General features: G+C 63.8%; 56 protein-coding genes (2 of these 56 running past the window's edge). 30 read left to right on the top strand and 26 right to left on the bottom strand.

Annotated elements, in window-relative coordinates; all coding sequences use genetic code 11:
• From chrA to EN850_RS22470, 3 genes are all read right to left on the bottom strand, one after another.
• Window positions 1-26: the 5' portion of a chromate efflux transporter gene (gene chrA, locus EN850_RS22460; protein WP_136092255.1), read on the bottom strand. Its footprint begins 1,366 nt before the window's first position; only the first 26 of its 1,392 coding nucleotides appear in the window; it begins with the start codon at window positions 24-26; its stop codon lies off the left edge, out of view.
• Window positions 23-841, bottom strand: coding sequence for a sulfurtransferase/chromate resistance protein (locus EN850_RS22465; RefSeq protein WP_136092256.1), 819 nt, complete (start codon window positions 839-841; stop codon window positions 23-25). Before EN850_RS22465 ends, chrA begins: the two co-directional genes overlap by 4 nt.
• Window positions 842-1,074: 233 nt before the next feature.
• Window positions 1,075-2,880, bottom strand: a complete 1,806-nt coding sequence (locus tag EN850_RS22470) for an IlvD/Edd family dehydratase (protein WP_127276409.1) — start codon at window positions 2,878-2,880, stop codon at window positions 1,075-1,077.
• A 151-nt stretch (window positions 2,881-3,031) separates the two neighbouring features.
• On the opposite strand from EN850_RS22470, the gene EN850_RS22475 reads away from it, so the two are divergent.
• The gene (locus EN850_RS22475; RefSeq protein WP_135921146.1) at window positions 3,032-3,481 is read left to right on the top strand and encodes a carbon monoxide dehydrogenase subunit G; all 450 of its coding nucleotides are present in this window, start codon (window positions 3,032-3,034) and stop codon (window positions 3,479-3,481) included.
• A 17-nt stretch (window positions 3,482-3,498) separates the two neighbouring features.
• Here EN850_RS22475 and EN850_RS22480 read toward each other — a convergent pair whose 3' ends face one another.
• The 3 genes from EN850_RS22480 to EN850_RS22490 form a co-directional block, all read right to left on the bottom strand.
• The gene (locus EN850_RS22480; protein ID WP_127276413.1) at window positions 3,499-4,668 is read right to left on the bottom strand and encodes an Mrp/NBP35 family ATP-binding protein; all 1,170 of its coding nucleotides are present in this window, start codon (window positions 4,666-4,668) and stop codon (window positions 3,499-3,501) included.
• A 76-nt stretch (window positions 4,669-4,744) separates the two neighbouring features.
• Complete coding sequence (locus EN850_RS22485) at window positions 4,745-5,749, bottom strand: inorganic phosphate transporter (protein ID WP_136092257.1); 1,005 nt, start codon at window positions 5,747-5,749, stop codon at window positions 4,745-4,747.
• Window positions 5,750-5,751: 2 nt separating this feature from the next.
• Entirely contained in the window at window positions 5,752-6,393 is a 642-nt protein-coding gene (locus EN850_RS22490; protein ID WP_135916818.1) for a DUF47 domain-containing protein, read from the bottom strand.
• 222 nt (window positions 6,394-6,615) lie between these two features.
• Here EN850_RS22490 and EN850_RS22495 point away from each other — a divergent pair, with 222 nt between their 5' ends.
• The 12 genes from EN850_RS22495 (at window position 6,616) to EN850_RS22550 (ending at window position 17,589) form a co-directional block, all read left to right on the top strand.
• On the top strand, window positions 6,616-6,993 hold the full coding sequence (locus EN850_RS22495; protein WP_136092258.1) for a VOC family protein: 378 nt from the start codon (window positions 6,616-6,618) through the stop codon (window positions 6,991-6,993).
• 139 nt (window positions 6,994-7,132) lie between these two features.
• Entirely contained in the window at window positions 7,133-8,032 is a 900-nt protein-coding gene (locus tag EN850_RS22500; protein ID WP_127276421.1) for a LysR family transcriptional regulator, read from the top strand.
• Window positions 8,033-8,166: 134 nt separating this feature from the next.
• A complete protein-coding gene (locus EN850_RS22505) occupies window positions 8,167-8,646 on the top strand; it encodes a formate dehydrogenase subunit gamma (RefSeq protein ID WP_127276423.1) in 480 nt (159 codons plus the stop codon).
• Entirely contained in the window at window positions 8,643-10,199 is a 1,557-nt protein-coding gene (locus EN850_RS22510) for an NADH-quinone oxidoreductase subunit NuoF (RefSeq protein WP_136092259.1), read from the top strand. The genes EN850_RS22505 and EN850_RS22510 overlap by 4 nt, the downstream gene beginning before the upstream one ends.
• A gap of 10 nt (window positions 10,200-10,209) precedes the next feature.
• Entirely contained in the window at window positions 10,210-13,122 is a 2,913-nt protein-coding gene (fdhF, locus tag EN850_RS22515) for a formate dehydrogenase subunit alpha (RefSeq protein WP_136092260.1), read from the top strand.
• Between the two features lie 83 nt (window positions 13,123-13,205).
• The gene (locus EN850_RS22520; RefSeq protein ID WP_136092261.1) at window positions 13,206-13,406 is read left to right on the top strand and encodes a hypothetical protein; all 201 of its coding nucleotides are present in this window, start codon (window positions 13,206-13,208) and stop codon (window positions 13,404-13,406) included.
• Window positions 13,406-14,233, top strand: a complete 828-nt coding sequence (fdhD, locus tag EN850_RS22525; protein ID WP_136092262.1) for a formate dehydrogenase accessory sulfurtransferase FdhD — start codon at window positions 13,406-13,408, stop codon at window positions 14,231-14,233. Before EN850_RS22520 ends, fdhD begins: the two co-directional genes overlap by 1 nt.
• Window positions 14,223-14,534 carry a formate dehydrogenase subunit delta gene (locus tag EN850_RS22530; protein ID WP_136092263.1) on the top strand — a complete coding sequence of 104 codons (312 nt, stop codon included), beginning with the start codon at window positions 14,223-14,225 and terminating at the stop codon, window positions 14,532-14,534. The genes fdhD and EN850_RS22530 overlap by 11 nt, the downstream gene beginning before the upstream one ends.
• A 111-nt stretch (window positions 14,535-14,645) precedes the next feature.
• The gene (locus EN850_RS22535) at window positions 14,646-16,199 is read left to right on the top strand and encodes an alpha/beta fold hydrolase (protein ID WP_136092264.1); all 1,554 of its coding nucleotides are present in this window, start codon (window positions 14,646-14,648) and stop codon (window positions 16,197-16,199) included.
• 109 nt (window positions 16,200-16,308) lie between these two features.
• Window positions 16,309-16,788 (top strand): carboxymuconolactone decarboxylase family protein, encoded by a 480-nt coding sequence (locus EN850_RS22540; protein ID WP_136092265.1) that lies wholly within the window; start codon window positions 16,309-16,311, stop codon window positions 16,786-16,788.
• A gap of 82 nt (window positions 16,789-16,870) precedes the next feature.
• Window positions 16,871-17,233, top strand: a complete 363-nt coding sequence (locus tag EN850_RS22545) for a nuclear transport factor 2 family protein (RefSeq protein WP_127870674.1) — start codon at window positions 16,871-16,873, stop codon at window positions 17,231-17,233.
• Window positions 17,234-17,274: 41 nt separating this feature from the next.
• Window positions 17,275-17,589, top strand: coding sequence for a hypothetical protein (locus EN850_RS22550; RefSeq protein ID WP_127870673.1), 315 nt, complete (start codon window positions 17,275-17,277; stop codon window positions 17,587-17,589).
• 264 nt (window positions 17,590-17,853) lie between these two features.
• Here the strand turns inward: EN850_RS22550 and EN850_RS22555 are convergent, their stop codons facing one another.
• The 8 genes from EN850_RS22555 to EN850_RS22595 all read right to left on the bottom strand — a co-directional run bounded on the left by EN850_RS22555 (window position 17,854) and on the right by EN850_RS22595 (window position 26,166).
• The gene (locus tag EN850_RS22555; RefSeq protein WP_135933093.1) at window positions 17,854-19,281 is read right to left on the bottom strand and encodes a gamma-aminobutyraldehyde dehydrogenase; all 1,428 of its coding nucleotides are present in this window, start codon (window positions 19,279-19,281) and stop codon (window positions 17,854-17,856) included.
• Between the two features lie 98 nt (window positions 19,282-19,379).
• Entirely contained in the window at window positions 19,380-20,195 is an 816-nt protein-coding gene (locus EN850_RS22560) for an ABC transporter permease (RefSeq protein ID WP_135882948.1), read from the bottom strand.
• Window positions 20,185-21,150, bottom strand: a complete 966-nt coding sequence (locus EN850_RS22565) for an ABC transporter permease (protein WP_127279627.1) — start codon at window positions 21,148-21,150, stop codon at window positions 20,185-20,187. The genes EN850_RS22560 and EN850_RS22565 overlap by 11 nt, the downstream gene beginning before the upstream one ends.
• Window positions 21,151-21,400: 250 nt before the next feature.
• Window positions 21,401-22,399, bottom strand: coding sequence for an ABC transporter ATP-binding protein (locus tag EN850_RS22575; protein ID WP_136092266.1), 999 nt, complete (start codon window positions 22,397-22,399; stop codon window positions 21,401-21,403).
• A 202-nt stretch (window positions 22,400-22,601) separates the two neighbouring features.
• Window positions 22,602-23,756: an ABC transporter substrate-binding protein gene (locus EN850_RS22580; protein WP_135862241.1), complete on the bottom strand. Its 1,155-nt coding sequence runs from the start codon at window positions 23,754-23,756 to the stop codon at window positions 22,602-22,604.
• A 211-nt stretch (window positions 23,757-23,967) separates the two neighbouring features.
• Complete coding sequence (locus EN850_RS22585) at window positions 23,968-24,879, bottom strand: LysR substrate-binding domain-containing protein (RefSeq protein ID WP_136092267.1); 912 nt, start codon at window positions 24,877-24,879, stop codon at window positions 23,968-23,970.
• Between the two features lie 73 nt (window positions 24,880-24,952).
• Window positions 24,953-25,570, bottom strand: a complete 618-nt coding sequence (locus tag EN850_RS22590; protein ID WP_136092268.1) for a DedA family protein — start codon at window positions 25,568-25,570, stop codon at window positions 24,953-24,955.
• A complete protein-coding gene (locus EN850_RS22595) occupies window positions 25,567-26,166 on the bottom strand; it encodes an rRNA adenine N-6-methyltransferase family protein (RefSeq protein ID WP_127873580.1) in 600 nt (199 codons plus the stop codon). The genes EN850_RS22590 and EN850_RS22595 overlap by 4 nt, the downstream gene beginning before the upstream one ends.
• Window positions 26,167-26,470: 304 nt before the next feature.
• Here EN850_RS22595 and EN850_RS22600 point away from each other — a divergent pair, with 304 nt between their 5' ends.
• From EN850_RS22600 to EN850_RS22615, 4 genes are all read left to right on the top strand, one after another.
• The gene (locus tag EN850_RS22600; RefSeq protein ID WP_135882952.1) at window positions 26,471-27,145 is read left to right on the top strand and encodes a response regulator transcription factor; all 675 of its coding nucleotides are present in this window, start codon (window positions 26,471-26,473) and stop codon (window positions 27,143-27,145) included.
• Between the two features lie 10 nt (window positions 27,146-27,155).
• Entirely contained in the window at window positions 27,156-28,517 is a 1,362-nt protein-coding gene (locus tag EN850_RS22605; protein ID WP_136092269.1) for a HAMP domain-containing sensor histidine kinase, read from the top strand.
• A 69-nt stretch (window positions 28,518-28,586) separates the two neighbouring features.
• The gene (locus tag EN850_RS22610) at window positions 28,587-29,036 is read left to right on the top strand and encodes an Rrf2 family transcriptional regulator (protein WP_127873574.1); all 450 of its coding nucleotides are present in this window, start codon (window positions 28,587-28,589) and stop codon (window positions 29,034-29,036) included.
• The gene (locus tag EN850_RS22615) at window positions 29,026-29,925 is read left to right on the top strand and encodes an NAD(P)/FAD-dependent oxidoreductase (protein WP_136092270.1); all 900 of its coding nucleotides are present in this window, start codon (window positions 29,026-29,028) and stop codon (window positions 29,923-29,925) included. The genes EN850_RS22610 and EN850_RS22615 overlap by 11 nt, the downstream gene beginning before the upstream one ends.
• Here EN850_RS22615 and EN850_RS22620 read toward each other — a convergent pair.
• Entirely contained in the window at window positions 29,922-30,698 is a 777-nt protein-coding gene (locus tag EN850_RS22620) for a DeoR/GlpR family DNA-binding transcription regulator (RefSeq protein ID WP_127280250.1), read from the bottom strand. The genes EN850_RS22615 and EN850_RS22620 overlap by 4 nt on opposite strands.
• Before the next feature lie 416 nt (window positions 30,699-31,114).
• On the opposite strand from EN850_RS22620, the gene EN850_RS22625 reads away from it, so the two are divergent.
• Window positions 31,115-32,002 (top strand): phosphotransferase family protein, encoded by an 888-nt coding sequence (locus tag EN850_RS22625; RefSeq protein ID WP_127280249.1) that lies wholly within the window; start codon window positions 31,115-31,117, stop codon window positions 32,000-32,002.
• Window positions 31,999-34,440 (top strand): FAD-dependent oxidoreductase, encoded by a 2,442-nt coding sequence (locus EN850_RS22630; protein WP_136092271.1) that lies wholly within the window; start codon window positions 31,999-32,001, stop codon window positions 34,438-34,440. Before EN850_RS22625 ends, EN850_RS22630 begins: the two co-directional genes overlap by 4 nt.
• On the opposite strand, the gene EN850_RS22635 is transcribed toward EN850_RS22630, so the two are convergent.
• Window positions 34,437-35,069: a class I SAM-dependent methyltransferase gene (locus EN850_RS22635; protein WP_136092272.1), complete on the bottom strand. Its 633-nt coding sequence runs from the start codon at window positions 35,067-35,069 to the stop codon at window positions 34,437-34,439. The two genes, EN850_RS22630 and EN850_RS22635, sit on opposite strands and share 4 nt — an antisense overlap.
• A 95-nt stretch (window positions 35,070-35,164) precedes the next feature.
• Here EN850_RS22635 and EN850_RS22640 point away from each other — a divergent pair, with 95 nt between their 5' ends.
• Window positions 35,165-36,067, top strand: coding sequence for a phosphotransferase family protein (locus EN850_RS22640; protein WP_136092273.1), 903 nt, complete (start codon window positions 35,165-35,167; stop codon window positions 36,065-36,067).
• Between the two features lie 18 nt (window positions 36,068-36,085).
• Here EN850_RS22640 and EN850_RS22645 read toward each other — a convergent pair whose 3' ends face one another.
• Together EN850_RS22645 and EN850_RS22650 are read right to left on the bottom strand one after the other, a co-directional pair.
• Window positions 36,086-37,009 carry a DMT family transporter gene (locus EN850_RS22645; RefSeq protein WP_127873578.1) on the bottom strand — a complete coding sequence of 308 codons (924 nt, stop codon included), beginning with the start codon at window positions 37,007-37,009 and terminating at the stop codon, window positions 36,086-36,088.
• Window positions 37,010-37,117: 108 nt separating this feature from the next.
• Window positions 37,118-38,398, bottom strand: coding sequence for an amidohydrolase family protein (locus EN850_RS22650; protein WP_136092274.1), 1,281 nt, complete (start codon window positions 38,396-38,398; stop codon window positions 37,118-37,120).
• Between the two features lie 152 nt (window positions 38,399-38,550).
• Between EN850_RS22650 and EN850_RS22655 the strand changes: the two genes are divergently transcribed.
• Window positions 38,551-40,305 (top strand): ABC transporter ATP-binding protein, encoded by a 1,755-nt coding sequence (locus tag EN850_RS22655; protein WP_127278649.1) that lies wholly within the window; start codon window positions 38,551-38,553, stop codon window positions 40,303-40,305.
• A 159-nt stretch (window positions 40,306-40,464) separates the two neighbouring features.
• Here the strand turns inward: EN850_RS22655 and ilvD are convergent, their stop codons facing one another.
• Window positions 40,465-42,309, bottom strand: a complete 1,845-nt coding sequence (gene ilvD, locus EN850_RS22660; RefSeq protein ID WP_135930614.1) for a dihydroxy-acid dehydratase — start codon at window positions 42,307-42,309, stop codon at window positions 40,465-40,467.
• A 266-nt stretch (window positions 42,310-42,575) separates the two neighbouring features.
• On the opposite strand from ilvD, the gene EN850_RS22665 reads away from it, so the two are divergent.
• The gene (locus EN850_RS22665; protein WP_136092275.1) at window positions 42,576-43,046 is read left to right on the top strand and encodes a VOC family protein; all 471 of its coding nucleotides are present in this window, start codon (window positions 42,576-42,578) and stop codon (window positions 43,044-43,046) included.
• Between the two features lie 74 nt (window positions 43,047-43,120).
• On the opposite strand, the gene EN850_RS22670 is transcribed toward EN850_RS22665, so the two are convergent.
• Window positions 43,121-44,713 carry a peptide chain release factor 3 gene (locus EN850_RS22670; RefSeq protein WP_136092276.1) on the bottom strand — a complete coding sequence of 531 codons (1,593 nt, stop codon included), beginning with the start codon at window positions 44,711-44,713 and terminating at the stop codon, window positions 43,121-43,123.
• Window positions 44,714-44,919: 206 nt separating this feature from the next.
• On the opposite strand from EN850_RS22670, the gene EN850_RS22675 reads away from it, so the two are divergent.
• Complete coding sequence (locus EN850_RS22675; RefSeq protein ID WP_136092277.1) at window positions 44,920-45,993, top strand: FAD-binding oxidoreductase; 1,074 nt, start codon at window positions 44,920-44,922, stop codon at window positions 45,991-45,993.
• 212 nt (window positions 45,994-46,205) lie between these two features.
• Here the strand turns inward: EN850_RS22675 and EN850_RS22680 are convergent, their stop codons facing one another.
• Window positions 46,206-47,006, bottom strand: coding sequence for a class II glutamine amidotransferase (locus EN850_RS22680; protein ID WP_136092278.1), 801 nt, complete (start codon window positions 47,004-47,006; stop codon window positions 46,206-46,208).
• A gap of 14 nt (window positions 47,007-47,020) precedes the next feature.
• A complete protein-coding gene (locus EN850_RS22685) occupies window positions 47,021-47,269 on the bottom strand; it encodes a DUF6356 family protein (RefSeq protein WP_127873032.1) in 249 nt (82 codons plus the stop codon).
• A gap of 115 nt (window positions 47,270-47,384) precedes the next feature.
• Here EN850_RS22685 and EN850_RS22690 point away from each other — a divergent pair, with 115 nt between their 5' ends.
• From EN850_RS22690 to EN850_RS22700, 3 genes are all read left to right on the top strand, one after another.
• Window positions 47,385-47,855, top strand: a complete 471-nt coding sequence (locus tag EN850_RS22690) for an Lrp/AsnC family transcriptional regulator (RefSeq protein WP_127278799.1) — start codon at window positions 47,385-47,387, stop codon at window positions 47,853-47,855.
• Window positions 47,856-47,951: 96 nt separating this feature from the next.
• Window positions 47,952-48,437: a dUTP diphosphatase gene (gene dut / locus EN850_RS22695; RefSeq protein ID WP_127278800.1), complete on the top strand. Its 486-nt coding sequence runs from the start codon at window positions 47,952-47,954 to the stop codon at window positions 48,435-48,437.
• An 11-nt stretch (window positions 48,438-48,448) separates the two neighbouring features.
• The gene (locus EN850_RS22700) at window positions 48,449-49,108 is read left to right on the top strand and encodes an HAD family phosphatase (RefSeq protein WP_127873031.1); all 660 of its coding nucleotides are present in this window, start codon (window positions 48,449-48,451) and stop codon (window positions 49,106-49,108) included.
• 75 nt (window positions 49,109-49,183) lie between these two features.
• Here EN850_RS22700 and EN850_RS36440 read toward each other — a convergent pair whose 3' ends face one another.
• Window positions 49,184-49,699: a hypothetical protein gene (locus tag EN850_RS36440; protein WP_189591211.1), complete on the bottom strand. Its 516-nt coding sequence runs from the start codon at window positions 49,697-49,699 to the stop codon at window positions 49,184-49,186.
• 418 nt (window positions 49,700-50,117) lie between these two features.
• Here EN850_RS36440 and EN850_RS22710 point away from each other — a divergent pair, with 418 nt between their 5' ends.
• Together EN850_RS22710 and EN850_RS22715 are read left to right on the top strand one after the other, a co-directional pair.
• Window positions 50,118-50,921, top strand: a complete 804-nt coding sequence (locus tag EN850_RS22710) for an oxaloacetate decarboxylase (protein ID WP_127278803.1) — start codon at window positions 50,118-50,120, stop codon at window positions 50,919-50,921.
• 7 nt (window positions 50,922-50,928) lie between these two features.
• Window positions 50,929-51,927, top strand: coding sequence for a proline racemase family protein (locus EN850_RS22715; protein ID WP_136092279.1), 999 nt, complete (start codon window positions 50,929-50,931; stop codon window positions 51,925-51,927).
• 4 nt (window positions 51,928-51,931) lie between these two features.
• On the opposite strand, the gene EN850_RS22720 is transcribed toward EN850_RS22715, so the two are convergent.
• Together EN850_RS22720 and EN850_RS22725 are read right to left on the bottom strand one after the other, a co-directional pair.
• Entirely contained in the window at window positions 51,932-52,642 is a 711-nt protein-coding gene (locus EN850_RS22720; RefSeq protein WP_127873028.1) for a sulfate transporter family protein, read from the bottom strand.
• Between the two features lie 221 nt (window positions 52,643-52,863).
• Window positions 52,864-53,766, bottom strand: coding sequence for an EamA family transporter (locus tag EN850_RS22725; protein WP_127873027.1), 903 nt, complete (start codon window positions 53,764-53,766; stop codon window positions 52,864-52,866).
• 200 nt (window positions 53,767-53,966) lie between these two features.
• Here EN850_RS22725 and EN850_RS22730 point away from each other — a divergent pair, with 200 nt between their 5' ends.
• On the top strand, window positions 53,967-54,959 hold the full coding sequence (locus tag EN850_RS22730) for an adenosine kinase (RefSeq protein WP_127873026.1): 993 nt from the start codon (window positions 53,967-53,969) through the stop codon (window positions 54,957-54,959).
• A gap of 374 nt (window positions 54,960-55,333) precedes the next feature.
• On the top strand, window positions 55,334-56,032 hold the full coding sequence (locus EN850_RS22735; protein ID WP_136092280.1) for an antitoxin Xre/MbcA/ParS toxin-binding domain-containing protein: 699 nt from the start codon (window positions 55,334-55,336) through the stop codon (window positions 56,030-56,032).
• 79 nt (window positions 56,033-56,111) lie between these two features.
• On the opposite strand, the gene EN850_RS22740 is transcribed toward EN850_RS22735, so the two are convergent.
• Window positions 56,112-56,215, bottom strand: partial view of an NADP-dependent malic enzyme gene (locus EN850_RS22740; protein WP_136092281.1) — the 3' portion only. The gene runs 2,176 nt beyond the window's last position; 104 of the gene's 2,280 nt are visible here — the last part of the coding sequence; its start codon lies off the right edge, out of view; it ends in the stop codon at window positions 56,112-56,114.

Raw genomic sequence — 56,215 nt, forward strand, 5'->3', positions numbered from 1 at the left:
CTTTCTCCCGAAATGAGGCTGCTCATGTTGGCTTCGCCCCGCCCGGCCAGTTGTGCGTCTCCTCAGTGGCGTCGCGGCACCAGCGGAAGAACGCGTCATAGAGAAGCATCCCCGCCTCCAGCTGTTCCAGATCGTCGCGGAACATGCGTGACAGGCCAAGCGAGGCGGCAAGGAATCCGGCGGCTTGGGGAACGAGATCGAGCCTGGCGGTGTCGGCCGCGCGCACGATCGTGGCAAGGCGATCGAGTGCCTGGGATTCCAGCCCGAACTCCTCGATCATCGTGTCGAAGGTGCAGCGTTCGCCGCGATGGCTCCAGAACACATTGTCGATGTCGAAGGGCACGGCCTGAAAGCGGTCCGCGACAGCAGGCACTTCGGCCGCCTCGACAAAGAGGAAGACCGCATGCGGATCGACGAAGCGCCGGATCAGCCAGGGGCAAGCGATGCGATCGACCTTGGGGCGAGCCCGCGTCACCCAGACGGTGCGGCCTTTTTCATCGCGGGACGGGATCTTGGCGGCGTGGACCAGTAGGCCGCCGGCATCACGCCAGGCCTCGAAACCGCCTTCGAGGGATTCGGCGGCAACGCCCTGGTGCCGCAGCCAGGCGGCCACGCCTTGCGAGAGCTTTTGCCCCTTCTGGCAGACCACGGCCACCTGGCTGCCGGCAAGGTCGGCTGCCCAGGTCGAGACGGTCTTGAAGTTGCGCCGGTGCGAGGCCGGCAGCGGGCGCGGGTCGGCATCGTAGTCCTCATCGAGGCGGACATCGACGATTACAGGCGCGCCGGGCAAACCAACCAGACGGGATAGTTGCTGTACGGTAATTTCGGTTGTTGACGGCATGGCGTCCACCTCCTGAAAAGAGAAGCTTGGACGCGAACATTGGGCTGACGCCTCACGGGGTGGTCGCGATGCACCCCTTGCGGTGATGTTGGAATTGTTGGGCGGTCTTGTCAAGGACGGAGCATTCCCGGCTACGCCGTCAGAGCGGCGGCCTGATCGATCAGGCCGCCGGTCCTCGTCCATCCATCATCCGTGACCAGCCAGGAATAATCGACGACTATTCCGTGGAATAATCAGTGATTGTCGCGAGGCACGCCCATGGTATGGGCGACATCCTGGTATTTCACAGCCGGCTTCAGCACCATGCCGGCCGAGAACTGGTCGACCATGCCGCGCTGGATTTCCTGCCATGGCGTCTGGTGCTGGGGATAATGGTAGCCGCCATCTTTCTGCAGCTCGGCGCGCCGCCGCGTGATCTCGTCGTCGCTGACGAGGATGTTCGCGGTGCCTTTCCTCAGATCGATGCGGACGCGGTCGCCGGACTTGAGCAACGCCAGACCGCCGCCGACCGCGGCTTCCGGCGAGGCATTCAGGATCGACGGCGAGCCCGACGTGCCGGACTGGCGGCCGTCGCCGATGCAGGCCAGCGCGTGGATACCCTTCTTGATGAGGTAGGCCGGCGGCTGCATGTTGACGACCTCGGCGCCGCCGGGATAGCCGACCGGGCCAGCGCCGCGCATGAACAGGATGGTGTGCTCGTCTATGCCTTGCGCCGGGTCGTCGATGCGGGCGTGGTAATCCTCCGGCCCATCGAAGACCATGGCGTTGCCCTCGAAGGCTTCCGGGTCGTTCGGGTTCGATAGATAGCGCTCGCGGAATTCGGGCGAGATGCCGCTCATCTTCATGATCGCCGAATCGAACAGATTGCCCTTGAAGTTGATGAAGCCGGCATCGGCCTTCAGCGGCTCGGCCACGGTGCGGATGACATCGGTGTTCTCGTTGGCGACCCCCTTGCAGTTGTCGCCGATCGACTTGCCGTTGACGGTCAGGGCATCGGGGTGCGGCAGCATTCCGGCCTTCATCAGCTCGGCCACCACGGCAGGCACGCCACCGGCGTGATGATAGTCTTCGCCGAGATATTCACCCGATGGCTGCAGGTTGACGATGAGCGGCACCTTGAGGCCGACCTTCTGCCAGTCGTCATTGTCGAGCGGCACGCCGAGATGGCGGGCGATCGCGTTGAGATGGATCGGCGCGTTGGTGGAACCGCCGATCGCCGAATTGACGACGATGGCGTTTTCGAAGGCCGCGCGGGTCATGATGTCGGACGGTTTCAGGTCTTCGTGCACCATGTCGACGATGCGCTTCCCGGTCTCATAGGCGATCTGGCCGCGCTCGCGGTACGGCGCCGGGATGGCGGCCGAACCGGGCAGTTGCATGCCGAGCGCCTCGGCCAGCGAATTCATCGTGGTGGCGGTGCCCATCGTGTTGCAGTAGCCCGTGGACGGCGCCGAAGAGGCAACGATGTCCATGAACTCGTCATAGTCGATCTCGCCGGCCGACAGGCGCTGGCGCGATTCCCAGACGATAGTGCCCGAGCCGGTGCGCTTGCCCTTGTGCCAGCCATTGAGCATCGGGCCGACCGACAGCGCGATGGCCGGGATGTTGACGGTGGCCGCCGCCATCAGCAAGGCAGGCGTGGTCTTGTCGCAGCCGATGGTCAGCACGACGCCGTCCAGCGGATAGCCATAGAGCACTTCGACAAGGCTGAGATAGGCGAGGTTGCGGTCAAGGGCGGCGGTCGGCCGCTTGCCGGTCTCCTGGATCGGGTGACAGGGGAATTCGAAAGGAATGCCCCCCATCGAGACGATGCCTTCGCGCACGCGCTTGGCGAGCTCGATGTGGTGCCGGTTGCAAGGCGAAAGATCAGAGCCCGTCTGGGCGATGCCGATCAGCGGTTTGCCCGACATCAGCTCGGCGCGTGTCAGCCCGTAATTCAGGTAGCGCTCGAGATAAAGCGCCGTCATTCCCGGATTGTCGGGATTGTCGAACCACTCCTGCGAGCGGAACTTTTTCTTTTTCGTAGGGGCGCCAGCCATCATGGTCTCCGTATTTGTATGACAAATCGATATGACAACGCGCGGATGCAGGCAAGGGGCACGCGTGATCTGAATCCGGACTTTGGTGCGATAGACAGCTATCGAGCCGCGCGCTACGACCAATCCGACATCGGCGATCGGGGAGGTTTTGATGGCTTTGGTGATCGAAGGCGAGGAACGTATCGCCGCACCCGTGCAGAAAGTGTGGGAAGCGCTGAATGACCCAACCGTCCTGAAGGACGCCATTCCGGGCTGCCAGAGCCTGGAAATGAAATCGGCGACCGAGATGGCGGCGACGGTGGTGCTGAAGATCGGGCCGATCAAGGCGACCTTCAACGGCGAAGTGACGCTGAAGAATCTCAAGCCCCCGCATGCCTACACCATCCAGGGCGAAGGCAAGGGCGGCATTGCCGGCTTCGCCAAGGGCGGTGCCGACGTCACCCTGACCGCCGACGGGCCGGACGCGACGGTCCTCAAATATGCGGCCAAGGCGGAAGTCGGCGGCAAGATCGCGCAGCTCGGCAGCCGGCTGATCGAATCGACCTCGAAGAAGCTGGCCGGACAGTTCTTTTCGGCATTCGGCGAGAAAGTCGGCGGCTGATCCCTTCCCCTCGAGGGTCACTCAAACACGATGCTCGGCACAGCCGCTTCGGCCGCGCCGCGTTCCTCGTTGACCCTGTCCCAGACCTTGGAAGCGATATCGCGATAGATTTTCGCCTCTGCGCCCTCGGGCTTGGAGACGACCACCGGCGTGCCGGCGTCCGAGCTCTCGCGAATGCCCATTTCCAGCGGCACCTCGCCGAGGAAGGTGACGCCCAGCCTCTCGGCCTCACGGCGCGCGCCGCCATGGCCGAAAATATCGTAGCGCTTGCCGGTATCCGGGGCGAGGAAGTAGCTCATGTTCTCGACGATGCCGAGCAGCGGCACATCGACTTTTTTGAACATATTGAGGCCTTTGCGGGCATCGATCAGCGCCAGGTCCTGCGGTGTCGAGACGATGACGGCGCCGGCCAGCGGCACCTGCTGGGCCATGGTGAGCTGGGCGTCGCCAGTGCCGGGCGGCATGTCGACGACGAGCACGTCGAGCCGCCCCCATTCGACCTCACGAAGCATCTGCGTCAGCGCCGACATCACCATCGGCCCGCGCCAGATCATCGGCGTCTCCTCATCGACGAGGAAACCCATCGACATCACCTTGAGGCCATAATTCTCCATCGGTTTCAGGATCTTGCCGTCGACCGTCTGCGGCCGGCCATGGATGTTGAGCAGCCTGGGCATCGAAGGCCCATAGATGTCGGCATCGAGCACGCCGACCCGCAAGCCATTGGCGGCAAGACCGAGCGCCAGATTGACGGCCGTCGTCGACTTGCCGACGCCGCCCTTGCCGGAGGCGACCGCGATGATCGCCTCGATGCCGGGCACACCGCGCTTGCCGTGGCTCTGCGAAGCAGGAGCATGCGGAGCCGCGCGCGGTGCGGCGGCGGGCGGCGCCGGCCTGGGTGCGGGGCGCGATGGAACCGGTGCCTCCATGCCGCCGCCTTTCTTTTCAGCCGTCAGCGCGACGACCGCGCCGGCAACGCCGGGAATGGCCTTCACCACCCGCTCGGCGGCGGCGCGCAACGGCTCCATCTCCGGGGCGCGCGCGGCGGGAACGGTGATCGAGAAGAACACTTTCGAATCGGCAATGAAAATCTCGGAAACCATGCCGAGGTCGACGATGTTGCCGGTGAAATCCGGCCCGTTCACCGTCTTCAGGCGCTCGGTGACGATTTCCTTGGTAATGGACATGGCGGTTATTCCCTGGCGTTCGGCTGCAGCTCACATAGTGCAGAACGCGGACGGCTCCAAGCGCCACGCCGCGACATCACCGGGCCAGGCTGAGCGCCAGGTAGGTGAGAGCGGAAATCGCCGCCGTCGCCGGCAAGGTGACGACCCAGGCGACAACGATGTTGCCGGCGATGCCCCAGCGGACGGCCGAGATACGCCGAGCCGCGCCGACACCGATGATGGCACCGGTGATCGTGTGCGTGGTCGAGACCGGGACGCCGAGCCAGGTGGCTGCGAACAGGGTGATCGCGCCGCCGGTCTCGGCGCAGAAACCCTGCATCGGATTGAGGCGCGTGATCTTCGAGCCCATTGTGTGGACGATGCGCCAGCCGCCCAAAAGCGTGCCCAGCGCCAGCGCCGACTGGCAGGTGAGGACGACCCACAGCGGTACATAGAACGAGGTGCCGAGCATCCCCTGCGAATAGAGCAGCACGGCGATGATGCCCATGGTTTTCTGGGCGTCGTTGCCGCCATGGCCGAGCGAATAGAGCGAGGCCGAAAAGAACTGCAGGATGCGAAACGTGCTGTCGACAGCGAATGGCGTCTGTCGCACGAACACCCATGAAACCACCAGGACCAGGAGAAGCGCCAGGACGAAACCGGTTGCCGGCGACAGCACGATCGCGGCGACCGTCTTGCCCAGGCCCGACCAGACGATGGCGCCGAAGCCTGCCTTTGCGATCCCGGCCCCGACCAGCCCGCCGATCAGCGCGTGCGAGCTGCTCGACGGAATACCGGCGATCCAGGTGACGATGTTCCAGACAATAGCGCCGACCAGCGCCGAGAAGATCACCGCCGGGGTGACGACACTGACGTCGACGATGCCCTTGCCAACGGTCTCGGCGACATGAAGGCCGAAGAACAGGAAAGCGATGAAATTGAAGAAGGCCGCCCACAGCACCGCATAATGCGGCCGCAGCACCCGCGTGGAGACGATGGTGGCGATGGAGTTGGCCGCGTCGTGCAGGCCATTGAGAAAATCGAAGAACAGCGCCACGGCGACGAGGCCGACGAGCAGGGGAAAGGCGATGGTCGCTTCCATCGCTAGACGTTCTCGATGACGATGCCGCTGATCTCGTTGGCGACGTCCTCGAAACGGTCGACCACCTTCTCGAGCTGGCCATAGATTTCCGAGCCGATCAGATAGGCCATCGCATCACCGCCATTGTGGCGCTTGAACAAATCCTTCAAACCCTGCTCATGCAGGTCGTCTGCCCGGCCCTCGGCACGCATGACCTCCTCGGCGAGTTCATTGAGGCGTGTGCTGTTGGCGCCGACCTTGGCGAGCAGCGGGATCGCCTCCGCGACCAGCTTGGCGGTGTCGACGATGACGCCGCCCATTTCCTGCATCAGCGGATCGAATTCGCGCTTTTCGAACAGCCGCACCGTCTTGACGGTCTTGTGCATCGTGTCGATGGCGTCATCCATCGATTGGATCAGATCCTTGATGTCGCCGCGGTCGAAAGGCGTGATGAAAGACCGCCTCACCGCAAGCAGCACCTGCGCGGTTATGTCGTCCGCCTCGTTTTCGAGATCGATGATCTCCTGGCACCTGCGTTCGATATCCTTGCCCTGGAGAAGCAACTGGAGTGCCTCGGCGCCGGCGACCACGGTACGGGAATGCTGTTCGAACAGGTCGAAGAAGCGATCCTCGCGCGGCAACAGCTTGCGGAACCAGCCCAGCATGTTCGTCCCTCCCTGCGCACCAATTGCATCCACATAGCGTCGCACGCGGCCGCAGGAAACAGTAAGCCGGCTGAAAGATGTGGATCGGCGCCGTTTGAAGGCACAACTTGCAGCAAGGGCGCATGTCCTTGACGCTCGTCAAGCGGCTGGGCGGCCCTACTTCAGAAATGGCACGTTCGACGCAGTTCAATGACGAGGGAACAACCAGGAAAGGAGACGATCATGCTTGAAAACAGCAACGCAACAGCCAATCTCGCGGTCAGGGACCTTGCCAAGGCAAAGGCTTTCTATGAGGGGACGCTCGGCCTGAAACAGGTGCACGATGAGGGCGGCGAATTGATCGTGTACAAAAGCGGCGACACAACCATCAATGTCTATCGTTCCGAATTCGCGGGGACCAACAAGGCGACTGCGGTGACCTGGATGGTCGGCGACAAAATCGCCGATGTCGTCAAAGCCCTCAGGTCGAAGGGTGTCGCCTTCGAGCATTACGAGATGCCCGGCCTGACGATGGAGGGTGACCTCCATGTCGGCGGCGGCATGAAAGTCGCATGGTTCAAGGATCCGGACGGCAATATCCTCAATCTCGTGGACCGGTAAATCTCGGGATCGGGCAGCGCGAGAGCTTTCTTATGCATGTCGCTACCCCAAAACCGAAGTCACTTTTGGGCGACATGCATTGGATGATTGAGCACGGCACCATCTGGCGCGGTGCCGCCGCGCCGGATAGCTTCCGCCAATGATCGACAAGCTGGAATTCTTCATCGCGCTGGCCAGGGAAGAACATTTCGGCCGGGCCGCGGAAGTGTGCGGCGTCACCCAGCCGACGCTGTCGGCCGGCATCAAGCAACTGGAAGGCCAGCTCGGCGTCATGCTCGTCCTGCGCGGCTCGCGCTTTCAGGGCCTGACGCCGGAGGGCAAGCAGGTGCTGGTATGGGCGCGCCGCATCGTCGGCGACTCCAGGACCATGCGCGAGGAAATGCGGGCGGCGCGCCACGGTCTCTCCGGCCGCATTCGTATTGCCGCCATCCCGACAGCATTGGCCATGGTGGCCAGATTGACGACGCCCTTTCGAGACAAGCACCCGGGTGTCACCTTTTCGGTGCTGTCGCGAACCTCTATCGAAGTGCTTTCGCTGCTCGGCAATTTCGATGTCGATGCCGGCATCACCTATCTCGACAACGAACCGCTGGGACGGGTGACCAGCGTGCCGCTCTATGACGAGCGCTACCAATTGATCACCGCAATCGGCAATCCCTATTCCGACCGCGACAAAGTGACATGGGCCGAGATCAGCCAGCTGCCGCTTTGCCTTTTGACGCCGGACATGCAGAACCGCCGCATCATCGACCAGCACCTGGCCGAAGCCGGCGTGCAGGTGCGGCCGACGCTGGAATCGAATTCGATGATCGTGCTGTTCTCGCACATCCGGACCGGCAAATGGTCGTCGATCATGCCGCTCAACCTTGCGGAAACATTCGGTTTTTCCGAACCGATCCGGGCCATTCCGATCGTCGAGCCCGATGCCAGCCACACGGTCGGGCTGGTCGCCGCACCGCGCGAGCCGCACACGCCGCTGGTGCAGGCGCTGCTGGACGAGGCGATGGCGCTGGCAGACGATTTCCGCGCGCACCGCTAGGCTAGACAATGCTGACTGAAGCCCATCGATAGAAATTTTCTATCGAGCAACGAAACGGCTTTATTGATTTCGCGGGTTTCCTCTGATTTTGTAAAGACTTAGCGCTAAAAGCTATCGACCAGGGAGGGCGCTGCATGACGATGCAGCCTGCAAGTACCGAGATCGCCTCACGCACTGCGGCGATTATCCAGGAGTTGAAGGACCTCGAGGGTCCGCTGCTGCCGATCCTCCACGGCATTCAGGAAGAGTTCGGCCACGTACCGCACGACGCCGTGCCCGTGATTGCCGATGGGCTGAACCTGTCCAGGGCCGAGGTGCACGGCGTCGTGACCTTCTATCACGACTTCCGCGCCCGCCCGGCCGGCCGGCACGTGCTCAAGCTCTGCCAGGCGGAAGCCTGCCAGTCGATGGGTTCGGACGCGGTCGCCGCCAGGATCAAGCAGTTGCTCGGCATCGATTTCCACGAGACCACGCGTGACGGATCGGTTACGCTCGAGCCGGTCTATTGTCTCGGGCTGTGCGCCTGTTCGCCGTCGGCGATGCTGGACGGCGAGGTGATCGGACGGCTCGATGACGAAAAGATCGACGAGATCGTAGCCGAGGTGCGCTCATGACCCCCCGCATCTACATTCCCGGAGATTCCGGCGCGCTGGCGGTGGGCGCGGAAAAGGTCGCCAAGGCGATCGCAAACGAGCTTGCCGAGCGCGGCATCGAGGCCAAGATCGTGCGCAATGGCTCGCGTGGCGCCTATTTCCTCGAACCGATGGTCGAAGTGGCGACAGCCAATGGCCGTGTCGCCTACGGGCCGGTGAAGCCGTCGGACGTGAAAAGCCTGTTCGACAGCGGCTTCCTCAAGGGCGGACACCACAAGCGCTGGCTCGGCGCGCCCGACAAAATCCCGTTCCTCGCCAAGCAGACACGCCTGACCTTCGCGCGCTGCGGCATCAACGACCCGCTGTCGCTCGATGCCTACAAATCGCTCGGCGGATTGAAAGGCCTGCAGAATGCAGTGGCCATGGCGCCCGCCGACATCGTCAGCCAAGTGACTGACTCCGGACTGCGGGGGCGTGGCGGCGCCGGCTTCCCGACCGGTATCAAGTGGAAGACGGTGCTCGATACGACATCGGAACGCAAATACATCGTCTGCAACGCCGATGAGGGCGACAGCGCCACCTTCGCCGACCGCATGATCATGGAGGGCGACCCCTTCGTGCTCATCGAAGGCATGACCATCGCCGGCATCGCCACCGGCGCGACCAAGGGATTTGTCTACATCCGCTCGGAATATCCGCATGCGGTGGCAACAATGAACAAGGCCGTCGAGATTGCCCGCAAGCACGGCGTGCTCGGCGTCAATGTGCTGGGTTCGCCCAATGCCTTCGACATGGAAATCCGCGTCGGCGCCGGCGCCTATGTCTGCGGCGAGGAAACCTCGTTGCTCAACAGCCTGGAGGGCAAGCGCGGCGTGGTGCGTGCCAAGCCGCCGCTGCCCGCGATCCAAGGCTTGTTCGGCAAGCCGACGGTGATCAACAACGTCATCTCGCTGGCTTCCGTGCCTATCATCATGGACAAGGGCGCCGCCTTCTACAAGGATTTCGGCATGGGCCGCTCGCGCGGCACGATCCCGATCCAGATCGCCGGCAACGTCAAGCAAGGCGGCCTGTTCGAAACCGCTTTCGGCCTGACGCTGGGCGAGATCGTCGACGATATCGGCGGCGGCACGTCCACCGGACGTCCCGTGAAGGCGGTGCAGGTCGGCGGCCCGCTCGGTGCCTACTTCCCGCGCGCATTGTTCGACACGCCGTTCGACTACGAAGAATTCGCCAAGCGCGATGGACTGATCGGCCACGCCGGTATCACGATTTTCGACGATACCGCCGACATGCTGAAGCAGGCACGCTTCGCCATGGAATTCTGCGCCATCGAAAGCTGCGGCAAGTGCACGCCTTGCCGCATCGGCTCGACGCGAGGCGTGGAAACCATCGACAGGCTCGCCGCCGGCATCGAGCCGGAGAAGAACCTCGCTCTGGTCACCGACCTCTGCAACACGATGAAGTTCGGGTCGCTCTGCGCGCTGGGCGGCTTCACGCCCTACCCGGTGATGAGCTCGATCACGCATTTCCCCGAGGATTTCAAGCCCGCGCCGGCGCGCGTGGCTGCTGAATAGGAGCTGGCAGATGAACATCAAGGCCGACTTCCCGACGCTCATCGAAGAACTCGATTACGGAACGCCGCAATCGAAGGCTGAGAAGCAGGTCACGCTGACCGTCGATGGCCGCTCGATCAGCGTGCCGGAAGGCACGTCGATCATGCGCGCGGCGATGGAGGGTGGGGTCGAAATCCCGAAACTCTGCGCCACAGACATGCTGGACTCCTTCGGTTCCTGCCGCGTGTGCCTCGTCGAGATCGAAGGACGCGGCGGCACGCCGGCTTCCTGCACCACGCCGGTCGGCGAAGGCATGGTGGTGCGCACGCAGTCGGACAGGCTCGACGCCATCCGCCGCGGCGTCATGGAACTCTACGTCTCCGACCATCCTACCGGCTGGAACGAGAAGGCCGGAACCGGCGCCAGCGAGTTCGATGTGGTGGCGAAGTCCGTCGGCCTGACCGAAAACCGCTACGGCGTCGAGGGCCGCAACCACGTCAAGGAAGAAAATGGCGTCGCGCCGGGCCATGGCTCGCTCGCGGTCGATTACATCGCCCGCGACGAATCCAACCCTTATTTCACCTATGATCCGGCGCAATGCATCGTCTGCTCGCGCTGCGTGCGCGCCTGCGAAGAGGTGCAAGGCACTTTCGCGCTGACCATCGAGGGCCGCGGCTTCGAATCGCGCATGGTCGCCGGCATGCACGAGGACTTCATCGCCTCCGAATGCGTATCCTGCGGCGCCTGCGTGCAGGCCTGCCCGACCGATGCGCTGCGCGAGAAGACCGTGCTCGAAAAGGGCCTGCCGGAGCGCTCCGCCGTGACCACCTGCGCCTATTGCGGCGTCGGCTGCTCGTTCAAGGCCGAAGTGAAGGGCGACGAAGTCATCCGCATGATGCCCTACAAGGAGGGCATGGCAAACCACGGCCATTCCTGCGTCAAGGGCCGCTTCGCCTATGGCTACGCCACGCACAAGGACCGCATCCTGTCGCCGATGATCCGCGAAAAGGTCAGCGATCCCTGGCGCGAAGTGAGCTGGGAAGAGGCGATCGCCCATACGGCCAAGGAATTCCGCCGCATCCAGTACCAGTACGGCCGCACCGCGATCGGCGGCATCACCTCTTCGCGCTGCACCAATGAAGAGACCTATCTCGTCCAGAAACTGGTACGGCAAGGCTTCCGCAACAACAATGTCGACACCTGCGCGCGCGTCTGCCATTCGCCGACCGGTTACGGCCTTGGCCAGACCTACGGCACCTCGGCCGGCACGCAGGACTTCGATTCCGTCGAATTCACCGACGTCGCCGTCATCATCGGCGCCAATCCGGCGTCCGCGCATCCGGTGTTCGCCTCGCGGCTGAAGAAGCGGCTGCGCCAAGGCGCCAAGCTCATCGTGCTCGATCCGCGCCGCACCGAGATGGTCAAGTCGGCGCATGTCGAAGCCGACTACCATTTGCCGCTGAAGCCCGGCACCAATGTCGCCGTGCTGACGTCGCTGGCGCATGTCATCGTCACCGAGGGCCTTTTCGACGAAGCCTTCATCCGCGAGCGCTGCGACTGGGCCGAATTCCAGGACTGGGCATCCTTCGTCGCCCTGCCGGAAAACAGCCCCGAAACCGTCGGCAAGCTGTCCGGCGTCGATCCCGAGCTGATCCGCGGTGCGGCGCGCCTCTACGCCAAGGGCGGCAATGGCGCGATCTATTACGGCCTCGGCGTCACCGAGCACAGCCAGGGCTCGACCACGGTGATGGCCATCGCCAACCTTGCAATGGCCACCGGCAATATCGGCCGCCCAGGCGTCGGCGTGAACCCGCTGCGCGGCCAGAACAACGTGCAGGGCTCGTGCGACATGGGCTCGTTCCCACATGAGCTGCCGGGCTACCGGCACATTTCGGGCGACGCGGTGCGCGACATCTATGAGAGCCTGTGGGGCGTGAAGCTGGACGACGAACCCGGCCTGCGCATCCCCAACATGCTGGATGCCGCCGTCGACGGCTCCTTCAAGGGCATCTACATCCAGGGCGAGGACATCCTGCAGTCCGATCCCGACACCAAGCATGTCGCCGCCGGCCTTGCCGCCATGGAATGCGTGGTCGTGCACGACCTCTTCCTCAACGAGACGGCGAACTACGCGCACGTCTTCCTGCCCGGCTCGACCTTCCTCGAGAAAGACGGCACCTTCACCAATGCCGAGCGCCGCATCAACATGGTGCGCAAAGTGCTGGAGCCGAAGGCGCGCTTTGCCGACTGGGAGGCGACACAGGAGCTTGCCCGCGCCATCGGTCTCGACTGGAACTATACGCATCCGGCCGAAATCATGGACGAGATCGCCAAGACGACGCCAAGCTTCGCCAATGTCTCCTTCGATCTGCTCGACCGCGTCGGCTCCGTGCAATGGCCCTGCAATGACAAGGCGCCGCTCGGCACGCCGATCATGCATGTCGACGGCTTCGTGCGCGGCAAGGGCAAGTTCATCCGCACCGAGTATGTGGCGACGGACGAAAGGACCGGACCGCGCTTCCCGCTGCTGCTGACCACCGGCCGTATCCTCAGCCAGTACAATGTCGGCGCGCAGACGCGGCGCACCGACAACGTCATGTGGCACTCGGAAGACCGGCTGGAGATCCATCCGCACGATGCCGAGAACCGCGGCCTGCGCGATGGCGACTGGGTTCGGCTGACCAGCCGCTCGGGCGAGACGACGCTGCGCGCGCTGATCACCGACCGGGTGTCGCCGGGCGTGGTCTACACCACCTTCCACCATCCCGACACGCAGGCCAACGTCATCACCACCGACTTCTCCGACTGGGCGACCAACTGCCCGGAGTACAAGGTGACGGCGGTGCAGGTCGGCGCCTCCAACGGCCCGTCGGAATGGCAGCGCGACTATAACGAGCAAGCCGAGAACAGCCGCCGCATCGCGCCGCTGCAGGCGGCGGAGTAGTCCTGGCTCAGTCGCCCACGTGGAACTGAAGGTGACCCCGATCATTGGAGAGGCGAAGGGTGACTAGGAAGGAAGCCTACGAAATGCTCCTTCGCCTTTGTGAGAAGCAAGGCGCTGATCTGGATCGCTTTCTTAGCGATATTCAGGGACATGCTGCGAAAGAGGATTTCGAAAAGCTTCGTGGCATTGTCGGCAAGATAATGGGCAATGGGCACTATGAGGCATTTGAAGCCATTGCGCATGATGTTCCCGAACTGACACCCGTTTGGATGAAGCGAACCTGATGCGTCCCCGCCCGCCTCTCAGCCAAGTTTCCCGCTTGGCGCACCGCGCCAGCGGTACGACGGCGGCCAACCGCATGGTGCCGGAGGAGACGCCGGTGGCGTTCTCCTTCGCCGGCACCACGCATGCGGTGATGATGGCAAGCCCGGCAGACTTCGAGGATTTCGCACTCGGTTTCTCGCTGACCGAAGGCATCATTGCTTCCCCTGAAGAGATCGAAGCGATCGAAATCGAGGATCATGGCGCCGGCATCGACATCCAGATCCGGCTGAAGGACCTCGCCAATACGCGCTTCGAGGCCCGCCGCCGCAGGCTTGCCGGGCCGGTCGGCTGCGGGCTCTGCGGCATTGAATCCATCGAGGAAGCAATGCGGTCGGTTGATGGCGTTGGTGCGTCAAAACTTACGCTTGATGCCGACGACATCGTGCGCTCCGTCAAGCTGTTGTCGAAGGTGCAGCCGCTGCACACGGAAACCGGAGCCGTGCATGCCGCCGGCTTCTACATCCCCGGCAAGGGCGTCGTCATGGCGCGCGAGGATGTCGGTCGCCACAATGCGCTAGACAAGCTGGCGGGCGCGCTGGCCAAGACCAATATCGATGGCGCATCGGGCGCTGTCGTGGTGACCAGCCGTGTTTCGGTCGAGATGGTGCAGAAGACGGCGGCGATCGGTTCTGCCTTCGTCATCGCTGTTTCCGCGCCCACCGCACTTGCCATCCGCACGGCGCAGGAAGCCGGCATGACGCTGGTGGCGTTGGTGCGCGGCGACGATTTCGATGTTTTTACCCACCCTGACCGGGTGATCTCCGGAGTTGCCCAGCATGTCGCATGACGAAGACCACATCATGAGCACCAGAGAAAAGCTGGTGCGCATGGCCAACCAGATCGCCGCTTTTTTCCACTCCAGGCCACGCGAGGAAGGCATTGCCGGCGTCGCCGAGCACATCAACAAGTTCTGGGAGCCGAGGATGCGGCGCCAGTTCTTCGAGATGCTGGACAGCGGCGGTGAGGGCCTCGACGAACTGGTTGTGGTCGCTTCGGCCAGGATCAAGCGGCCGATCACCCCGGCAGAGGCCGATCTCAAGCTCGGCCTCAAGGCCTTCCCGGCCGACGTAGCAGCCTCGCAAAAATAGCCGCCGGGCCGCGCCGCTTATATTCCGCGTCGCTAAAGTTTAGGCTGCCGCACCCGGCGCGGCTCTGCTATGGTTGGCGATCAGAAATCGTCAGGCCGGGCGGACAACCTCGTGAGGCCGATCGAGACCCGATACGCCCTTAGCGGCGAAGTGCGGATCGCCTATCAGGTGGTCGGCCAGGGTTCGCTTGATCTTGTCTTCGTCCCGGGCTTCATTTCCAATCTCGACCTGCATTGGGAAGACGAGGGCTATACAAGGCTCTTGCGGCGGCTTTCAGCGTTCTCGCGGCTGATCCTGTTCGACAAGCGCGGCACCGGCCTTTCCGACCGTGTCGATGCGCACAACCTACCCAGTCTGGAAACGCGTATGGACGATGTGCGCGCGGTGATGGACGCCGCCGGCAGCGGTCGTGCTGCCCTGCTTGGTGCTTCGGAAGGCGCGCCGATGGCAATGCTGTTCGCCGCCACCTATCCCGAGCGGACGCGGGCACTGACGCTCTATGGCGGCTATGCGCATTTCCACAAATGGGTGATGCCGCCGAAACGCCTGAACGCCTTCATCGTTACGACCGAGACTGCCTGGGGCACCGGTGCCACCTTGCCGAATTTCGCACCGGGCCGGGTCGACGACGCGCATTTTACCCAGTGGTGGGCCCGTTTCGAGCGGCTGTCGGCGAGCCCGACGGCAGCGGCGGCACTGGCGCGAATGAACGCGGAAATCGACGTACGTGGCGTGCTGGCGGCGATCAGCGCGCCGACGCTGCTGATCCATCGCCGCAACGATGCGCGGGTCGATCCAGACGCCAGCCGCTTCCTGGCCAGGAAAATCCCGAATGCGCGGCTGGTTGAGATTCCAGGGCGCGACCATCCGATCTGGACCGGCGATGTCGACCGGGTGGCCGACCTGATCGAAGAATTCCTGACCGGCGAGCGCGCCGTGGCGGGAGCCGAGCGCGTCCTGGCGGCGCTTCTGGTGACACGCATCTACGACACTGCACGGCTGGGCGACAGGATGTGGAGCGAACGCAGCGAGCATTTCCACGAAACATGGCGGACACTTGTGGCGCGCCATGGCGGGCGCTGTGCGGATTTGCACGGCGAAATGATGATTTCGCGCTTCGACGGCCCGGGGCGGGCCTTACGCTGCGCGGCGGCGTTACGCGACGCGGCGCAGCAAATCGGGGTGGCAACCGCGCAAGGGGCGCATGTCGGCGAGATCGAATCGCGTGGAGCCTCAGCAGGATTGACGGGCCGCGTGACGATACAGCTCGCCGCTCACGCAGGGCGCGGCGAGATATTGGCGTCGAAGCTGGTCGCCGATCTGGCAGTCGGCTCGGGACTTCATTTCGTCGATCGCGGGCGTGTCGACATCGACGAGTTGGAGGAGCCGCTGGCGCTCGTGCTTGCGATGTCCGAACAGCACCTGGAGCCGGCCTGCCGGCCCAAGACCAGGGCGACCGAACCGGCTTGCCTGACCATACGCGAGAGCGAAGTCGTGAGTTTGATCGCCGATGGCAAGAGCAATGCGGCGATCGCCGCTGAACTCAGGCTGAGCGAGCACACGGTCAAGCGCCACGTCGCCAACATACTGCTCAAGCTCGACCTGCCATCGCGAGCGGCGGCGGCGGCATTTTCCGTCAGGACCGCTGGCCCGGACGGGCCATAAGAGCCATGGCGCTTTCGGGCGAAGCGGCCATACCGATGTAAGCGCTATCAATCTCCCCCATGCAGGCCACGCGGATATCACCCGGAAGGCGCTGCGAACGGAGGATGAAATGCCCAAGTCAAAGCTGAGTCTCAGATTACTTGTGATCGCGGCAGGCATTGGCGCGCTGTCAACGCTCTCTCCCGCAAAAGCCGAGGATGCATCGGCGACGGCCGCCTACAAGGACATCCAGGCGACGCTCGGCTCGGTGCCGGATATGTTCAAGACACTGCCCGACGTCGCCATCGCCGGCGCCTGGGCCGAGATCAAGGGCGTCCAGCTCAACCCCAAGACCGCGCTCGACGGCAAGACCAAGGAGTTGATGGGGCTCGCGGTCGCGTCGCAGATCCCGTGCCAGTATTGCATCTATTTCCCCACCGAAGCCGCCAAGCTCAACGGCGCCAGCGACGAGGAGATCAAGGAGACGATCGCGATGGCGGCAATCGTTCGCCATTGGTCGACAATCCTCAACGGCAACCAGGTCGATCTCGCGACCTTCAAGAAGCAGACCGACGACGTATTCGCAGCCGTAAAGGCCAAGTCGCAGTGAAGACACCGGCCCGGCGATGAGCGCCGGGCCGCACCTCAAAACATCGACTGCCGATCGTGAAGATGGGCATATGGAGGATAAAATGCTGACCAAGACCCAAATAGTGGACGGCCCGGCGATCAAAAAGGCGATCGAAGGCCGTGATGGAAAGACGCTGTCGAGCTTCTATGCCGACGATGCGCTGGTGCGGGTGATCGACCGCAACAACCCGCCGAGCAAGCCACGCGAAATCCGTGGGCGAGCGGCGATCACGACGTTCTGGGACGATATCTGCAGCCGGGCGATGACCCACAAGGTCGACACCACCATCGCCAACGGCGACAGCCTCGCCTTCACCCAGGCCTGCGCCTATCCGGACGGCACAAAAGTGTTCGCCGCGGCGATGCTGGAGCTGAAGAACGGGCAGATCGCACGGCAGACCGTCGTGCAGGCCTGGGACGAGTAGATCAACCGCGGGCTCAACCGCAATCTCGGAGGAGAACCAACATGTTCAGCGCCAGATGGCAGATCGACGCCAAGTTCGGACACAAGCAGACCGTGCTCGAATTGCTCAGGAAATGGGAACGCGAGATCGGTTCGCAGGTCGGCCTCGCCGACCTGAAATTCCAGATCATGACCGGATCGATCGGCGCGCGCGAGGCGACGGTCGAGTCGCATCACGAGGTCGAAAGCCTGGCCAAGCTGGAAGAATTCTTCGCCAAGATCGGCAAGATCGACGCGCACGCCAAATGGGGGAAGGAGATGGACCCCTATGTCGTGTCGGGCACCAGCCTGTGGAACATCTATCGCATCGTGGAGTAGCAAACGCGGCCGCAGCTCTCCCCTTTGTGGAGAGGTCGGATTGCCCCGATTTGTCCTTCACAAATCGGTTGGCAATCCGGGTGAGGGGTAAGTTGGCGCCAAGCTGGAACACCCCTCATCCGTCTTGCCGCTTCGCGACAAGCCACCTTCTCCCACAAGGGGAGAAGGGAAAGTGGCCACCGCCCGGCCCTTCGCTATGGCTCCGGGCGTTCGTCGCTCGAAAAGCCCCTTTAGGGGCTTTTCGTCCGCAGCGCGGACCGCTCCTCACCCATGCGCAACCATCACATGGCGCACGGCGGTGTAGTCTTCCAGCGCGTAGAGTGACATGTCCTTGCCGTAGCCGGACTGTTTCAGGCCGCCATGCGGCATCTCGTTGGTCAGCATGAAGTGGGTGTTGATCCAGGTGCAGCCATATTGCAGGCGTGCCGCTGTCGCCATGGCGCGCGAGACGTCCTTCGTCCACACCGACGAGGCCAGGCCGTAATCGCTGTCGTTGGCCCAGTTCACCGCCTCGTCGACATCCGTGAAACGAGTGATCGAGACGACCGGGCCGAACACTTCCCGGCGCACGATCTCGTCTTCCTGTAGTGCCCCGGCAACGACCGTCGGCTGGTAGTAGAAGCCGGTGCCCTCGCCCGGCTTGCCGCCGGTGGTGATCTCGATGTGTTTCAGTTCCGAAGCGCGCTCGACGAAACTCGATACGCGGTCGCGCTGGCGGCGCGAGATCAGCGGCCCGATCTCGTTCTCGGTGTCGTCTGATAGATTGTACTTGATGGTCGAGACGGCGGAAGAAAGATCGGCGACAAGCTTGTCGTAGATTTTCTTGCCGGCATAGATGCGGCAGGCCGCTGTGCAGTCCTGGCCGGCATTGTAGTAGCCGAAGGCGCGCAGGCCGTTGACGACGGCGCCAAGGTCGGCGTCGTCGAAGACGATGACCGGTGCCTTGCCGCCAAGTTCCAGATGCGTGCGCTTGACCGATTTGGCCGCGGCCTGCAGCACCTTCTTGCCGGTGGCGACGTCGCCGGTGATCGAGATCATATTGACCTTGGGATGGTTGATCAGCGTGTTGCCGACGCTGTCGCCCCGGCCAAGCACGACATTGACGACGCCCTCGGGAAGCACGTCGGCCAGAATCCTGGCCAGCTTCAACGTCGTCAGCGGTGTCTGTTCCGACGGCTTGAAGACCACGGTGTTGCCGCCGGCAATCGCCGGCGCCAGCTTCCAGGCCATCATCATCAGCGGATAGTTCCACGGCGCAATCGAAGCGACGATGCCGATCGCGTCGCGCCGCACCATCGAGGTATGGCCCGGCAGATATTCGCCCGCGACGACGCCGGGCATGGAGCGCACCGCGCCGGCGAAGAAGCGGTAGCAGTCGACGATGGCCGGGATTTCGTCATTGAGCACGGCGTTGATCGGCTTGCCGCAGTTCAGCGCTTCGAGCGTGGCGAACTCCCTGGCCTCGGCTTCGATGCGGTCGGCGATTTTGAGCAGGTAGCCGGAGCGTTGCGCCGGCGTGGTGCGCGACCACGAGACGAACGCTTGTTCGGCGGCCGCCACGGCGGCCTCGATCTGTGCCTGGCTGGCTTCCGGCAGGTTGAGAATGGTCGCCCCGGTCTTCGGATTGAGGATCGGCTCGTCGGTCTCGGTGCCCTTTTCGAATTTCGAGCCGATCAGCATCTGGGTGTCCATCAGATTTCTCCCTTGGAAGGAGCGAATGAGGAGCAGCGAATAGCGAGCAGGGTTTGGCTGTCGATTTTTGCTACTCGCTACTCCCTATTCGCTTTTTTTCATTTCCCGCTTCCGGCGATCTGGTCGCCGTCGCGGGTCAGGTAGTAGGCAAAAAGGATCGGCAGCAGCGTCACCAGCACGACGACCATGGCCACGACATTGGTGACCGGTCGCTGGCGCGGGCGGATCAGTTCCTCCAGCATCCAGATCGGCACGGTCTGCTGCTGGCCGGCGGTGAAGGTGGTGACGATGACCTCATCGAAGGACAGCGCGAAGGCCAGCATACCGCCGGCAAGCAGTGCCGTGGCGATGTTGGGCAGCACGACATGCCTGAAGGTCTGGAAGCCGTCGGCGCCGAGATCCATCGAAGCTTCGATCATCGAACCCGAGGTGCGGCGGAACCGGGCGACCGCATTGTTGTAGACCACGACCACGCAGAAAGTGGCGTGGCCGAGCACGATCGTCCAGAACGAGAACGGAATGTCGGCCAGCGCAAAGGCCGAGCGCAGCGCGATGCCGGTGATGATGCCGGGCAGCGCGATCGGGAGGATGACCAGCAGCGAAATGGTTTCGCGGCCGAAGAATTTCGTTCGCGACACGGCGGCGGCGCACAGCGTGCCGAGCACCAGCGCAATCGTGGTCGAGATGGCGGCGACGCGGACCGACAGTGACAGCGCTTCCCAGACATCGGGTCGGTTCCAGGTGACGGCGAACCATTGCGTGGTCAAGCCCGGCGGCGGCCAGACGAAGCTCTTCTCCTCGGTGGTGAAGGCATAGACGAAGATCAGGAGGATCGGCAGATGCAGGAAGAGCAGGCCGCAGGCGGCCGCGATCTTCAGGCCAAGGGGAGCCGACTGGCTGCGGTCAGAGCGCATCGAAGGCCCCCATGCGCTTGGCGCCCCAGAGGTAGAAACCCATGATGACGATGGGCACCACGGTGAAGGCGGCGGCGAGCGGGATGTTGCCGGCGGTACCTTGCTGCGAATAGACGGCCTGGCCGATGAACAGGCGCGAGGTGCCGATGATCTGCGGGATGATGTAGTCGCCCAGCGTCAGTGAGAAGGTGAAGATCGAGCCGGCGACGATGCCGGGCAGCGCCAGCGGGAACAGCACGTTGCGGAAGGTCTGGCCGGGCGAGGCGCCGAGATCGGACGAGGCCTCGACCAGATTGCCGGGCACGCGCTCGAGGGCCGCCTGCACCGGCAGGATCATGAAGGGCAGCCAGACATAGACGAAGACGATGAAGGTGCCGGTAAAGGACACCGACAGCGAATTGCCGCCGACCACGGGCAGCGAGAGCCAGCTATCGAGCAGCCACAGCAGATGCAGCTTGGCGAGCAGCCAGGTCAAAATGCCTTCCTTGGCCAGGATCAGCTTCCAGGCATAAATCTTGACCAGATAGCTCGACCACAGCGGCAGCATGACGCCGAGATAGAACAGCGCTTTCCAGCGGCCGCGCGCGTAACGCGCGGCATAGTAGGCTATGGGGAAGGCGACGATAGCCGAGGCCAGTGTGACCAGTGCCGCCATCGTCACCGTGCGCAGGATGATGTCGAGATTGGCGGCCTGCAACAGGTCGCCATAGGTCTTCAGCGTGAACTGCCGGTTGATGAGGCCGGAGAACTCGTCGATGGAGAAGAAGCTCTGCGCCAACAGCGCGAACAGCGAGCCGATATAGACGATGCCGAGCCACAGAACCGGCGGCAGCAGCATGAGCAGCAGCAGGAGCTGCGGTCGGCGCCAGAACAGGTCCGACAGCGCGCCGCGCAGGCCGCCGCTGCCGGGCAGGATGGCTGGGGCGGGATTGGCGTTGAGGGCGGCGATGGTCATGGGACCACCCTGTGGCAGTGGGGCTTATAGGAGAGGCAGCGATCCTTCACGCCCCCCTCTGTCCTGCCGGACATCTCCCCCACGAGGGGGGAGATTGGCAGCTTCAGCGCCTCGCTCATTCCCGCAACGTTGCTGATTGGCGAAAGCAGTCGCGACATCCAATCTCCCCCCTCGTGGGGGAGATGGCCGGCAGGCCAGAGGGGGGCGCCGTAGAGCGCCACGCTGGAGACTCTAATCGCGCAAACCTTCATCATGCCGGCTCGTCCATCAGATGCAGATGCTCGCGATTGAAGGTGAGCACAACAGCCTCGCCTTCCCTAGGCAGCACTGTCCCCGCCGGCACGACGGCGTGCAGCTTCAACCCGTCGGCATCGAGCGCCAGCCTGGTGGTGGCGCCGAGATAGTTGGTCGAGACGAGACGCGCGGCCACGCCCTCGCCGCTCGCGGCGCGGCCGACGCGAATGGATTCGGGCCTGAGACTCCCCCAGCGGTGCTGGCCGGAATAACGCTGGACGAAGTCCGGCGGCAGCACGTTGGACGAGCCGACGAAATCGGCGACGAAGCGCGTGCTTGGGCGCTGATAGATGTCTTCCGGCGTGCCGATCTGCATGATCCTGCCGTCATTGAAGACGGCGACGCGGTCGGCCATCGACAGTGCCTCGCCCTGGTCGTGGGTGACGAAGACGAAGGTGATGCCGAGCGCCTTCTGCAGTGATTTCAGCTCCTCCTGCATGTTTTCGCGCAGTTTGAGGTCGAGCGCGCCGAGCGGCTCGTCGAGCAGCAGCACCTTGGGCTGGTTGACCAGCGCACGCGCCAGCGCGACACGCTGGCGCTGGCCGCCGGAGAGCTGGCCGGGCCGGCGCGCGCCGTAGCCGGGCAGCCGCACCAGTGACAAGGCTTCTTCCGCCTCCTTGTGCCGCTCGGCCTTGCCGACGCGCTTGACCATCAGTCCGTAGGCGACGTTGTCGAGCACATTGAGGTGCGGGAACAGCGCATAGTCCTGGAACACTGTGTTGACGTTGCGGCGATAGGGCGGCACGCCCTCGGCGCGCTCGCCGAAGATCGAGATGGAACCCGCCGTCGGCTGCTCAAAGCCGGCGATGAGACGCAGGCACGTCGTCTTGCCCGAACCCGATGGCCCCAGCATGGCGAAGAATTCGCCGGGCGCAATGTCGAGGTCGACCGCGTCGACAGCGTGAACACTGCCGAAATGGCGCGAGACTTTTTGAAAGGAAACGGCTGGGGTCATTGGGTGTCCTGATCTGTCAGGCTCGTCAAAAATTTCGGGGCGTTGGCGCTGCCCCTCATCCGCCTGCCGGCACCTTCTCCCCGTAATAGGGACGGGGAGAAGGGACGCGCTTCAACGCTGACGGTACCCTCTCCCCGTTCTTCACGGGGAGAGGGTAAGGGTGAGAGGCAGCGTCAACTTATCAATAGATGCGCGGCGAAAATCACCGTCCGCCGATGACGCCGATATAATCCGACACCCAGCGATAGTAAGGCACGCACTGATCATTCTGGGTGACGCATTTCGAGACCGGCGTCTTCCAGAACTTGATCTTGTCGAAATTGTCGTAGCCGTTGGTCTTGCAGCCTTCCTCGCCGAGCAACTCGTTGCCCTTGCAGGCGGCGGGCACGACCGGCAGCGAGCCGAACCAGGCCGAGACATCGCCCTGCACCTTCGGCGCCAGCGAATGCTCTAGCCACATATAGGCGCAGTTCGGGTGCGCCGCGTCGGCTTCCATCATGGTTGTGTCGGCCCAGCCGGTGACGCCTTCTTCCGGCACGGTCGAGGCAACCGGCTTCTTGGCGGCAACTAGCGTGTTGACCTGGTAAGGCCACGAGCCCGAAGCAACCACGCCTTCGTTCTGGAAGTCATCGACCTGGATGGCGGCGTCATGCCAGTAGCGGCCGACCAGCGTGCGCTGGACGCGCAGCAATTCGAGCGCCGCCTTGTACTGGTCCTCGTTCAATTCGTAGGGATCCTTGATGCCGAGTTCCGGCTTGTGGAACATCAGGTAGTTGGCGGCATCGGCGATGTGGATCGGTCCGTCATAGGCCTGGACACGGCCCTTGTTGGACTTGCCATCCGGCAGCTTCATTTCCTCGAAAACGACATTCCAGCTCTTCGGCGCTTCCTTGAACACCTCGGTGTTGTACATCAGGATGTTCGGACCCCACTGGTAGGGAACGCCGTAATGCACTTTGTCGACGGTGAACCAGGGCGCGTCCTTGAGCCGGTCGTCGACCGTCTTCCAGCTCGCGATGAGATCGGTGTTGATCGGCTGCACGCGCTTGCCAGCGACGAGGCGCAACGAGGCATCGCCCGAAGCGGTGACGAGGTCGAAGCCGCCCTCGTTCATCAGCGACACCATCTCATCGGATGTATTGGCGGTCTTGACGTTGACCTTGCAGCCACTCTCCTTCTCGAAGGCGGTGACCCAGTCATAGCCCTTGTCGGTCTCGCCGCGCTCGATATAGCCCGGCCAGGCAACGATGTTGACCTGGCCTTCGCCCTTGCCCAGTTCCTTGACCTGGGCAACGGCCTGCCCGGAGAAGGTCAGCGCGACCGTCAGCGCAGTGCATGACTTCAGGAATGAATTCATCATCAATCTCCCATTTTGGCGCGTGACCCTGAAACCGCTCCGGTTTTCGCCAGATCACGCGCGGACTGAAAAACGTGCCAGTTCGTCCAATGGACTGATGCCGCTCTGATGGCGGCTTTGGTCCCTGAACGGAAGGTGCTTGGAAAATTCCGGTTTCGCAAATTCATTTATCAGAAGGGCGATATCGGTTTTTCCGATAGATCGCCGCGGATCAGGGCCGCTGGCGGACCGTCCGTTGCGACTGGGCAAGCCCGATGAAGTCGCGCGCCGCCTGCGGCAGGCTGGAGCCGCGCCGCCAGACCATGCCGACCTGCACCACCGGCAAGGCACCGGAAATGTCGCGCGATTCGATGCGGTCGCCTTCCAGCGACCAGGGCCGGTAGACGAGATCGGGCAGCAGCGCCACGCCGGCGCCGGTGGCGACGAGGCTGCGCACGGCTTCCACGGAACGGGTGCGGAAGGCGACATGCGGCCTGGCGCCGATCGCCGTCAGCAGCTTGCCGGTGTTCTCCTCGATCTCGTCGACGGTGAGCATGATCAGCGGTTCGGAGGCGATATCGCCGATGCCGATGATGTCGGCGCCAGCCAAGGGATGGCCGAGCGGCAGCCACAGCCGATAGGCCGAGACTTCGAGGATTTCCGATTGCAGGGCAGTGCGGTCGCGCAAATTGGAGGTGACCATGACGGCAATGTCGAGCTTGCCGCCGATGAGCAAATGTTCGAGGTAGTCGCCATTGTCCTCTATGGCCGACACCTCGACGCCGGGATAGGCGCGGCGGTAGCGGGAAAGCAGATCCGACAGCACATAGCCGGCGACCAGAGAGGTGACGCCGAGCTGCAGCCGGCCACCGGCGACGGCCTGTTCGCCGGAAAAAGAGCGGCGGGCGTCGGATACGTCGGCGAGGATCTTTGTCGCGTGACGCAGGAACTGGTGGCCCTTGTGGGTGATGTTGAGGCCGCGCGGATGGCGCTCGAACAGTTCTACGCCGAGATCGCTTTCAAGTTCCTTGATCGCTTCGGTGACCGACGATTGCGAGATGGAGAGGTTTTGCGCCGCGCGCGACACCGTGCCTTGCTCGGCAACGGCGACGAAGAACTGCAACTGGCGGATGGTGAAGGCCATGGCCGGACTAAACACCGGCAGGCAAGCGAAGGAAAGCGGATCGCGGAGCTTATCCCATGACCCGGTGGCGCGTTCAGCCGAGCATCAGCGTGATGCGGCGTCGCCATGTCGGGCCATAGCGCAACGCAAGCATGAAGGCCGCCTCCAGCGCCACGACAATAACGATGATGCGCAAGCCCACCGTGAAAGAATCCTGGCCGCTGCCGTGCATGAGATAGCCGGTCAGGAGAAAGCCCGCATTCCATATGGTGGCGCCAAGCAGCGTCGCGGCCGCGAAAGGCAAGGCAGGCAGACACAGCGCGCCAGCTGCGATCGGCAGGTAATTGCGCACGGTCGGGATGAACTGCGCCAGCAAGGATACCCTGACATGATTGCGGCGATAGGCCTGGCCAAGCTTGCGATAGGTTTCGGGGCGCAGGAAGACATATCTGCCGGCTCGTCCGATCAGCCTGTCGGCACGGTCGAACCCGATCCGGCGGCCGACCCCATACCAGACAAGGCAGCCGGCGAAGGAGGCGGAAGTCGTCACCGCCAACAGGATCGCCAGCGTCGCACCGTCAGGCGCCGCCGTCATGCCGAGAAACAGCAGCAACACATGCGAGGGCGGAATCGGCAGGATCTTCTCGGTGAAGGCAAGGCAAAAGACGCCGAACAGGCCGAAGCCGAGAATGACCGACAATGGTCCCGTCATGCGAAGCGCCAGTCATAGGTTCCGGCTGCCTTGATTCTGGCGATGCGATAGACCGTCGCCGGCGGGAAATTGCGGAACGTATGACCAACCCGCGTGACCTCGAGATCGAGCCGGTCGAGCAGCGACTGGTCGAACGGACAGCGCCGTCCGAGCGTGAACTGATAGAGGGCTCCGCCGGGACGAAGGTTCGCGAAAACACCTTCGAGAATGGCGAGCGTCTTGCGCGGCGAAATCAGCCGGAAAGGCAAGCCGCTGACGGCAGCGCCAATCACCGGCCGGTGGAAGAGCGACAGATGGCGCAGGCCGACAGCATCCATTTCAAAAATCCGGGCGGCAGGAAAACGACGCATGAGCAGCGCGGCGAAATCCGGATCGGACTCGATCAGCGTCAGATCCTCCTCCTTCACCCCGCGCGACAGCAGCGCCCGTGTGAAAGGACCTGTTCCTGGACCGAGCTCCAGCACGGGGCCTGTCTCAGGTCCGATGTCACGGGTCATCAATGCCGCCAGGCTGGAGCTGGACGGCGTGACGGAGCCGACCCTGAACGGCGCGACGGTCCACGCCATGAGAAAAGACAGAGCATCATTTGCAGGCATGGTAACCTCAATCCCGTACAACAGCACCCCAACCAGTCTGGTGTGCCACCTGATTTCGTTTCAGCGTCATTTCCGCTTCAACGTCGGGCCCGACCTGTTGCATATTCGGGCCCGACGCCTTCACGCCGGCATGGGCGATTCGTGCCGACCGGCGCTGTTTGCCGCGACTGGGTTGCATAGACATTGCGCAATCTCGGAGAGCCAAAGAAAGCGCCTGTCGACCCCAGGCCGTTCGGCTTTGCCATGTTTGCGCAATGTTGGCGCGGTAGCGCCCGAAGCTGTTGCCGTTGCTGGAGAACTGTCGATGCGAATCTTGCTGGTCGAGGACGAGCCCGAAATGGTCTCTGCCTTACGTGCCGCGCTGAAGCGCCACGACATGGTGGTCGATCATGCCGGCTCGCTCATCGAAGCCGAAGGCTTCGTCGCCGCCGACAGCTACGACGCGATCCTGCTCGACCGTCAGTTGCCGGATGGCGACGGGCTGTCGCTGGTGCCCAGATTGCGTTCGGCCAAGAACACCACGCCAGTGCTGATGCTGACGGCGAGAGGCGACACAGCGGACAAGGTCGATGGGCTGGACATGGGCGCGGACGACTATCTGGCAAAACCATTCGCCTTCGAGGAATTGCTTGCCCGGTTGCGCGCGCTGCTCAGGCGTCCGGCACCGATGCAGTCGCAATTCATCCGCGCCGGCGACCTGGTGCTCGACGTCGGGCATCGCGAAGCGTCGATCCGTGCCGAACCGCTCAGCCTGCCGCGGCGCGAACTCCTGGTGCTGGAGGCGCTGATGCGCCGGACCGGTCGCATGGTGCAGCGCGAGGCGCTGATGGAGGCGGTGTTCGGCCTCGACGACGAGATCCAGTCCAACGCGCTCGACACCCACGTCTCGCGCCTGCGCCGCAAACTCGCCGATGCCGATGCCGGCGTGACGATCAATGGCATTCGCGGCGTCGGCTATCTCCTGCGCGAAACGACATGAGCGCCGAGCTATGAGCCTCAAGCGCCCGCGTTCGCTCAAATGGAGCCTGGTGCTGCGCATCGCCCTGCTGCAATGCGCGATGCTGACGCTGATCATCGTCGGCATTCTCGGCGCCATGCTGGCCACCGGCCTTATCCCGCATGACTACGAGGACGGCACGATGGACGTGCTGGCGGATGCGGTGATACGCGATGCCGGCGGCAAGCTTGTCATCACCGAGACGCCGGATATGGCAAAGCTGCGCTCGAACGTTCCGGACCTCTGGTTCATCATCCGCGACAAGCAAGGGCACCGACTGGAAGAAGGCAGGGTGCCGGCCATTTTCCAGCCCTTTGCCGGACTGCTGGACATTATCAGCGACGCCCGTATCGACCACGCAATCGGACAAGCCGCGCCGCCGGAGGGAAAGATCCGCTGGACCGATACGGCGGCCGGCAATGTCCAGATCTTCAGCGGCACCAAGGGCGGGCTTTCGCTGCTGCGCCTGCTCGGCCAGGCGCCGCAATTCTTCCTGCAAGGCATATTGCCGCTCGCCGGGCTGATGGCGTTGGCCACGCTGGTCGCGACACCATGGGTGGTGCGCGGCGCACTGTCAGGCCTTGGCCATGCGGCCGCAGAGGCCGAACGCATCGACATCGACCAGCGTGGCGTGCAGCTGCCGCTGAAAGATGTGCCAAAGGAAGTGACGCCGCTGGTCAAGGCGGTGAACGCCGCCCTTGCGCGCCTGGACAAGGGCTATGAACGCCACAAGCGCTTCCTGACCGACGCCGCCCATGAACTCAGGACACCGGTCGCCATCCTCAACACGCGCCTTGCCTCGCTGCCGGCGACGCCGGAGCGGGCAAGGCTGCTGCAGGATGCGGCACGGCTTTCGACGCTGACCGACCAGCTGCTCGACCTGCAGCGCCTCGACCGGCAGACAACGGCCTTCGAAAAGGTAGACCTCGTGGCGATCGCGCGCGGCGTCATCGTCGACCTCGCGCCGATGGCGTTCTCGGCCGGCTACGAAATGTCGTTCGAGCCGGAACGGGACACGCTTTTTGCCACCGGCGACCGCACCGCGATCGAACGCGCGGTGACCAACATCGTGCAGAACGCCATCGAGCATGGCGGCCGCGCCGGCAAGATCACCGTCAGCGTCACAATGCCCGCCATCATCGAGGTCCGGGACGAAGGCGACGGCGTGCCGCCGGGCGAGCGGGAGCGCATTTTCGAGCCCTTCTACCGGCTGCGTCCGCAGGATCACGGCGCCGGCCTCGGCCTCAACCTCGTGCAGGAAATCATGCATCTCCATGGCGGCCGCATCGAGATCCTTGACGGCAAACCGAGCGGCGCCTGCTTCAGGATGAGTTTTCGCGCTTTGCCGGCATAGCGTCGCCGTAAATCATTAAGCGACCTTCGCGTGTTTGACATCGCGAAGAATCGTAACTAATTAAGTTACATGAAACGCAACAGTCGCCTGTCCTCCACCCTGCACATTCTCGTCCACATGGCGGAGAAGCCCGAACAGGCGCTGACCTCCGAGCAGCTTGCCACCTTCATCCACACCAATCCGGTGGTGGTGCGCCGGACCATTGGCGGCTTGCGCGATGCCGGCATCGTCACCTCGTCGCGCGGGCATGGCGGCGGCTGGCTGCTCGGGCGCGCGCCCGAAAACATTTCACTGGCCGAGATCAGCGTGGCTCTTGGCGAGACGCTGCTGCCCTTCAGCACCGAGCCGGAAAGCCCAGGCTGTCTGGTCGAGCAAGCGGTGATCGCCGTTCTCGACGATTTTCGCGTCGCGGCCGAGAAGCTGCTGGCGGAGAAGCTCAGCCGCATCACGCTGGCCGACCTGACCGCCGATTTCCGCCGCCGTTACGCCCTCATTGGAGTCTCCAGCCATGCAGTATGATCTTGCCGTCGTCGGCGGCAGCTTCGCCGGCCTGTCCGCCGCCATCCAGGCGGCGCGGGCGCGGCGCAACGTGCTGGTGATCGACGCCGGCCAGCCACGCAACCGCTTCGCCACGCATTCGCACGGCTTCCTCGGCCAGGACGGGCGAACGCCCGGCGCGATCCTCGACGATGCAAGGCGGCAATTGCTTGCCTATCCGACGGCCAGGCTTGTCACCGCACGTGCGGACAAAGCCATTGCCAACAGCACAAGCGATTTCGAAATCGCCATCGATGGCGGCGACACATTCGGCGCCGCCCGGCTGGTGCTTGCCACCGGCGTTCGCGACATCCTGCCGGAGGTTCCCGGGCTCGCCGGACAATGGGGTATGACCGTGCTGCACTGTCCCTATTGCCATGGCTACGAGGTTTCCGGCGGGCCGCTTGGCGTGCTCGCGACCGGTCCGATGTCCATACATCAGGCCCAGCTGATTTCCGACTGGGGTGACGTCACGCTGTTCGGCAACGGCCTGATCGAGCCCGACGCCGAGGAGATGCTTGCCCTGGATGGCAAGAATGTCAGCTTTGAGCCCGCGCCGGTCAGCGAACTCGGGGAAGACGGCTCCGGCGGATTGGTTGTCCACCTCGACGGCGGCCGAAAGGCGGGCGTCAAGGCGATGTTCACCGCGCCCCGCAACACGATGACGAGCCCGTTGGCCGAACAGCTCGGCTGCGACTTCAAGGACGGCCTGCTTGGCCCGATGATATCAGTCGATGACAGGCAGCAGACGACGATACCCGGCGTCTATGCCGCCGGAGACGCGGCACGCGCGATGCATAACATCGCCTTCGCCGTGTCGGGTGGCACTTTTGCGGGCGTGTGCGCCCATCAATCCTTAGTGTTTGGCTAAATTCCGGCTTCGCCGCGGGCGATGCTGAGCCGCGCGCCGGCCTGTGCGAGGGCGGCGGCAATGTCGTGCGGCGGCGCGCGGTCGGTGGCGAGTTCGGAAAAGCCGTCGAAGCCGCAGACCTGAACCAGGCCCTGGCGGCCGAATTTCGTGTGGTCGGTGATGACGAGCGAGCGCTGGCCGCGCGACAGCACCATGCGGGCAAATTCCGCCTCTTCCAGATCATAGTCCATGACGCCCGTCAGCGCATCCACGGCGCCGGTGGAGATAATGGCGTGGCTGACCGAGAAGCGGCTGACGAACTCGATGGCCGACGTCCCGAACGCGGCGCCTGAATCGCTGCGCAACTCGCCGCCGGCCATATACACCTTGTTGCCGTTGATGGTGGCCAGCGTGCGAGCGATATCGGACGAGTTGGTGACGACCGTGAGGCGCCGGTGGCCGAGCAGTTCGCGCGCCAGGAACGACGTCGTGGTGCCGGTGTCGAGCATGATCGATTCGCCGTCACGGATGGTGGCCGCGACCGCGCGGGCAATGCTGCGCTTGGCGTCGGCATGCTCGCGCATGCGCCGTTCGAACGGCGCTTCGCCGATCATCGACGGCAGGCCGATGGCGCCATGCATCTTCAGAACCGAGCCGTCGCTGGTGAGCGGCTTGACGTCACGGCGCACGGTTTCGAGCGACACGCCCAACCGGTCGGCCAGGCTGGCGATGGTGACGGTTCCCTCTTCCTGCAGCAGCCGCAGGATTTCGCCATGCCGTTTCGAGTGAATCATTTTGAGTCCTGGAGAATTGACCGATTCTAGGGCATTCCTAACGCTTTTAAAGGAATTGCCCATGCTTTCGGGCAAAATACCCAAAAAAAGTCACATCTTTTTATTGACAGAAGGGCAACCCTGGCGTGAAATCCAACCTCAAGAGGGGTTCGGAGCTGCGCGGGAGGGTAATTGGCAGGGCCGCAACTCACTGACCAGGCAGCATGTAACGTGCCTGGTGCAGGGAATTTTCAGATCCGCGGGGGCGGATGCCGGGTTCAAAAACCTGGCCAAGGGGCTCGTCGGTGCGGTGCGGGATACCAATCCTGGCGTCCCGCACCGACGAGATTGTTTGCACTTCCCCCCGCCGTCGTTGCGCTGCCCGTGGCGCCGTGTCGAAGCCCAGCAAACCAGGTCAGCAAACCAGGGATGATTCCGTGATTGCCGAAGACCGCATCCGCGCCCTGCCCTGCTGGACGGGCGCCATCGAGATCGCGCCGCTGCCCGGCGGCTTGAGCAATGCCAATTATGTGGTCACTGACACGGCCGGCAAACATGTGGTGCGCTTCGGCCAGGACTATCCGTTCCACCATGTCTTCCGCGAACGCGAGGTGATGACCGCACGGGCGGCTCACGCCGCCGGCTTCGCGCCGGCGGTCCATTATGCCGAACCCGGAATCCTGGTGACGGCGTTTCTTGGCGCCAAAACCTATCTGGCCGAGGACGTGCGCGCCAATCTGGGCCGCGTGGCGGCGCTGATGCGCGGCTTTCACCGAGAGATGCCCAACCATATCTCCGGCGCCGGCTTCATGTTCTGGGTGTTCCACGTCATCCGCGACTATGCGCGCACGCTTGACGAGGGCGGCAGCCGAAAGCGCGGTGACCTGCCGCGCTTCCTGGCGCTGGCCGACGAACTGGAGCGTGCCCAGAAACTGCTGCCGATCGTCTTTGGCCATAATGATCTTCTGCCTGCCAACATTCTCGATGACGGCAGCAGGCTGTGGCTGATCGATTTCGAATATGCCGGCTTCAACACGGCGATGTTCGACCTTGCCGGCGTCGCCTCGAACGCCGGCATGAGCGACGCGGAATCCTTCGCCTTCCTGACCGCCTATTTCATGAAGGAGCCGGACGAGGCGATCCGCCGCTCGCACGCCGCCATGCAATGCGCCTCGCTGCTGCGCGAGGCGATGTGGAGCATGGTGTCGGAGCTCTATCTCGACGCGCCCGGCATCGACTACGTCGCCTACACCGAGGAAAACCTGGTGCGGCTCGACGCGGCGCTGGAAAACTACCGGACAAAATACGGGATCCTGAAATCATGACCTTGCCTAGCCAGGCCGCGGTCGTCGTCATTGGCGGCGGCATCATCGGCTGTTCGACGGCCTATCATCTTGCGCGCGACCACAAGGTCGACGTGGTGCTGCTCGAACAGGGCAAGCTGACCTCGGGCTCGACCTGGCATGCCGCCGGGCTGGTCGGGCAATTGCGCTCTTCGGCCTCGATCACGCGAGTGCTGAAATACTCCGTCGACCTTTACAAGGGACTGGAGGCCGAGACCGGGCTCGCCACCGGCTGGAAGATGACCGGCTGCCTGCGGCTCGCCACCAATGCCGACCGCTGGACCGAGTACAAAAGGCTGGCGACGACAGCGAAGAGCTTCGGCATGGACATGCACTTGCTGTCTCCGGCGGAGGTCAAGGCGATGTGGCCGCTGATGGAGACCGGCGATCTGGTCGGCGCTTCCTGGCTGCCGACCGACGGCCAGGCGAGCCCTTCCGACATCACGCAGTCGCTGGCCAAGGGCGCGCGCATGCATGGCGCCAAGCTCTATGAGGACGTGCGCGTCACCGGCTTCGAGATGAAGGGCGACCGCATCACGGCGGTGAAGACCAACCAGGGCGACATTGCCTGCGACAAGGTGGTGAACTGCGCCGGACAATGGGCACGGCAAGTCGGCGCCATGGCCGGCATCAACGTGCCGCTGCAGCCGGTGAAACACCAGTACATCATCACCGAGAAGATCGCGGGGCTGGCAACCGACGCGCCGACGCTGCGCGACCCCGATCGGCGCACCTATTTCAAGGAGGAGGTCGGCGGCCTGGTGATGGGCGGCTATGAGCCGAACCCGCAGGCGTGGACGACAGGGGACGTGCCCAACGATTGGGAATTCCGGCTGTTCGACGACGACTACGATCATTTCGAGCAGCACATGGTTCAGGCGATCGCGCGGGTGCCGGCGCTGGAAGCCGTTGGCGTCAAGCAGATGATCAACGGGCCGGAAAGCTTCACGCCGGACGGCAATTTCATCCTCGGCGTGGCGCCCGAATGCGCCAACATGTTCGTCGGCGCCGGCTTCAACGCCTTCGGCATCGCCTCGGGTGGCGGCGCCGGCTGGGTGCTGGCGCAATGGGTGGTCGACGGCGAGGCGCCGCTCGACCTGTGGGTGGTCGACATGAGGCGCTTTTCCAACCTGCACCGCGACCGGCACTGGGTGTGCGAGCGCACGCTGGAAGCCTATGGCAAGCATTACACGATCGGCTTTCCGCACGAGGAGTATGCCAGCGGCCGGCCGCGCATCGTCTCGCCGCTATATGAGCGGTTGAAACAGCAGCGCGCCGTGTTCGGCTCGAAGCTCGGCTGGGAGCGGCCGAACTGGTTCGCGCCGGAGGGCGTCGAACCAAGGGACGTCTATTCGATGGGCCGGCAGAACTGGTTCGCGGCCGTCGGCGACGAGCACCGGCATGTGCGCGAGCATGTCGGCATTTTCGACCAGTCGTCCTTCGCCAAGTATGAGCTGAGCGGCCCCGACGCGGCCAAGGCGCTGGACTGGATCTGCGCCAACGACGTCAGCAAGCCGGTCGGCCGGCTGACCTACACGCAACTTCTCAACACGCGCGGCGGCATCGAGGCCGATTTGACCGTGTCGCGGCTTGCCGAGGAGAAATTCTACATCGTCACCGGCACCGGTTTCCGCACCCATGACGCCTCGTGGATCAGCGACCATATTGGCGAGGGCCTCGATGCCAGGCTGACCGACGTCACCGAGGATTTCGGCACGCTGTCGCTGATGGGACCGCGTGCCCGCGACGTGCTTTCGGCGGTGACCGGGAGCGATGTGTCGAATGCCAGCTTCCCGTTCGGCCATATCAGGGAAATCGTCATCGCCGGCCACACGGTGCGGGCGCTGCGCGTCACCTATGTCGGCGAACTGGGTTGGGAGCTGCATGTGCCGATCGCCGCCACCGGGGAAGTCTTCGACGCGCTGATGGCGGCCGGCCGGAAGCACGACATCCGCCCGGTCGGCTACCGCGCGCTGGAATCGCTGCGGCTGGAAAAGGGCTATCGCGCCTGGGGCTCCGACATCACGCCCAACGACACACCGCTGGAGGCCGGGCTCGGCTGGGCGGTCAAGCTCAGGAAGAACACCGACTTCGTCGGACGGCGTGCACTCGAGAAGGTTGGCGGCGCGTCCCTGAAGAAGCGCTTTGCCGGCTTCACGGTCGACGATCCGGAGATCGTGCTGCTCGGCCGCGAAACCATTCTGCGCGACGGCGAGCCAGTCGGCTATCTTACCAGCGGCGGCCATGGCTACACGGTGGGCAAGAATATCGGCTATGGCTATGTGCGCAGCGCCGACGGGGTGAGCGATGATTTCCTCGCCTCGGGCAGCTATGAACTGGTGGTCGCGATGCAGCGGACGCCGGCGAATATCCATCTCGAGCCACTATACGACCCGGCAATGGAGCGGGTGAAGGCTTAGCTTACGCGCAAGGCGAGGCCACGACTGGGCACGGTATCGGCCTCGCCAGGCATGGAGACGTAAGGGCGGGTTTCCTCGGCGCGGGTGACGAGGCCTTGCGCTTCGAGTTCGGCGATGCGCGCGGCAAAGCCCTGATCCCATAGCGTGTTCTTGACCGTCAGCACGATCACCCCGCCCGGCCGGCAGATGCGGATCAATTCGTCCAAGCCCTCGGCGCCGACATGACCCGAGGTGAAGACGCCGGCCGAGATTATGCCGGCATAGGCGTCGTCGGCAAAAGGCAAGGCGCCGCCGAGCGCCAGGCAATGCAGCGCCGAATAGACACCCTTGCGCGCGGCCTGATCCAGCATGCCTTGCGAGATATCCAGCGCCTCGACCTGGGGATAGCCGGCAATATCGAGCCATTCGCCGATCAGCCCGGTCCCTGCCCCGGCGTCGAGCAGCGGGGCTGACCCGCGCGGCAGATGACGGGCGAGCAAGGCAAGGCAGATCGTCGGGTGGCGGTAACCGGCCGCCGACATGTCGACGTCGTAGGTCTGCGACCAGCGATCATAGAGTGCCGCCACCTCTTCCGGGCGCTTGGCCGCGTAGACTTCGCCGAGCGCGCCATGATGTTTGCTGTCCGCCACGTGCCCACCAACTCCTTCGTCTCGCCGGAATGATAGCCAAACGGTGAAAATTGTGGAACCGTTGCAGCGAAGAAATAACGCGTGGGAACGCAGGCATGGGGACAGACGAGGCGCGGGCAAGACTTGCCGCCATTCCGCTGCTGGCCGGCTACACCGGGCCGCTGGAACGGCTCGGCGGCCTGACCAATCTCGTCTTCAAGGCCGGGGATTACTGCCTGCGCATTCCAGGCAAAGGCACCGAGGAATATATCAACCGCGCCAACGAGGCGATAGCGGCGCGCGAGGCGGCAAGAGCCGGCGTTAGCCCCGAGGTGCTGCATGTCGATCCCGGTACTGGAGTCATGGTGACGCGCTACATCGCCGGTGCCGAGACGATGTCGCCGGAGAAATTCAGGGACCGGAAGGGCAGTCCGGCCCGGGCGGCCGAGGCCTTCCGCAAGCTGCATGCGTCCGGCGCGGTCTTCCCCTTCCGCTTCGAGCTGTTTTCGATGATCGACGACTATCTCAAGGTGCTGTCGACCAGGGATGTCGCCCTGCCCGCCGGCTATCACGACGTGGTGCGCGAGGCCGGCGGCGTGCGCGAGGCCTTGGCCGTCCGCCCCTTGCCTCTCGTCGCCTGCCATTGCGACCCGCTGTGCGAAAACTTCCTCGATACGGGCGAGCGGATGTGGATCGTCGACTGGGAATATTCCGGGATGAACGATCCGCTCTGGGACCTCGGCGATCTCAGCGTGGAAGGCAGGTTCGACGCCGCCCAGGACGAAGAGCTGATGCGCGCCTATTTCGGCGGCGAGGCGAAGCCGGCGGAGCGCGGCCGCGTCGCCATCTACAAGGCTATGTGCGACCTGTTGTGGACGCTGTGGGGGCTGATCCAGCTCGCCAACAACAATCCGGTGGACGATTTCCGCGCCTATGCCGACGGCCGCTTCGCGCGCTGCAAGGCGCTGATGGAGACACCAGAGTTTTCCAGGCACCTTGCGGCGATACGCCAGGGCTAGTCACCCGAAATCCGGGCTTTAGTTCACACCCTTCGGCACGTTCTCCGGCGGCACCGTGGTATCGACCACCTTCTGGCGGTGGAAGATGAACAGGCCGGCGAGAACGATGATGCCCGAGCCGATCAGGATGCGCGGGCTGGGCACATCGCCGAAGAATGCCAGCCCGAACACCACCGCCCACAGGAGCAGCGTGTAGTGCAGCGGCGCCAGCGTCGAGGCCGGCGCCAGTTTCAGCGCCCGCGTGATCATCAGATGCGCGCCGCAGGAGACGATGCCGAGCAGCAGCATGGCGCCGAGATCGAGCGGCGACGGCGTCTTCCAGGCGCCAATGGTCAGCACGCCGCCAACCGCCAGCGTGCCGATCGTCTGCCATGTCACCAGATTGGTGTCGCTGGTGCCGCGCAGGCGCCGGTTGAGGATGATTGCGAAGGCGAAGGCGAGGCTGCCGACAAGCGCGAAACTCGACGACAGCGAAAACGCGGCGGAGGATGGCTTCAGCATGATCACCACGCCGCAGAAGCCGAGCAGGATCGCTACCCAGCGGCGCCAGCCGACCTTTTCGCCAAGCAGGAAATGCGACAGCGCCGCCACATAGATCGGCCCGGCCATGTAGAAGCTCATCACATCGGCAAGCGGCAGATAGACGACGGCGGCGTAGAACAAAGCGGTGTCGAGCGTCGTCGCAACCACGCGCAGGATCTGCAGCCCGGGCCGCTCCATCTGGAACAGTCTGCCGGCGCCCTGGTTGGCGATCATCGGGCCGAGCACGATAAAGGCGCCGATCGAACGGATCAGCACCACCTGGCCGACGGAAAAGCTGGCAACCAGCCACTTGCCCATCGCGTCGTTCAGCGCAAACAGGAAGTCGCCGGCCAGCATCAGCAGGATGCCGGCCAGAAGAACATTCCTGATTGGGGAATTCCGCGCCACGGGTTGCGTCATGCCGGCCCCGATTCCTCCCTCGCCTGAGCCGCGTCGTAGACGGAAGCGGTGGCTTTGACGAGGAGAAATCAGGAAATGAGTAAGACCAGCGTCGGGAATCGGCTGTATCTAGGTGGATATATGTCTGCGGTTCACCTGCCCCGGCCTGCCGGGAATGGACAGCCTGGTATCCTGCCTTGTCCTTTCCGCCACCACCTTGCCCCTGGCGACGACGCAGATGCGCTCGGCGCGCAGGCGCAGGGCCTCGATCGGATTGCCGGCATCGAGGATCACCAGGCTGGCGCGCTTGCCGACCTCCAGACCGAGATGATCGAGGCCCATGATCGCGGCGTTGACGTTGGTGACCATGTCGAAGCAGCGCGCCATGTCGGCGGGGCTCGACATCTGGGCGACATGCAGGCCCATGAAGGCGACGTCGAGCATGTCGGCGGTGCCGAGCGAATACCAGGGATCGAGCACGCAATCCTGACCCCAGCCGACACGGATGCCGAGCGCCAGCATTTCCTTGACCCGCGTCATGCCACGCCGCTTGGGAAAGGTGTCATGGCGGCCCTGCAGCATGATGTTGATCAAGGGATTGGGGATCGCGGAAACGCAGGCCTCGGCGATCAGCGGCAGAAGCTTCGAGACATAGTAATTGTCCATCGAATGCATCGAAGTGAGATGCGAGCCGGCGACCCTGCCCTGCAGGCCGAGCCGCTGCGTTTCATAGGCCAGTTGCTCGATGTGGCGCGACAGGGGATCGTCGGTCTCGTCGCAATGCAGGTCGACCATCAGGCCGCGTTCTGCCGCGATTTCGCACAGTTCGGTCACCGAGCGCGTGCCGTCGGCCATGGTGCGCTCGAAATGCGGAATGCCGCCGACGATGTCGACGCCCATGTCCAGCGCGCGAATGGTGTTTTGGCGCGCCGTCGGCGAGCGATAGAAGCCGTCCTGCGGGAAGGCCACCAATTGCAGGTCGATATAGGGGGCGACGGTCTTCTTAACCTCCAGCAGCGCCTCGACCGCCAATAGCCGGTCGTCGCAGACATCGACATGGGTGCGGATGGCAAGCAGCCCCATCGACACCGCCCAGTCGCAATAGGCGAGCGCGCGGTCGCGCACCGCTTCGTGCGTCAAAAGCGGCTTCAGTTCGCCCCACAGCGCGATGCCTTCAAGCAGCGTGGCCGATGCGTTGATGCGCGGTATGCCGTAGGACAGCGTGGCGTCCATATGGAAATGCGGATCGACGAAGGGCGGCGACACCAGATTGCCACGGGCGTCGACCTCGGTCCGCGCGGAACCCTCGAGCTTCGGCTCGATCGCCGCGATCGTCTCGCCGCTGATGCCGATGTCGGCGATGCCGCCATCCGGCAGTGTGCCGCCACGAACGATTAGGTCGAAATCCATCTCTCATCATCCCGCTTGAAGAATCACAGTCGCATCGTGTCTCAAAAGACAGCCTGCCGCAGCGGGTTTCTTTCCATGGTGGCGAAAGGTTCCCTCCGGCGGCAACTCCCTCTATAAGCCGCCTTCGTCATCCCGGCATCAAGGATCAGCCGTTGTTTCGCTTCTTCCGCTCGACGGAAAACCAGCGCCTCGTCGCAAGGCTGCTCAGGGAATCGTTCCGGCAGCACAGGGCCGGCTACGCCGCCGCCATCCTGTCGATGCTGGTGGTCGCCGGCATGACGGCCGCCAGCGCCTGGATCCTGCGCGAAATCACCAATGAATTCGTGATCGACAAAAGGATCGACCGCGTCAACATGATTGCCGTGGCGGTCGCCGCGATCTTCATCGTCAAGGGCATCGCCAACTTCGTCCAGGCCTACTTCATGAGCCGGGTCGGTAACGCCATCATCGCCGAACGGCAGCGCAAGATTTATGACCGCATCCTGGCGCAAGGCATCGAGTTCTACCATTCGACCTCGTCATCCGACCTGATCACCCGCATGACCAACAATGCCCAGGCGGCGCGCAACGTGCTCGACCTCATCGTCACCTCCTATGTGCGCGATCTGGTGACGCTGGCCGCCTTGATTGGAGTCATGGTCTGGCAGCAGCCGGCGCTGTCGCTGATCTGCTTCGTCGTCGGTCCGCTGGCCATCTATGGCGTCAACCGCATCCTGAAACGCGTCCGCAAGTTCGCTGCCATGGAGTTCCGCTCGGTCGGCCAGATCGTCCAGGTGATGCAGGAAACCGCGATCGGAGTGCGCGTGGTCAAGTCCTTCAACCTCGAAGGCCTGATGCGCAAGCGCATGTACAGGGCGGTGTCCGATGTCGAGGACCGGGCCAACAACATCGCCGCGCTGGAAGCGGTTACCAATCCGGTGATGGAAACGCTGGCCGGGCTGGCGATCGCCGGCGCGGTCATGATCAGCGGCTTGCTGGTTCTGCAGGGCGGCCAGATGCCTGGCAACATCATGGCCTTCATCGCCGCGCTGCTGCTTGCCTACGAGCCGGCTAAACGCCTCGCACGCGTCCGTATCTCGTTGGAGAGCGGCATTGTCGGCGTGCGCATGATGTTCCAGTTGGCCGACGAGCCGCTGACATTGGCCGAGAAGCCGGATGCCAAGCCGCTTCAGGCCGGGCCCGGCGAGATACGGTTCGACGCCGTCAGCTTCGCCTATCAGAACGGCCCGCCGGTGCTGGAAGGGTTCGACCTGACCCTTGAGGCCGGCAAGATGACGGCGCTGGTCGGGCCTTCCGGCGGCGGCAAGTCGACGATCCTCAACCTGATCATGCGCATGTATGACCCCAAGAGCGGCAGGGTGCTGCTCGATGGCCAGGATATTTCCCATGCCACGCTGGCCTCGCTCAGGGAAAAGATCGCCTATGTCAGCCAGGACACGTTCCTGTTTGCCGGCACGATCATGCATAACATCCGTCTTGGGCGCGAGGGCGCCACCGACGACGAGGTGATCGCCGCGGCCAAGGCGGCCAACGCGCATGACTTCATCGTCGCGCAGCCGAAAGGCTACGAAACCGATGTCGGCGAGAATGGCGGCCTTTTGTCAGGCGGCCAGCGCCAGCGCATTTCCATCGCGCGTGCCATGCTGCGCAACGCCGAAATCCTGCTGCTGGACGAAGCGACCAGCGCGCTCGACGCGGAGTCCGAGGCGCTGTTCCGCGACGCGCTGCAACAACTGACGGAAGGGCGCACCACGATCGTCATCGCGCACCGCCTGTCCACCGTGCACCAGGCCGACACGATCGTGGTGCTGGAAGCCGGAAAGGTGGTGGAAAGCGGGGCGCATCGTGCCCTGCTCAAGCAGGGCGGGCTTTACCAGAAGCTTTATGAATATCAGCTGATGCCGTGAGGGTGCCTTCGAATGTAGGTGCCAGACCCCCTCATCCGGCCCTCCGGGCCACCTTCTCCCCGAGGGGAGAAGAGGTCGTCAACGCGGGCGTCAGCCTCTTCTCCCCAACGGGGAGAAGGTGGCCGCGCAAGCGGCTGGATGAGGGGGCCGGCGCGAACCTTACTCCGGCACGTGCCTCACCGCGCCCTTGTCAGCGCTGGTGGCGAAGGCGGCGTAGGCGCGCAGCGCGGTCGTCACCTTGCGCTTGCGCTTTTCCTCCGGCTTCCAGGCGTTCGCGCCCTTGGCCTCCATCGCCGCACGGCGCGCGTCGAGTTCGGCGTCGCTGACAGCCAGGCGGATGGTGCGGTTGGGGATGTCGATCTCGATCGTGTCGCCTTCCTGCACCAGCCCGATCAGCCCGCCTTCCGCCGCTTCCGGCGAAGCATGGCCGATTGACAGGCCCGACGTGCCGCCGGAGAAGCGTCCGTCGGTGACCAACGCGCAGGCCTTGCCCAGGCCCTTCGATTTCAGATAGCTGGTCGGATAGAGCATCTCCTGCATGCCGGGGCCGCCGCGCGGGCCCTCATAGCGGATGACGACGACATCGCCGGCCTTGATCTCATTGGCGAGGATCGCCTTGACGCTGGCGTCCTGGCTTTCGAAGACGCGAGCCGGACCGGTGAATTTCAGGATCGACTCGTCGACACCGGCCGTCTTCACGATGCAGCCGTCGAGCGCCAGATTGCCCTTCAGGACGGCAAGGCCGCCGTCCTTGGAGAAGGGCGTCTTCGCCGAGCGGATGACGCCGGTCTCGCGGTTCGTGTCGAGCTCTTCCCAGCGACGGTCCTGGCTGAAGGCGACCTGCGTCGGCACGCCACCTGGGGCGGCGAGGAAGAAGTCGCGCACATTCTGGCTCGAGGTGCGGGAAATATCCCAATGGTCGAGCGCTTCGCCGAGGCTGGCGGTGTGCACCGTCGGCAGGTCGCGGTTGATCAGCCCGGCCTCGTCGAGTTGGCCGAGGATCGCCATGATGCCGCCTGCGCGATGGACGTCTTCCATGTGCACGTCGGACTTGGCCGGCGCCACCTTGCACAGCACCGGCACCCGCCGCGACAGCCGGTCGATGTCTTCCATGGTGAAGTCGACCTCGCCCTCATGCGCGGCGGCCAGGATATGCAGCACGGTGTTGGTCGAGCCGCCCATGGCGATGTCGAGCGTCATGGCGTTCTCGAAGGCGCCCTTGGAAGCGATGCTGCGCGGCAATGCGCTCTCGTCATCCTGTTCGTAATAGCGCTGGGCGAGATCGACGACGAGATGGCCGGCCTCGACGAACAGCCGCTTGCGGTCGGCATGCGTGGCCAGTGTCGAGCCGTTGCCGGGCAGCGAAAGCCCCAGCGCCTCGGTCAAACAATTCATCGAATTGGCTGTGAACATGCCCGAGCAGGACCCGCAGGTCGGGCAGGCCGAGCGCTCGATGACCTTGACGTCCTCGTCGGAGATCTTGTCGTCGGCGGCCGCGACCATGGCGTCGACAAGGTCGAGCGCCTGGGTCTTGCCGGCCAGCACGACCTTGCCGGCTTCCATCGGTCCGCCGGAGACGAAGACGGTCGGGATGTTGAGGCGCAGCGAGGCCATCAGCATGCCGGGGGTGATCTTGTCGCAGTTGGAGATGCAGACCATGGCGTCGGCGCAATGGGCGTTGACCATGTATTCGACGGAATCGGCGATCAGCTCGCGCGACGGCAGCGAATAGAGCATGCCGTCATGGCCCATGGCGATGCCGTCATCGACGGCGATGGTGTTGAATTCCTTGGCGACGCCGCCGGCCTTCTCGATCTCGCGCGCGACGAGCTGGCCAAGGTCCTTCAGATGGACATGGCCAGGCACGAATTGGGTGAAGGAATTGACTACCGCGATGATCGGCTTGCCGAAATCACTGTCCTTCATGCCGGTGGCGCGCCACAGGCCGCGGGCGCCGGCCATGTTGCGGCCATGGGTGGTGGTGCGGGAACGGTAGGCGGGCATATTTTTTCCTTGGTGGCTGGCCGCAGCCGAAGAGTGGCGCGGCGGCGCTGAATTTTGATCGCAGGGGTTATAGACCGGCAAGTATGGTCTGGCCACATTTTTGCAATGCGCCAGAGTCTTACCGAAAATCGGCGTCTGCAAAAAAATTGCATGCCCTGTCGGATCGCGCGCCGGACGCCCGTCCTTGGTTCAACGGCAAGGGAATGGCACCATTCCCGGAGCCAGCCGTTTCACCGTAGCAGCAAGAAGCAACCGAGGAGCGCGACATGCAAAAGATCACCACCTGCCTGTGGTTCGACGACCAGGCCGAAGAGGCGATGAATTTCTACGTCTCCATTTTCAAGAACTCGAAGGTGCTGAGCGTGATGCGCTGGCCAGAGGGTCATGCAAATGAAGGCAAGGCGCTGGTGACCACGTTCGAACTCGACGGCGTGCAGTTCCAGGCGCTCAACGGCGGACCGCAATTCAAGTTCAACGAGGCAATGTCGCAGTCGATCGACTGCAAGACGCAGGAAGAGGTCGATTATTTCTGGGACAGGCTCATCGAAGGCGGTGGCGAACCGTCGCAATGCAGCTGGCTGAAAGACAAGTTCGGTGTCTCCTGGCAGGTCGTGCCGGAGCAACTGCCCAGGCTGCTTCAGGACCCGGACAGGGCCAAGGCCGGCCGGGTGATGTCGGCGATGATGCAGATGAGCAAGATCGAGATCGACAAATTGGAGGCGGCGGCGAAAGAATAGTCAACGCCGGCGCTGCCCCTCATCCGCCCTTCGGGCACCTTCTCCCCGTGAACGGGGAGAAGGAAAGAGGGCAGTTACGCCGCCTTGTCGCGGACCTGATAGTCCTTGATCGTGGCGAAGCGGATCGCTTTCCAGCGTTCGGCTTCGTAGTTCAGCGAGAAGGCGTGCTGGGCGAGGAAAACCGGGTCGTTGTCGAGATCCCGGGCAATGTCGCCGCGATGCGCCTCGATGAAGCGAAGCACTTCGGCCTTGTCGTCGGCCGAGATCCAGCGGCAGACCGAAAAGCGCGACATTTCGAACTCAAGGGGCAGCGTGTATTCGAAGTTCAGCCGCTCTTTCAGCACATCCAGCTGCAGGGCGCCGACGACACCGACGATGGCCGGCGAACCATCTTCCGGCGAAAACAGCTGCACGACGCCTTCCTCGGCCATCTGGTGCAGCGCTTCCTTCAACTTCTTGGCCTTCATCGCGTCGCCGAGGCGCACTCGGCGCAGGATTTCCGGGGCGAAATTCGGCACGCCGCGAAACAGGATTTCCTCACCCTCGGTCAACGTGTCGCCGATGCGCAGCGTGCCGTGGTTGGGGATGCCGACGACATCGCCGGCGAAAGCTTCGTCGGCGGTGACGCGGGTGCGGGCGAAGAAGAATTGCGGCGCCGAGAGTGACATCGGCTTTCCCGTGCGCACCAGCTTGGCCTTCATGCCGCGCTCGAGCTTGCCCGAGCAGACCCGCACGAAGGCGATGCGGTCGCGATGGTTGGGATCCATGTTGGCCTGGATCTTGAAGACGAAGGAGGTCATCTTCTCCTCCGTCGCCTCGATAGTGCGGGTGTCGGCCTCCTGCGCGCGCGGTGGCGGCCCGAAGGCGCCAAGCGCCTCGATCAGGTCGCGCACGCCGTAATTGCGCAGCGCCGAGCCGAAATAGACTGGTGTCAGATGGCCTTCGCGAAAAGCGTCGATGTCGAGCGGACGGCAGGCTTCGCGCGCCAGTTCGAGTTCCTCGATGAAGGCCTCGCGCTCATTTTCCGGCAGAAGGCCGGCAACGCGGTTGGAATCGGGACCGTTGACCGGCGTGCGTTCCTTCTCTTCGTCACCCTTGCGCACGGCGTTCAGCGCCAGGTGATAGGTGCCGGAGAAGGTCTTGCCACGGCCGATCGGCCAGGTGACGGGCGCGGTGTCCAGCGCCAGCTTCTGCTCGATCTCGTCCAAAATCTCGAACGGATCGCGGCTTTCGCGGTCCATCTTGTTGACGAAGGTGATGATCGGGATGTCGCGCAGCCGGCAGACCTCGAACAGTTTCAGCGTGCGCGGCTCGATGCCCTTGGCGGCGTCTATGACCATGACGGCCGAGTCGACCGCCGATAGCGTGCGATAGGTATCGTCGGCGAAGTCCTCGTGGCCGGGCGTGTCGAGCAGGTTGAAGACGTTGTCCTCATATTCGAAGGTCATCACCGAGGTGACGACCGAAATGCCGCGCTCGCGCTCGATCTTCATCCAGTCGGAACGCGTCTGGATACGGTCCTTCTTGGCCTTGACCTCGCCGGCAAGCTGGATGGCGCCGCCGAACAGCAGCAGCTTTTCGGTCAGCGTCGTCTTGCCGGCGTCGGGGTGGGCGATGATCGCGAAAGTGCGGCGGCGCGCCACTTCCTCTGGTATTGTATCGGGCATTCTGTTGGGATTTCCGTGTGACAGGCCGGGCTTCTAGCAGCGCTACGCCGGGCTGTCGACCGTTCCGGCGGCACGGATGCCGCCGGATGCCGTCTCTCTGCTGAAGCCAGCAATGGCCGGGAGCCGTGTATTTCAACATTGGCAAGCGGCCATAGGAATGCCACTTGGATGAACATCCCTTGGAATCAGGAGGCAGAGGAGTGACCATGGCTGCGTCGAAACAAGTGATCGTCATCGGCGCCGGCATTATTGGTGCCTCGGTTGCCTGGCATCTGACCAGAGCTGGCGCGCAGGTGACGGTCATTGCCGACAGCGCGCCGGGCGGCGTGGCGACGCCGAACTCGTTTGCCTGGATCAACGCCAGTTGGGGCAATCCGGAAACCTATTTCCGGCTGCGCATCCGTGCCATGGCCGAGTGGAAGCGACTTGCAAATGATTTGCCCGGCCTGCCGCTGGCCTGGTGCGGCGGCCTGAACTGGGACCTGCAGGCGGAGAGGCTCGAAGCCTATGCGGACGAGCATTCGGCCTGGGGCTACGGCATCGAACGGGTTGGCCGAGAGCAGGTGGCACGCATTGAGCCCAATCTCGCCGAGCCTCCAGATTTTGCCTTGCATATCGCTGAGGAAGGTGTCGCCGAGCCCGCGGCCACAGCGAAGGCGCTGCTGGCGGATGCAGCGCGGCAAGGCGCGCGCATCCTCTCCGGCACGGTGACCGCGCTGGCCCAGAGCAACGGCAGGATTACCGGCGTGGACACATCACATGGGCTCGTTGCCGCCGACGAGGTGGTGATCGCCGCTGGCGTCGGCTCTCCGGATATTGCGGCGACGGCCGGCATCACCTTGCCAATCGAGACGCCGCCCGGCCTTATCGTCCATTCGCGGCCTTACAGGAAATTGCTCAACGGACTGGTGCACGCCGAGAGGCTACACATGCGCCAGACCGCCGAGGGCCGCATCATCGCCGGCTCGGATTTCGCCGGCGGCGATCCCGGTATGGACGCCGAAGCGACGGCCCGCGCGCTGTTCGCGGTCACGAAAGCAGCATTGCGTGGCGCCGAGGGGCTGGAACTCGATTTCCACACCATTGGCTACCGCCCCAATCCGATCGACGGCTTTCCGATCATCGGCCGCGCCGAGGGCCTGGATGGGCTCTACGTCGCGGTCATGCATTCCGGCATCACGCTGGCACCAGCCGTCGGCCTGTTTGCCGCGCGGGAGATTCTTGAAGGCGAGCGCGATGCATTGTTGGCGCCTTACGGGCTGGGGCGGTTTGCGCAGTAGCAATGGCTGCTTCCGAGGCGCGGCACTCTACGGCGCCCCCCTCTGTCCTGCCGGACATCTCCCCTACAAGTGGGGAGACGTCAGCTTCGCCGGCGGCTTCGCTCTTCAACGTTCGAGATTGGGAAGACCATCGCGACATCTGGCCTCCCGCTCTGGGGGAGATGTCCGGCAGGACAGAGAGGGGCGCGGAGGAACTCGACCGAAACGATTTGCTACCCAACCAGCGCCAGCTTCGCCGCGACCGGAGCGAATGGACTGATGTCGATGCAGTCCCTGGTCATGGTGACGAAGCTCGATGGCGGGATCGCCTGCCAGTCGCCGCCCTCGCGATCGAAGGGCTCGGAGACGATGCAGCGGCCAGCGCCCTTGCGGAAGATGGACGTGTAGAGCGTCGGCGCGTGAGCGTCAGTGGCGTAGCGGACCGCATATAGAATCTGCCCGTCGGAGAAAGCGGCGGTGAGTTTAAGCGCCGGCTCGAGACCGGCGCGGCGAGAGGCTTCCAGCACGCGGCTGGTGGCACGCGAGACGGCGCCTTGTGGGTCGGCCGAAAGGCCCTCGTCGATCATCAGGAGAAAAAACAGTTCGGAATCGGTGGTGCCTTCGCGCTGGTCGAAGACAGCGTCGGACAGCGAGTTCTCCAGCGCGCGGCGAATTTTCTCGAAACCGCCGATCTGGCCATTGTGCATGAACGACCAGCGGCCGGAGATGAACGGATGGCAGTTCATGCGGCTGGTGGCGCCGCCGGTCGAGGCCCTGACATGGGCGAGGAACAGGCCGGACTTGATCTGCCGGCACAGGCTTTTCAGATTGGGGTCGGACCAGGCCGGCAGGATGTCGCGATAGAGGCCGGGCTCGGGCCTCTCGCCATACCAGGCAAGGCCGAAACCGTCGCCATTGGTCGGCGACTTGGCTTCCTGGGCGCAGTGGCTCTGGGCGATCAGCGAGTGACAGGGCGCCGTGAGGATATCTTCGAGAACGACCGCTTCACCGAGATAGGCCGCCCATCGGCACATCGCTTTGTCGTCCTCTAGGCACGATCCGCAAGCGCCGCCGGCGCTTCGACCGTGTGATTGCCTCTGTTGTGCGTCCGCTCGTAGAGCTCGCGAATGATTCGGCTGGCGGTAGTCTCGAAGAGAAATGGCAAGAAAGCGTGAACGAGCGCTGCTCCCGCCGCCATCAGCAGGCGCGACGAGAACCAGGCGGCGAAGGCCATATGGCCGAAATAGGTTTCGCCGACCTTGGCCGGATGAGAGGTGAAAATGCTTGCGAGCGACATGCTGGTTCCCCTTCAGCGCTGGAGCTTCCTGATATGAGTATCCTGACACGCCTCACCGGTTCATTGGTCCCAAAATATCCTTGTATTTTGCCACTTCATGGGACAAACATCCCAAATGACACTGGAAATCGATGAAATCGACCGAAAATTGCTTGCCGAACTGCAACGAGACGGCACGTTGTCGGTCGACCAGCTGTCGGAGCGGGTGGCATTGTCGCGCAATGCCTGCTGGCGTCGCGTCAAGCGGCTGGAGGAAGATCGCGTCATCACCGGCCGCGTGGCGCTGGTCGATGCCGAAAAGCTCGGGCTTGGCCTTTCGGTGTTCATCCTGATCCGCACATCCAACCACGACCCGGACTGGCTGCAGAAATTCCGCGCCGCGGTAAGCGGCTTGCCAGAGATCATCGGCGTCTATCGCATGTCTGGCGATCTCGATTATGTACTGCGCGCCCGTGTCGCCGACGTGAAGGCCTATGACCGGCTCTACCAGCGGCTCATCGCCAAGGTGGCGCTGTCGGATGTTTCCGCCTCCTTCGTCATGGAGGAGATCAAGGAGACGACGGTGGTTCCGATGGAAGTGCGTTGAGCCGTCCTCAGGCCATAGTGATGCCCGAAAGAAAGCCGTTGATAGCGCCGCGGGCGAATTGACCGAATCGGCAATCGCGCCGATAGGATCGATTTTATGCGCGCAGCCCTTCAAACACCCTCCGTCATCGGTCCCACCGTCGGCTTCGTCAGGCTGCCGCATGGCGAGGGACTTCCGCTTCCCGCTTATGAAAGCACCGGCGCCGCTGGCATGGATTTGCGCGCGGCGGTGCCCGAAGACCGGCCGCTTCTGATCCTGCCCGGCAAGCGCGCTCTGGTGCCGACGGGGCTGATCCTGGAAATTCCCGAAGGCATGGAAGGCCAGGTGCGGCCACGCTCGGGCCTTGCCTTCAAACACGGCCTTACCGTCCTCAATTCACCCGGCACGGTCGACAGCGACTATCGCGGCGAGGTGAAGGTGCTGCTGGTCAATCTCGGCGACGAGGATTTTGCCGTTACGCGCGGCATGCGCATTGCCCAGATCGTTTTCGCCGCCGTGACGCAGGTGGCTGTGGAAGAGCGTTCGCTCGCCGGCGGCACGGCGCGCGGCTCGGGCGGATTCGGATCGACCGGCACCGCCTGATAGCGAATCCAATGCCCTTGCCTAAACTTGTCATCTTCGACTGCGACGGGATCCTGGTCGATACCGAGAATCTCGCCAACCGGCGCCTGGCCGAATGGCTCAGCGCGAGCGGCTATCCAACGACCTTCGAATATTGCCGCAAGAACTTCTCCGGCCGCAGCATGGTCTCGGTGCAGAAGGAGATCGAGGAGACGACCAGCGTCAGGCTCGGCGCCGATTTCGTCGAGCGCTGGAATGCCGGCCTGCCGGATCTGTTCGCTCATGGCGTCGAGGCGATCCCTTATGTCCGGGAGTTCATCGAGGCGGTCCGCGCCGCCGGCCTCGCCTATTGCGTCGCCACCTCGGCCAGGATCTCGAAGATGCACATAACGCTTGGCCAGACCGGGCTGTTGCCGCTGTTCGAGCATGCCATGTTCAGCGCCACCATGGTCTCGCGCGGCAAGCCGTTCCCCGACCTGTTCCTGCATGCGACCAAAGCCATGGGCTTCGAGCCGGCCGACTGCATCGTCATCGAGGATAGCGTCGCAGGCACGCAGGCAGGCATCGCTGCCGGCATGCGGGTGTTCTCCTATCATGGCGACCCCTATTCCGACCGCGACGGCCTGATCCAGGCCGGCGGCATCCTGTTCGACGACATGCGCGAACTCGCCGGGCTGGTGCCGATCCACTGATTTTGCCGGCCGGATGGGCTAGTGCATGTCGCCCGGAAGTGTCAGCTTCGCGGTGCTTGCGGTGAGGGGACGATATCAAGCATGTCGGGATTTTTGCATCGGCTCGTCTTTGCCTGCCTGTTGCTGCTGCCATTGCTGGGCGGCGCGGCCGGCGCCCAGGACGCGGCCAGCCCGGACCTCGGCAAACCCATCGATGGCCACGCCGGCACGACCTATGCCGATCTCATCAGGATGGTCATTCCGGATCTGACGGCGAAGGGCGACTACTATGTCGGCTCCTCGCCGATCGAGATGCGGCACATTGCCGGTCCCGACAATGACAGCTCGCCACCAGAAGCACCGAGCGTTTTCAGCGCCGGCGTGCTTGGCATCAAGGCCGGAGGCAAGGAGCGGCTGGCCATGCTTTTCGATCTCGGCGAATCGCCCGACAGCGCGGAGGGCTATGCGGTGCTGGCGCTTTACGATCTCACCGGCAAACCGAGGTTGCTCGATGCCGTCAATGTGGCGACCGACCGTTTCACCTTCTTTCGCCACCCCGGCAAACTTTCGCTCGGCGCCAGCGACGATGCGCTGATGATCTCCAGCACGCATTTCAACTCGAACCAGGGCTACATGTCGACGCCGCTTATCCTGGTGCGAGACGACCGTTTTGAGCTGATCGACCTCATCAACACGTTCGACGAAAATGTCTGTTCCTATCGGCGCTCCCAGGACCTGACCTTCCAGGCCGTGAGCGATGGCCAGCCCTACGCCGCGATCAAGGCGACGATAACCGACAAGACGGCACCTGGCGAAGAGACGTGCGACGAACCCGCCCCCAAAGCCGTCTCGAACGACATTTCCGTAACCTACCGCTGGGACAAGAAAACAGCGGGCTACGTCGCCGATTCCGATGCCTTCGAAAATTGGCAGCAGACAACGAGAAACGCTTCTGAACCAACCGCATTTGTTTGCCCGGCCGGAAACGGCGCGCTAGCATCCGCCCCGACACTCGTCATGGGGAACATTCATGGACAAGGGCAAGATCTTTCGCGACCTGCATGCCTCGACCTTCGTCATGCCCAATCCCTGGGACCCGGGCACGACGAAGCTGCTTGGCTCCTTCGGCTTCAAGGCGCTGGCCACGACCAGCGCCGGCTTTGCCTTTTCGCGCGGCCTGCCGGACGGGGCCGTGAGCTTCGACCAGATGATCCATCATTGCCGCGAGGTGACGGCCGCGACCGAACTGCCGGTCTCGGCGGATCTCGAAAAAGGCAAGGGCGACAGCCCCGAGCAGGCCGCCGAGACCATTTTCGCAGCGGAGGCCGCCGGGCTTGCCGGCTGCTCGATCGAAGACCATACCGGCGATCCGGAAAAGCCCATCTACGAGTTTTCGCATGCGGTCGAGCGCGTCGCCGCCGCGGTGGAGGCGGCGCGGGCGCTGAAGCGCGATTTTGTCTTCACCGCGCGGGCCGAGAACTTCCTGTGGGGCAAGTCCGACCTCGACGATACGATCAAGCGGCTGCAGGCCTTCGAAAAGGCCGGCGCCGACGTGCTCTATGCGCCGGGCATCGGCGACGTCGAGATGGTGCGCACGCTCTGCTCGGCGGTGACCAAGCCGGTCAATGTCATGGCGAGGCCCGGCTTCACCATCGCCGACCTTGCCATGGCCGGCGTCAAGCGGATTTCGCTCGGGCCGTGGCTGACCAATTTCGCCTACGGCATGCTGGAGACGGCGGCGCGCGAGATCCAGCAGGACGGAACGTTCGGCTTCACCCGCGCCGCCATGCCGTTCGGCAAGTTGCAGGCGCTCTACGGCAAATCCCAGGGTTAGACGCCGCATGAACCTTACTGTCGTCGACATGCATACGGGCGGCGAGCCGCTGCGGATCGTCACCGGGGGTTATCCCGCTATCCCCAGGGGCACCATCCTTGAAAAGCGCGCCTATGTGCGGGACCATCTCGACCATTTGCGCAAACTGCTGATCTTCGAGCCGCGCGGCCATTACGACATGTATGGCGCCTTGCTGGTCGAGCCCGATTTGCCCGGCGCCGACCTTGCCGTGCTGTTCATGCACAATGAGGGCTATTCCACCATGTGCGGCCACGCCATCGTCGCGCTCGGCCGTTATGCCATCGATGAAGGCCTGGTGGCGAAACAGGAGCCGGTCACCACAGTCAACATCGAGGCGCCTTGTGGCCTGGTCGTCGCCTCGGTCGAGGTCAGCGACGGCAAGGCCGGTGCGGTGTCGTTCGAGAGCGTGCCTGCCTTCCTGTTCGCCCGCGACCAACAGATCGGGCTGACAGAGTATGGCAAGATCGGTTTCGATATCGCCTATGGCGGGGCTTTCTACGCGCTGGCCGACTGCCATCAGTTCGGGCTGGAATTCGACCGCGACCGCGTGCGCGATTTCGTCGATGCGGCAACGGCGCTGACGAACCGGCTCAAGGCCGAGTTTGCGTTGTCGCATCCCGATCATGACGACCTCGCCTTCCTCTACGGCACCATCCTGACCGACGGAAAGGACGCCTTTTCCGGGGAAGTCACCAGAAATGTCTGCGTCTTCGCCGAGGCGGAAGTCGACCGATCGCCGACCGGTTCCGGCGTGACCGCCCGGCTGGCGGCCATGCATGCCAAGGGTGAGATCGCCATCGGGCAGACGCGCAGTTTCGAGAGCATCGCCGGCTCGCGCTTTTCCGGGGCGGTCGTGCGAACGGCACAGGCCGGCCCGCACGAAGCGATCGTCGCCCGCGTCGGCGGCCGCGCCTATTATTCCGGACGAGCCGAATTCATTGTCGAACCGGACGACGAGCTGGGGCGTGGTTTCCTCTTGCGCTGAAGGCTCAACCGTTTGCGGAACGGACCGCTTCCCGCGCCGAGACCGCCTTGTGCAGATGCACCATCATGGCGGCGGCGAAGAGCGGCGTCAGCAGGTTGAGCAGCGGCACGGCAAGGAATGCCGCGATCACCAGCCCGGACAGAAACACCGTACCGGCATAGCGCCGGCGCAGGGCCCTCGCATCTTCCTCGGGGCGAAAGCGCATGGCGGCGAATTCGAAGAATTCGCGCCCCAGCAGGTAGCCGTTGACAATGAAGAAGGCTGCGATGTTGATGCCCGGCACCAGCAGAAGCATGAGCGCCACGATGTTGCCCAGGATGACGACGCCGAAAAACTTTATCGCCAGCACCATCGAGCGCAATGCCGGCATGGCCCGTCCGGCCGGGTGGCTTGGGTAATCGGTGCGCTCGACCACTTCGGCGACATCGTCGAGGAACAGGCCGGCGATGACGGCCGTGACCGGCGCAACAAGCAGCGCCATGCCGAAGGCCAGCGCGATGGCCGCGACAATGCCGCCCAGCCAGCCGGCCCAGGACGGTATGCCGGGCAACACGGTCTGGAGCCACGGCAGGGCCAGCCATTCGACAAGGCTGGTCAGGCCGAACCACAGGGCGACCAGCGCCAGCAGGGTTAGGCCGAGCGTCTTGATGAACACGGCGCGGAACGGAGGCGAGAGCAGCTCCAGGGCCGCGGTGCGGGCAGCGTCGAAAATCACCGTGCTTCAACCCCAGGTCAGCGGACACAACCACAGAGCAATTCCAGGAAAAGTGCGTAGCGGTTTTCCGCCCGGGATTGCGTAAAAACGAGAAGTTACAGCGGGTCAGAGATTCCATCAAACACTGAACCGCTCAAGGCAGGACGTCTCCGAGATAGGCAGTGCGGCCCGCGAGCACAAGCGCGGGCCTTTGCTTGTCTTTGGACGCTGCCGAAATCTGACTACCGGGCGAAGGCCGGTTTGCGGACCGGTATGGTCATGGCCGCCACGCCGGCAACGACAAAGCCCATGCCGAGCCATGCCGTCGGACCCAGGCTTTCGCCGAGGAAGATGGCGCCGATGCCGACACCGATCGGCACCCGCAGATAGGCCTGCGACGTCGTGCCGACCGAACCCAGCGTGTGGATGAGGCGAAAATAGATGACGAACGCCAGTGCCGTCGAAAACACGGACAGGCCGAGCAAAGCGAGGATGGAAGCTGCCGAAGGCGTCAGCGTCCATGGCTGGTCGACCACCAGGCTGAGCGGCACCAGCATGACGGCGCCGCACAGCATGGAGCCAGCGGCGGGAAGCATCGGATCGAGGCCCTTGAAGCCACGGCCGAAGATGGCGGCGCCGGCATAGCACACGGTTGCCGCGACGATGGCGATCTGTGCCCAGAGCTGGTGGCCGATGCCGCCAAGCGCCTGTGTGCCGACGATGAGGCAGATGCCGGCAATGCCGGCGCCGACGCCGACCAGCTTGCGTGGGGTGACCGGCTCATGGCGGGTGATCAGCGCGGTGAGCAGGAAGGTGAAGATCGGCGAGGTGGCGTTGAGGATGGTGGCAAGGCCGGCGTCGACCGAGCGCTCGGCCGCGGCGATCAGCGTGAACGGGACGACGCTGTTGAGGCAGGCCTGGAAGGCGAAGCGGCGCCAGCTAGCCGCGTCTCCCGGCATGGCAAGCCCACGCCAGCGGATGATGGCGAACAGGATGGCGCCGGCGATCAGGGTGCGGGCGGCGATGAAGGTGATGGGCGGGATGGTCTCGACGCCGATCTTGATGAAGGTGTAGGAGGCGCCCCACAGGACAGCCAGTACGCCAAGCAGCGCCAGGTCGGTAGCCGTGTCGTTTTTGGCAGGCATGGGCTCGCGCCTTCGGACCGTGATCTCAGGAGCGCAGATGTAGGCGACATCGCGACGAAATGTTTCGGCCACGGTCGAATTGTCGTAGCGCCTGGGCTGGCGCGGCAAGGACAGAAAATCGGTTGCCTGTTTTCAGCGTCATGCTGTAGACCCGCGCGGGCATGGCAAGAAGCCGGCTCGGGTTTTTGGCGGAGACATTGATGCCGGATTATGACGTGCTTTGCATCGGCAATGCGATTGTCGACATCATCGCCCAGTGCGAAGAGGACTTCCTCCAGACCAACGGCATCATCAAGGGCGCGATGAATCTCATCGACACCCATCGCGCCGAATTGCTCTACAGCCGCATGGGTCCGGCAATCGAGGCCTCCGGCGGCAGCGCCGGCAACACGGCGGCCGGGGTCGCCTCCTTCGGCGGACGCGCCGCCTTCTTCGGCAAGGTTTCCAACGATGCGCTGGGCGAAATCTACGCGCACGATATCCACGCGCAAGGTGTCGCCTTTGACACCAAGCCGCTCGAGGGCGAGCCGCCGACGGCGCGCTCGATGATCTTCGTCACCCCCGATGGCGAGCGCTCGATGAACACCTATCTCGGCGCCTGCGTCGAACTCGGGCCGGAAGATGTCGAGGCCGACAAGGCGTCGGGCGCCAAGGTGACCTATTTCGAAGGCTATCTGTGGGACCCGCCGCGCGCCAAGGAAGCCATCCGGCAGACGGCCAGGCTGGCGCACGCGGCCGGCCGCGAAGTGTCCATGACCTTGTCGGATTCGTTCTGCGTCGACCGTTACCGTGACGAGTTCCTCGACCTGATGCGCTCGGGCACGGTCGATATCGTCTTTGCCAACAGCCACGAGATCAAGTCGCTTTACCAGACTTCGTCGTTCGACGAGGCGCTGGCGCAGATTCGCAAGGATTGCAAGATCGCCGCGGTGACCCGCTCCGAAAAGGGCTCGGTCATCGTGCGCGGCGACGAGACCGTGGTCATAAAGGCGACCGCCATCAAGGAACTGGTCGACACGACGGGCGCCGGCGACCTCTACGCCGCCGGTTTCCTGCATGGTTATACACAGGGACGCGACCTCCAGACCTGCGGCGACCTTGGCTCACTGGCAGCCGGATTGGTGATCCAGCAGATCGGCCCGAGGCCACGGCAGAATCTGCGCAAGGAAGCCGAGCAAGCGGGGTTGTTGTAGGGGGGCTTTTCCCTTCTCCCCCTGTGGGAGAAGGTGGATCGGCGCGCAGCGCCGAGACGGTTGAGGGGTGGGTGACGGATCGCCGTTTTTGCCAAGCTGGAACACCCTCATCCGACCTCGCTTCGCGAGGCCACCTTCTCCCACAAGGGGAGAAGGAAAAGACCGTCGCGCGGTTGTCACACACCGCTCCTACAGGAAATTGCGAGCGTCCCGTGACTGGCATTTCGGGATGCTCGCAGTCAGTTGGGGTGTCGTAAATGCAAGACAGCAACCTGTCGGGTTCGCTGCATCTGTTGCCGTTCGGAGTCCCGCTTTTCCCTTAGCCGTTGACAAACGGCCGCAGTCGGGGAGGAGCGCGGCCAGAAGACAGATGCATGACCAGATTTCCAATCCAGGCGACCGGCATAAACCAGGACGACTTCGCGGAGTTGGTCGCCGACAAGGTCGAGCGCGCGCTCGCCCATTATGACGAGGCGATCAACCAGTCCACCATGGTCTCGGTCGCCAAAATCGCCGGCAGCATCGCCTCCGCGGTCACCTTGCTGTCGCCCAAGCACCAGCGCGCCATCGACACCATCCACGCCGACCTTCCCGGCCTTGCCTCGAAATTCGTGCGCGCGCTGGCGGCGGAAGCGGCGCGCCGAGGCGAAGCCGGCACCACCGGCACGACGACGCTGCCTGCAGAGGCCGAAACGTTGCCCCCGCTCCCCCAGTCCGACGACCTCGAATCGATGCTGATCGAGGACTGGGCCGGCCGCGTCGCCGGCTCGACCTATCTGGAAGAGAACCTGCGCATCGCCCGCTCCACCTTGCACCGTTGGCAACGGCGCGGCGACGTCATCGCGCTGCGCAAGGGCGGCCGCAAGCACGTCTTCCCGCTGGCGCAATTCGTCGACGGCAGGCCGGTGGCGGGCATAAGCGACGTGCTGGAGCTGATCGGCAATCCGAGGCTCGCATGGCTATGGTTGACCCGCCCAGCGGCACAGCTCGACGGCCGCATCCCGATTGACCTGCTGCGGCAGGACCAGGCGGAAGAGGTGGTCGAGGCGGCGCGGGTGTTTGCGCCGGGGTGAAGTCGGCGCGAGAAGGTGCCTGCGGCGCGCTTCGGGCTTGTCTGATGCAGAAGCTTTCGTCCGCCAGGCGGGATGCTCCTCAAGTCCCCGCCGTGTAGGCCGCGATCGCCGCCATGTTGACGATATCGCTGTCCTTGGCGTTCAGCGAGACGATCTGCACCGGCTTGTTCAGGCCGACCAGCA

Origin of the sequence: Mesorhizobium sp. M8A.F.Ca.ET.207.01.1.1, from assembly GCF_004794715.1 — a bacterium.
GTDB lineage: Bacteria > Pseudomonadota > Alphaproteobacteria > Rhizobiales > Rhizobiaceae > Mesorhizobium.

Bases quoted from the DNA above. Each gene is read 5' to 3' on its own strand.
- EN850_RS22575 (WP_136092266.1), bottom strand. From the start codon at position 22,399: ATGACCCCAGCCGTTTCCTTTCAAAAAGTCTCGCGCCATTTCGGCAGT.
- EN850_RS22675 (WP_136092277.1), top strand. From the start codon at position 44,920: ATGGCTGCGTCGAAACAAGTGATCGTCATCGGCGCCGGCATTATTGGT.
- EN850_RS22510 (WP_136092259.1), top strand. From the start codon at position 8,643: ATGACCCCCCGCATCTACATTCCCGGAGATTCCGGCGCGCTGGCGGTG.
- EN850_RS22490 (WP_135916818.1), bottom strand. From the start codon at position 6,393: ATGCTGGGCTGGTTCCGCAAGCTGTTGCCGCGCGAGGATCGCTTCTTC.
- EN850_RS22665 (WP_136092275.1), top strand. From the start codon at position 42,576: ATGCAAAAGATCACCACCTGCCTGTGGTTCGACGACCAGGCCGAAGAG.
- EN850_RS22505 (WP_127276423.1), top strand. From the start codon at position 8,167: ATGACGATGCAGCCTGCAAGTACCGAGATCGCCTCACGCACTGCGGCG.
- EN850_RS22480 (WP_127276413.1), bottom strand. From the start codon at position 4,668: ATGTCCATTACCAAGGAAATCGTCACCGAGCGCCTGAAGACGGTGAAC.
- EN850_RS22595 (WP_127873580.1), bottom strand. From the start codon at position 26,166: ATGCCTGCAAATGATGCTCTGTCTTTTCTCATGGCGTGGACCGTCGCG.
- EN850_RS22590 (WP_136092268.1), bottom strand. From the start codon at position 25,570: ATGACGGGACCATTGTCGGTCATTCTCGGCTTCGGCCTGTTCGGCGTC.
- EN850_RS22600 (WP_135882952.1), top strand. From the start codon at position 26,471: ATGCGAATCTTGCTGGTCGAGGACGAGCCCGAAATGGTCTCTGCCTTA.
- EN850_RS22700 (WP_127873031.1), top strand. From the start codon at position 48,449: ATGCCCTTGCCTAAACTTGTCATCTTCGACTGCGACGGGATCCTGGTC.
- EN850_RS22605 (WP_136092269.1), top strand. From the start codon at position 27,156: ATGAGCCTCAAGCGCCCGCGTTCGCTCAAATGGAGCCTGGTGCTGCGC.
- EN850_RS22465 (WP_136092256.1), bottom strand. From the start codon at position 841: ATGCCGTCAACAACCGAAATTACCGTACAGCAACTATCCCGTCTGGTT.
- EN850_RS22555 (WP_135933093.1), bottom strand. From the start codon at position 19,281: ATGGACACCCAGATGCTGATCGGCTCGAAATTCGAAAAGGGCACCGAG.
- EN850_RS22735 (WP_136092280.1), top strand. From the start codon at position 55,334: ATGACCAGATTTCCAATCCAGGCGACCGGCATAAACCAGGACGACTTC.
- fdhF (WP_136092260.1), top strand. From the start codon at position 10,210: ATGAACATCAAGGCCGACTTCCCGACGCTCATCGAAGAACTCGATTAC.
- EN850_RS22540 (WP_136092265.1), top strand. From the start codon at position 16,309: ATGCCCAAGTCAAAGCTGAGTCTCAGATTACTTGTGATCGCGGCAGGC.
- EN850_RS22485 (WP_136092257.1), bottom strand. From the start codon at position 5,749: ATGGAAGCGACCATCGCCTTTCCCCTGCTCGTCGGCCTCGTCGCCGTG.
- EN850_RS22580 (WP_135862241.1), bottom strand. From the start codon at position 23,756: ATGAATTCATTCCTGAAGTCATGCACTGCGCTGACGGTCGCGCTGACC.
- EN850_RS22710 (WP_127278803.1), top strand. From the start codon at position 50,118: ATGGACAAGGGCAAGATCTTTCGCGACCTGCATGCCTCGACCTTCGTC.
- EN850_RS22500 (WP_127276421.1), top strand. From the start codon at position 7,133: ATGATCGACAAGCTGGAATTCTTCATCGCGCTGGCCAGGGAAGAACAT.
- EN850_RS22680 (WP_136092278.1), bottom strand. From the start codon at position 47,006: ATGTGCCGATGGGCGGCCTATCTCGGTGAAGCGGTCGTTCTCGAAGAT.
- EN850_RS22615 (WP_136092270.1), top strand. From the start codon at position 29,026: ATGCAGTATGATCTTGCCGTCGTCGGCGGCAGCTTCGCCGGCCTGTCC.
- EN850_RS22585 (WP_136092267.1), bottom strand. From the start codon at position 24,879: ATGGCCTTCACCATCCGCCAGTTGCAGTTCTTCGTCGCCGTTGCCGAG.
- EN850_RS22670 (WP_136092276.1), bottom strand. From the start codon at position 44,713: ATGCCCGATACAATACCAGAGGAAGTGGCGCGCCGCCGCACTTTCGCG.
- EN850_RS22495 (WP_136092258.1), top strand. From the start codon at position 6,616: ATGCTTGAAAACAGCAACGCAACAGCCAATCTCGCGGTCAGGGACCTT.
- EN850_RS22620 (WP_127280250.1), bottom strand. From the start codon at position 30,698: ATGATTCACTCGAAACGGCATGGCGAAATCCTGCGGCTGCTGCAGGAA.
- fdhD (WP_136092262.1), top strand. From the start codon at position 13,406: ATGCGTCCCCGCCCGCCTCTCAGCCAAGTTTCCCGCTTGGCGCACCGC.
- EN850_RS22690 (WP_127278799.1), top strand. From the start codon at position 47,385: ATGACACTGGAAATCGATGAAATCGACCGAAAATTGCTTGCCGAACTG.
- EN850_RS22715 (WP_136092279.1), top strand. From the start codon at position 50,929: ATGAACCTTACTGTCGTCGACATGCATACGGGCGGCGAGCCGCTGCGG.
- dut (WP_127278800.1), top strand. From the start codon at position 47,952: ATGCGCGCAGCCCTTCAAACACCCTCCGTCATCGGTCCCACCGTCGGC.
- EN850_RS22530 (WP_136092263.1), top strand. From the start codon at position 14,223: ATGTCGCATGACGAAGACCACATCATGAGCACCAGAGAAAAGCTGGTG.
- EN850_RS36440 (WP_189591211.1), bottom strand. From the start codon at position 49,699: ATGCGTGCTGGAGATCATCAGCGCATCGTCGCTGGCGCCGAGCGAAAG.
- EN850_RS22520 (WP_136092261.1), top strand. From the start codon at position 13,206: ATGCTCCTTCGCCTTTGTGAGAAGCAAGGCGCTGATCTGGATCGCTTT.
- EN850_RS22610 (WP_127873574.1), top strand. From the start codon at position 28,587: ATGAAACGCAACAGTCGCCTGTCCTCCACCCTGCACATTCTCGTCCAC.
- EN850_RS22470 (WP_127276409.1), bottom strand. From the start codon at position 2,880: ATGGCTGGCGCCCCTACGAAAAAGAAAAAGTTCCGCTCGCAGGAGTGG.
- EN850_RS22640 (WP_136092273.1), top strand. From the start codon at position 35,165: ATGGGGACAGACGAGGCGCGGGCAAGACTTGCCGCCATTCCGCTGCTG.
- EN850_RS22645 (WP_127873578.1), bottom strand. From the start codon at position 37,009: ATGACGCAACCCGTGGCGCGGAATTCCCCAATCAGGAATGTTCTTCTG.
- EN850_RS22685 (WP_127873032.1), bottom strand. From the start codon at position 47,269: ATGTCGCTCGCAAGCATTTTCACCTCTCATCCGGCCAAGGTCGGCGAA.
- EN850_RS22560 (WP_135882948.1), bottom strand. From the start codon at position 20,195: ATGCGCTCTGACCGCAGCCAGTCGGCTCCCCTTGGCCTGAAGATCGCG.
- EN850_RS22545 (WP_127870674.1), top strand. From the start codon at position 16,871: ATGCTGACCAAGACCCAAATAGTGGACGGCCCGGCGATCAAAAAGGCG.
- EN850_RS22725 (WP_127873027.1), bottom strand. From the start codon at position 53,766: ATGCCTGCCAAAAACGACACGGCTACCGACCTGGCGCTGCTTGGCGTA.
- EN850_RS22650 (WP_136092274.1), bottom strand. From the start codon at position 38,398: ATGGATTTCGACCTAATCGTTCGTGGCGGCACACTGCCGGATGGCGGC.
- EN850_RS22475 (WP_135921146.1), top strand. From the start codon at position 3,032: ATGGCTTTGGTGATCGAAGGCGAGGAACGTATCGCCGCACCCGTGCAG.
- EN850_RS22565 (WP_127279627.1), bottom strand. From the start codon at position 21,150: ATGACCATCGCCGCCCTCAACGCCAATCCCGCCCCAGCCATCCTGCCC.
- EN850_RS22730 (WP_127873026.1), top strand. From the start codon at position 53,967: ATGCCGGATTATGACGTGCTTTGCATCGGCAATGCGATTGTCGACATC.
- ilvD (WP_135930614.1), bottom strand. From the start codon at position 42,309: ATGCCCGCCTACCGTTCCCGCACCACCACCCATGGCCGCAACATGGCC.
- EN850_RS22630 (WP_136092271.1), top strand. From the start codon at position 31,999: ATGACCTTGCCTAGCCAGGCCGCGGTCGTCGTCATTGGCGGCGGCATC.
- EN850_RS22550 (WP_127870673.1), top strand. From the start codon at position 17,275: ATGTTCAGCGCCAGATGGCAGATCGACGCCAAGTTCGGACACAAGCAG.